This window comes from Trinickia sp. (genome assembly GCF_051954495.1).
Taxonomy (GTDB): Bacteria; Pseudomonadota; Gammaproteobacteria; order Burkholderiales; family Burkholderiaceae; genus Trinickia.
Genome location: NZ_JBQCHR010000086.1, coordinates 1 through 56656 on the forward strand (window position 1 = coordinate 1; position 56656 = coordinate 56656).

Annotated in this window: 50 protein-coding genes and 2 pseudogenes (1 of these 52 cut by a window edge); 21 read left to right on the forward strand and 31 right to left on the reverse strand. The window is 64.4% G+C overall.

Annotation, left to right across the window (positions count from 1 at the left end):
- Nucleotides 1-250 precede the first annotated feature (250 nt).
- The 4 genes from ACTHNR_RS11885 to ACTHNR_RS11900 all read left to right on the forward strand — a co-directional run bounded on the left by ACTHNR_RS11885 (nucleotide 251) and on the right by ACTHNR_RS11900 (nucleotide 4627).
- Nucleotides 251-1111 carry a glucose 1-dehydrogenase gene (locus ACTHNR_RS11885; protein WP_440547817.1) on the forward strand — a complete coding sequence of 287 codons (861 nt, stop codon included), beginning with the start codon at nucleotides 251-253 and terminating at the stop codon, nucleotides 1109-1111.
- 17 nt (nucleotides 1112-1128) lie between these two features.
- Nucleotides 1129-3324, forward strand: coding sequence for a VTT domain-containing protein (locus tag ACTHNR_RS11890; protein ID WP_440547818.1), 2196 nt, complete (start codon nucleotides 1129-1131; stop codon nucleotides 3322-3324).
- A gap of 80 nt (nucleotides 3325-3404) precedes the next feature.
- Entirely contained in the window at nucleotides 3405-4145 is a 741-nt protein-coding gene (locus ACTHNR_RS11895; RefSeq protein WP_440547870.1) for an endonuclease/exonuclease/phosphatase family protein, read from the forward strand.
- On the forward strand, nucleotides 4142-4627 hold the full coding sequence (locus ACTHNR_RS11900) for a phage protein NinX family protein (RefSeq protein WP_440547819.1): 486 nt from the start codon (nucleotides 4142-4144) through the stop codon (nucleotides 4625-4627). Before ACTHNR_RS11895 ends, ACTHNR_RS11900 begins: the two co-directional genes overlap by 4 nt.
- A 67-nt stretch (nucleotides 4628-4694) precedes the next feature.
- On the opposite strand, the gene ACTHNR_RS11905 is transcribed toward ACTHNR_RS11900, so the two are convergent.
- Nucleotides 4695-5864, reverse strand: a complete 1170-nt coding sequence (locus tag ACTHNR_RS11905; protein ID WP_440547820.1) for a metallophosphoesterase — start codon at nucleotides 5862-5864, stop codon at nucleotides 4695-4697.
- 226 nt (nucleotides 5865-6090) lie between these two features.
- Between ACTHNR_RS11905 and ACTHNR_RS11910 the strand changes: the two genes are divergently transcribed.
- Nucleotides 6091-6411, forward strand: a complete 321-nt coding sequence (locus ACTHNR_RS11910; RefSeq protein ID WP_440547821.1) for a hypothetical protein — start codon at nucleotides 6091-6093, stop codon at nucleotides 6409-6411.
- 92 nt (nucleotides 6412-6503) lie between these two features.
- Here ACTHNR_RS11910 and ACTHNR_RS11915 read toward each other — a convergent pair whose 3' ends face one another.
- Complete coding sequence (locus tag ACTHNR_RS11915; protein ID WP_440547822.1) at nucleotides 6504-7088, reverse strand: malonic semialdehyde reductase; 585 nt, start codon at nucleotides 7086-7088, stop codon at nucleotides 6504-6506.
- A gap of 240 nt (nucleotides 7089-7328) precedes the next feature.
- On the opposite strand from ACTHNR_RS11915, the gene ACTHNR_RS11920 reads away from it, so the two are divergent.
- From ACTHNR_RS11920 to ACTHNR_RS11955, 8 genes and pseudogenes are all read left to right on the forward strand, one after another.
- Entirely contained in the window at nucleotides 7329-7931 is a 603-nt protein-coding gene (locus ACTHNR_RS11920) for an alpha-ketoglutarate-dependent dioxygenase AlkB family protein (RefSeq protein ID WP_440547871.1), read from the forward strand.
- A 351-nt stretch (nucleotides 7932-8282) separates the two neighbouring features.
- Nucleotides 8283-8891, forward strand: a complete 609-nt coding sequence (locus ACTHNR_RS11925) for a hypothetical protein (RefSeq protein ID WP_440547824.1) — start codon at nucleotides 8283-8285, stop codon at nucleotides 8889-8891.
- Nucleotides 8892-9047: 156 nt separating this feature from the next.
- Complete coding sequence (locus tag ACTHNR_RS11930) at nucleotides 9048-9404, forward strand: DUF3564 domain-containing protein (protein WP_440547825.1); 357 nt, start codon at nucleotides 9048-9050, stop codon at nucleotides 9402-9404.
- Between the two features lie 293 nt (nucleotides 9405-9697).
- Nucleotides 9698-9884, forward strand: a pseudogene (locus ACTHNR_RS11935) (rubredoxin).
- A gap of 363 nt (nucleotides 9885-10247) precedes the next feature.
- Nucleotides 10248-11363 (forward strand): porin, encoded by a 1116-nt coding sequence (locus ACTHNR_RS11940; RefSeq protein WP_440547826.1) that lies wholly within the window; start codon nucleotides 10248-10250, stop codon nucleotides 11361-11363.
- 285 nt (nucleotides 11364-11648) lie between these two features.
- Nucleotides 11649-12728 (forward strand): NAD(P)/FAD-dependent oxidoreductase, encoded by a 1080-nt coding sequence (locus ACTHNR_RS11945; RefSeq protein ID WP_440547827.1) that lies wholly within the window; start codon nucleotides 11649-11651, stop codon nucleotides 12726-12728.
- Between the two features lie 109 nt (nucleotides 12729-12837).
- Entirely contained in the window at nucleotides 12838-13293 is a 456-nt protein-coding gene (locus tag ACTHNR_RS11950; RefSeq protein WP_440547828.1) for a universal stress protein, read from the forward strand.
- Nucleotides 13294-13424: 131 nt separating this feature from the next.
- Nucleotides 13425-14807 carry an amino acid permease gene (locus ACTHNR_RS11955; protein ID WP_440547829.1) on the forward strand — a complete coding sequence of 461 codons (1383 nt, stop codon included), beginning with the start codon at nucleotides 13425-13427 and terminating at the stop codon, nucleotides 14805-14807.
- Nucleotides 14808-15575: 768 nt separating this feature from the next.
- Here the strand turns inward: ACTHNR_RS11955 and ACTHNR_RS11960 are convergent.
- From ACTHNR_RS11960 to ACTHNR_RS11980, 5 genes are all read right to left on the reverse strand, one after another.
- Nucleotides 15576-17360: a chloride channel protein gene (locus ACTHNR_RS11960; RefSeq protein ID WP_440547830.1), complete on the reverse strand. Its 1785-nt coding sequence runs from the start codon at nucleotides 17358-17360 to the stop codon at nucleotides 15576-15578.
- A 21-nt stretch (nucleotides 17361-17381) separates the two neighbouring features.
- Complete coding sequence (locus ACTHNR_RS11965; RefSeq protein ID WP_440547831.1) at nucleotides 17382-17798, reverse strand: MarR family winged helix-turn-helix transcriptional regulator; 417 nt, start codon at nucleotides 17796-17798, stop codon at nucleotides 17382-17384.
- Nucleotides 17799-17909: 111 nt separating this feature from the next.
- Nucleotides 17910-19052 carry an HPP family protein gene (locus ACTHNR_RS11970; RefSeq protein ID WP_440547833.1) on the reverse strand — a complete coding sequence of 381 codons (1143 nt, stop codon included), beginning with the start codon at nucleotides 19050-19052 and terminating at the stop codon, nucleotides 17910-17912.
- Between the two features lie 76 nt (nucleotides 19053-19128).
- Nucleotides 19129-20361, reverse strand: coding sequence for a winged helix-turn-helix domain-containing protein (locus tag ACTHNR_RS11975; protein WP_440547834.1), 1233 nt, complete (start codon nucleotides 20359-20361; stop codon nucleotides 19129-19131).
- A gap of 130 nt (nucleotides 20362-20491) precedes the next feature.
- The gene (locus tag ACTHNR_RS11980; protein ID WP_440547835.1) at nucleotides 20492-21742 is read right to left on the reverse strand and encodes an MFS transporter; all 1251 of its coding nucleotides are present in this window, start codon (nucleotides 21740-21742) and stop codon (nucleotides 20492-20494) included.
- 157 nt (nucleotides 21743-21899) lie between these two features.
- Here ACTHNR_RS11980 and ACTHNR_RS11985 point away from each other — a divergent pair, with 157 nt between their 5' ends.
- Complete coding sequence (locus tag ACTHNR_RS11985) at nucleotides 21900-22826, forward strand: LysR substrate-binding domain-containing protein (RefSeq protein ID WP_440547836.1); 927 nt, start codon at nucleotides 21900-21902, stop codon at nucleotides 22824-22826.
- Nucleotides 22827-22854: 28 nt separating this feature from the next.
- Here ACTHNR_RS11985 and ACTHNR_RS11990 read toward each other — a convergent pair whose 3' ends face one another.
- The 3 genes from ACTHNR_RS11990 to ACTHNR_RS12000 all read right to left on the reverse strand — a co-directional run bounded on the left by ACTHNR_RS11990 (nucleotide 22855) and on the right by ACTHNR_RS12000 (nucleotide 28375).
- Nucleotides 22855-24252: an MFS transporter gene (locus ACTHNR_RS11990; protein WP_440547837.1), complete on the reverse strand. Its 1398-nt coding sequence runs from the start codon at nucleotides 24250-24252 to the stop codon at nucleotides 22855-22857.
- A 252-nt stretch (nucleotides 24253-24504) separates the two neighbouring features.
- Nucleotides 24505-26271, reverse strand: coding sequence for a S53 family peptidase (locus ACTHNR_RS11995; RefSeq protein ID WP_440547838.1), 1767 nt, complete (start codon nucleotides 26269-26271; stop codon nucleotides 24505-24507).
- Nucleotides 26272-26707: 436 nt separating this feature from the next.
- Nucleotides 26708-28375, reverse strand: coding sequence for a S10 family peptidase (locus ACTHNR_RS12000; RefSeq protein ID WP_440547839.1), 1668 nt, complete (start codon nucleotides 28373-28375; stop codon nucleotides 26708-26710).
- Between the two features lie 156 nt (nucleotides 28376-28531).
- Here ACTHNR_RS12000 and ACTHNR_RS12005 point away from each other — a divergent pair, with 156 nt between their 5' ends.
- Nucleotides 28532-29599 (forward strand): AI-2E family transporter, encoded by a 1068-nt coding sequence (locus ACTHNR_RS12005; protein ID WP_440547840.1) that lies wholly within the window; start codon nucleotides 28532-28534, stop codon nucleotides 29597-29599.
- A 52-nt stretch (nucleotides 29600-29651) separates the two neighbouring features.
- On the opposite strand, the gene ACTHNR_RS12010 is transcribed toward ACTHNR_RS12005, so the two are convergent.
- The 6 genes from ACTHNR_RS12010 to ltaE all read right to left on the reverse strand — a co-directional run bounded on the left by ACTHNR_RS12010 (nucleotide 29652) and on the right by ltaE (nucleotide 35258).
- Entirely contained in the window at nucleotides 29652-30491 is an 840-nt protein-coding gene (locus ACTHNR_RS12010; protein WP_440547841.1) for an alpha/beta hydrolase, read from the reverse strand.
- Nucleotides 30492-30561: 70 nt separating this feature from the next.
- Nucleotides 30562-31647, reverse strand: coding sequence for an OpgC domain-containing protein (locus ACTHNR_RS12015; protein ID WP_440547842.1), 1086 nt, complete (start codon nucleotides 31645-31647; stop codon nucleotides 30562-30564).
- 195 nt (nucleotides 31648-31842) lie between these two features.
- On the reverse strand, nucleotides 31843-32295 hold the full coding sequence (locus ACTHNR_RS12020; protein WP_440547843.1) for a carboxymuconolactone decarboxylase family protein: 453 nt from the start codon (nucleotides 32293-32295) through the stop codon (nucleotides 31843-31845).
- Between the two features lie 93 nt (nucleotides 32296-32388).
- Nucleotides 32389-33294, reverse strand: coding sequence for an RNA polymerase sigma-70 factor (locus ACTHNR_RS12025; protein ID WP_440547844.1), 906 nt, complete (start codon nucleotides 33292-33294; stop codon nucleotides 32389-32391).
- Nucleotides 33295-33377: 83 nt separating this feature from the next.
- A complete protein-coding gene (locus ACTHNR_RS12030; protein WP_440547845.1) occupies nucleotides 33378-34154 on the reverse strand; it encodes an arylamine N-acetyltransferase family protein in 777 nt (258 codons plus the stop codon).
- A gap of 72 nt (nucleotides 34155-34226) precedes the next feature.
- A complete protein-coding gene (gene ltaE / locus ACTHNR_RS12035) occupies nucleotides 34227-35258 on the reverse strand; it encodes a low-specificity L-threonine aldolase (RefSeq protein ID WP_440547846.1) in 1032 nt (343 codons plus the stop codon).
- Between the two features lie 136 nt (nucleotides 35259-35394).
- Between ltaE and ACTHNR_RS12040 the strand changes: the two genes are divergently transcribed.
- From ACTHNR_RS12040 to ACTHNR_RS12050, 3 genes and pseudogenes are all read left to right on the forward strand, one after another.
- Nucleotides 35395-36939: a PLP-dependent aminotransferase family protein gene (locus ACTHNR_RS12040; RefSeq protein ID WP_440547847.1), complete on the forward strand. Its 1545-nt coding sequence runs from the start codon at nucleotides 35395-35397 to the stop codon at nucleotides 36937-36939.
- Between the two features lie 207 nt (nucleotides 36940-37146).
- Nucleotides 37147-38361 carry an RNA-guided endonuclease InsQ/TnpB family protein gene (locus ACTHNR_RS12045; protein WP_440547848.1) on the forward strand — a complete coding sequence of 405 codons (1215 nt, stop codon included), beginning with the start codon at nucleotides 37147-37149 and terminating at the stop codon, nucleotides 38359-38361.
- 44 nt (nucleotides 38362-38405) lie between these two features.
- Nucleotides 38406-39454, forward strand: a pseudogene (locus ACTHNR_RS12050) (dihydroxyacetone kinase subunit DhaK); the annotation flags it as partial.
- Between the two features lie 28 nt (nucleotides 39455-39482).
- On the opposite strand, the gene ACTHNR_RS12055 reads toward ACTHNR_RS12050, so the two are convergent.
- From ACTHNR_RS12055 to ACTHNR_RS12085, 7 genes are read right to left on the reverse strand one after another with little or no spacing between them, the layout of a single operon-like run.
- On the reverse strand, nucleotides 39483-40556 hold the full coding sequence (locus tag ACTHNR_RS12055) for a 2-aminoethylphosphonate aminotransferase (protein WP_440547849.1): 1074 nt from the start codon (nucleotides 40554-40556) through the stop codon (nucleotides 39483-39485).
- 13 nt (nucleotides 40557-40569) lie between these two features.
- Nucleotides 40570-41742, reverse strand: coding sequence for a phosphonopyruvate decarboxylase (gene aepY / locus ACTHNR_RS12060; RefSeq protein WP_440547850.1), 1173 nt, complete (start codon nucleotides 41740-41742; stop codon nucleotides 40570-40572).
- Nucleotides 41739-43436, reverse strand: coding sequence for a phosphoenolpyruvate mutase (gene aepX, locus ACTHNR_RS12065; RefSeq protein ID WP_440547852.1), 1698 nt, complete (start codon nucleotides 43434-43436; stop codon nucleotides 41739-41741). Before aepX ends, aepY begins: the two co-directional genes overlap by 4 nt.
- Complete coding sequence (locus ACTHNR_RS12070) at nucleotides 43433-44197, reverse strand: NTP transferase domain-containing protein (RefSeq protein WP_440547853.1); 765 nt, start codon at nucleotides 44195-44197, stop codon at nucleotides 43433-43435. Before ACTHNR_RS12070 ends, aepX begins: the two co-directional genes overlap by 4 nt.
- Before the next feature lie 48 nt (nucleotides 44198-44245).
- Complete coding sequence (locus ACTHNR_RS12075; RefSeq protein WP_440547854.1) at nucleotides 44246-45250, reverse strand: flippase-like domain-containing protein; 1005 nt, start codon at nucleotides 45248-45250, stop codon at nucleotides 44246-44248.
- Nucleotides 45247-46056 carry a HalD/BesD family halogenase gene (locus ACTHNR_RS12080; protein ID WP_440547855.1) on the reverse strand — a complete coding sequence of 270 codons (810 nt, stop codon included), beginning with the start codon at nucleotides 46054-46056 and terminating at the stop codon, nucleotides 45247-45249. The genes ACTHNR_RS12075 and ACTHNR_RS12080 overlap by 4 nt, the downstream gene beginning before the upstream one ends.
- Complete coding sequence (locus ACTHNR_RS12085; protein ID WP_440547856.1) at nucleotides 46053-46739, reverse strand: CDP-alcohol phosphatidyltransferase family protein; 687 nt, start codon at nucleotides 46737-46739, stop codon at nucleotides 46053-46055. Before ACTHNR_RS12085 ends, ACTHNR_RS12080 begins: the two co-directional genes overlap by 4 nt.
- 212 nt (nucleotides 46740-46951) lie before the next feature.
- On the opposite strand from ACTHNR_RS12085, the gene ACTHNR_RS12090 reads away from it, so the two are divergent.
- The 3 genes from ACTHNR_RS12090 to ACTHNR_RS12100 all read left to right on the forward strand — a co-directional run bounded on the left by ACTHNR_RS12090 (nucleotide 46952) and on the right by ACTHNR_RS12100 (nucleotide 49872).
- Nucleotides 46952-47404 carry a hypothetical protein gene (locus ACTHNR_RS12090; protein ID WP_440547857.1) on the forward strand — a complete coding sequence of 151 codons (453 nt, stop codon included), beginning with the start codon at nucleotides 46952-46954 and terminating at the stop codon, nucleotides 47402-47404.
- Between the two features lie 349 nt (nucleotides 47405-47753).
- A complete protein-coding gene (locus tag ACTHNR_RS12095; protein ID WP_440547858.1) occupies nucleotides 47754-48917 on the forward strand; it encodes a porin in 1164 nt (387 codons plus the stop codon).
- Nucleotides 48918-49119: 202 nt separating this feature from the next.
- Nucleotides 49120-49872, forward strand: coding sequence for a fumarylacetoacetate hydrolase family protein (locus ACTHNR_RS12100; protein WP_440547859.1), 753 nt, complete (start codon nucleotides 49120-49122; stop codon nucleotides 49870-49872).
- Between the two features lie 10 nt (nucleotides 49873-49882).
- On the opposite strand, the gene mdcH is transcribed toward ACTHNR_RS12100, so the two are convergent.
- The 8 genes from mdcH to ACTHNR_RS12140 all read right to left on the reverse strand — a co-directional run.
- Complete coding sequence (mdcH, locus tag ACTHNR_RS12105) at nucleotides 49883-50812, reverse strand: malonate decarboxylase subunit epsilon (protein ID WP_440547860.1); 930 nt, start codon at nucleotides 50810-50812, stop codon at nucleotides 49883-49885.
- A complete protein-coding gene (locus tag ACTHNR_RS12110; RefSeq protein ID WP_440547861.1) occupies nucleotides 50812-51486 on the reverse strand; it encodes a malonate decarboxylase holo-ACP synthase in 675 nt (224 codons plus the stop codon). The genes mdcH and ACTHNR_RS12110 overlap by 1 nt, the downstream gene beginning before the upstream one ends.
- A gap of 51 nt (nucleotides 51487-51537) precedes the next feature.
- A complete protein-coding gene (gene mdcE, locus ACTHNR_RS12115) occupies nucleotides 51538-52383 on the reverse strand; it encodes a biotin-independent malonate decarboxylase subunit gamma (RefSeq protein ID WP_440547862.1) in 846 nt (281 codons plus the stop codon).
- 9 nt (nucleotides 52384-52392) lie between these two features.
- Nucleotides 52393-53283, reverse strand: a complete 891-nt coding sequence (locus ACTHNR_RS12120) for a biotin-independent malonate decarboxylase subunit beta (protein ID WP_440547863.1) — start codon at nucleotides 53281-53283, stop codon at nucleotides 52393-52395.
- Entirely contained in the window at nucleotides 53280-53591 is a 312-nt protein-coding gene (locus ACTHNR_RS12125) for a malonate decarboxylase subunit delta (RefSeq protein ID WP_440547864.1), read from the reverse strand. The genes ACTHNR_RS12120 and ACTHNR_RS12125 overlap by 4 nt, the downstream gene beginning before the upstream one ends.
- Nucleotides 53579-54433, reverse strand: coding sequence for a triphosphoribosyl-dephospho-CoA synthase (locus ACTHNR_RS12130; RefSeq protein WP_440547873.1), 855 nt, complete (start codon nucleotides 54431-54433; stop codon nucleotides 53579-53581). The genes ACTHNR_RS12125 and ACTHNR_RS12130 overlap by 13 nt, the downstream gene beginning before the upstream one ends.
- Before the next feature lie 80 nt (nucleotides 54434-54513).
- On the reverse strand, nucleotides 54514-56175 hold the full coding sequence (gene mdcA, locus ACTHNR_RS12135) for a malonate decarboxylase subunit alpha (protein WP_440547865.1): 1662 nt from the start codon (nucleotides 56173-56175) through the stop codon (nucleotides 54514-54516).
- A gap of 49 nt (nucleotides 56176-56224) precedes the next feature.
- Nucleotides 56225-56656: the 3' portion of a GntR family transcriptional regulator gene (locus ACTHNR_RS12140; protein WP_440547866.1), read on the reverse strand. 387 nt of this gene lie beyond the right edge of the window; only the last 432 of its 819 coding nucleotides appear in the window; its start codon lies off the right edge, out of view — the gene reads right to left on this strand; it ends in the stop codon at nucleotides 56225-56227.

Below are 56656 nucleotides of genomic sequence, written 5' to 3' on the forward strand. Positions count from 1 at the left end.
CTTCCCATCCCGAACAGGACCGTGAAACGACTCCACGCCGATGATAGTGCGGATTGCCCGTGTGAAAGTAGGTAATCGTCAGGCTCCTCCCTCTGCGAACCCCCGACAGCCATAGCGCTCTCGGGGGTTTGTGTTTTTGCGCCGGCGAAAACTCCCTGAATAGTTCCGACCTTAACGTCGGGGCATGACCATTGCTCGACCTCCGTCGTTTTCGCTGCTTTCGCAGCGTGCCCAGACGCAGGAGTCGATCATGACCAGCAAACCGACACCACCATTGCCGGAGCAGCAGCAGGACCGCGTTCCCGGGCGGACGGCGCCCATGTCCCCACAGCCGGATCACGGAGAACAAAGTTATCAGGGCCACGGGCGCTTGTCCGGCAAGGCGGCCATCATCACGGGCGCGGACAGCGGCATCGGCCGTGCCGTCGCCATCGCCTTCGCGCGTGAAGGCGCGGATATCGTGATCGCGTACCTGGACGAACACGACGATGCCCGAGAAACGGCGCGGTGGGTGGAACAAGCGGGCCGCAAAGCCGTCCTCGTCCCCGGCGATCTCGCACAACGGCCCCAGGCACGCGCGATCGTCGACCGTGCTGTCGAAGCGTTCGGGCGCATCGATGTGCTCGTGAACAACGCGGCCCATCAGATGAATTACGAGACAGTCGAAGAGATCTCGGACGACGAATGGGACCGCACCTTCGATATCAACATCGGCGCGATGTTCCGCCTCGTGAAGGCGGCGCTGCCTCACATGAAATCGGGCGCGGCCATCATCAATACGACATCGGTCAACGCCGATAAGCCGCGGCCGACGCTGCTGCCTTATGCGACAACGAAGGGCGCGATTCAGAACTTCACGGGCGGTCTCGCGCAATTGTTGGCGCAGCGAGGCATACGATCGAACTGCGTCGCCCCCGGCCCGATTTGGACGCCGCTGATCCCGGCAACGCTGCCGCCGGATAACGTGAAGGAATTCGGCAAGCAAACGCCGATGAAACGGCCAGGTCAGCCTGCCGAACTGGCGCCTGTCTATGTAATGCTGGCGAGTGACGAGGCCAGCTACGTTTCGGGCGCGACGGTCGCCGTCACGGGCGGGGTGCCGATCATTTGACTTGCACGCGCATCGACATGACGAGCGCTACCGATTCGCAAGCCGAGGTTTGCGCGGGTTCTCCTGCCCGTGCGTTGCATGCCGAGCCAATTCGACATGGCGTGCTCGAGGTCGGGCGCAATTGCGATTCGATCTGTCGGGCCGATCGATTCGCACTCCTAATCGACGGGAGCGCCTATTTTTCCGTGCTGCGTGAAGCGCTGCAACGCGCGGAACGCACGATTTTCATCGTCGGGTGGGACATCGACAGTCGCATGCGATTAGTGCCCGAGGGTGCGCACGATGGCCTTCCCGAGGCGTTGGGCGATTTTCTGCAAAGCCTTTCCGCCATGCGCCGGCGTCTTCGCATCTACATCCTCGCGTGGGACTTCGCGATGATCTATGCGTTCGAGCGCGAGTGGATGCCCGTCTATCAAACGGGCTGGCGGTCGCACCGCGGCATTGTCTTTCGGCAAGACGGCACGCACCCGCGCGGCGCTTCGCATCACCAGAAACTCGTCGTCATCGACGACCGGTTAGCGTTCGTCGGCGGCTTGGACTTGACTCGATCGCGGTGGGATACGCCGCAACATCTGCCGGACGACGATCGTCGCCGCGATGCAAATGGGTTGCGGTATGGGCCGTTCCACGATGTGCAGGCCATGTTCGACGGCGAGGCCGCGAGCGCGGTGGGCGCGCTCGCGCGCGAGCGCTGGGAGCGTTCCTGCGGTAAGCGGGTGGCCGTGCGCGCACACCACGCCGTGGATCGCGACGCCGATCCGTGGCCACCTTCCGCGCAAGTGGAGCTGCGCGACGTCATGGTGGGTATCTCCCTGACCGAGCCGCCTTATCGTTCGCGCGACGCGGTCCAGCAGATCCGCGCGCTGACTGCCGACCTGATCGCCGCCGCCCGTCGCGATATCTATTTCGAAAACCAGTATTTCACGGCGGCCATCGTGCGCGAGGCGCTGTGTCCGCGCCTGTCCCAAGAGCGTGGGCCCGATGTGGCCGCAGTCGTGCCGCGCATGCAAAGCGGCTGGTTGCAGGAGGCGACGATGGGTGTCCTGCGCGCACGCTTGCATCGCGCGCTCGCCGATGCCGATAGGCATGGACGGTACCGCATGTACTGCCCGCACGTCGACGGCCTCGCCAATGGCTGCGTCAACGTACACAGCAAAGTGACGATCGTCGACGACAGCATACTTACCGTGGGCAGCGCCAACCTGAACAATCGGTCGATGGTGCTCGACACGGAATGCAACGTCACGATCGACGCAAACGGCGACGCCCGAGTACGCGAGGCGATCGCCGGCTGGCGCAATCGGCTCTTGGCGGAGCATCTCGACGTCGCGGAAAGCGACGTGGCGCGCGCGTTCGAGCCCGGGCGCCGAATCAATGCCGTCATCGATACCCTGAGGCGCGGCGAAGGCCGCACATTGACGCCGTTCACGCCGGTCATCACCGCCGACTTGGACGCGCTCGTGCCGCTCAATGCCTGGTTGGACCCGGAGCAGCCGATCGAGCCGGATGCGCTCGTGCGCGAGTTCGTTCCCCAGGAGCGGCACAAGTCGATGACCGCGCGGTTTCTGATCCTGGGGGCGTTCGTGCTGATCCTGGCTGCAATGGCGCTCGTGTGGCGATTCACGTCGCTCGGCGCGCACATGAATCTGAGCGAGCTGGCGCGGCTCATTCGCCGAGTCGATGCACTGCCGTTCGCCCCCGTGGCCGTGCTGACGGGCTATGTGCTTGCCGCCGTCGTGTCCGTGCCGATCACATTGCTGATTGCCGCAACGGGGCTGGTTTTCGGTGCGTGGCCCGGCATCGGCTATGCATTGGGCGGCACGTTGCTCTCGGCGATTGCAACGTACGGCCTCGGCTTCTTGCTGGGCCGCGACGTCGTTCGCCGTTTCGCCGGGGCGCGCGCAAACCGGCTCAGCGAGCGGATCGGCGAACGCGGGATCGTGACCGTCGTCGTACTGCGCCTGCTGCCCATCGCTCCGTTTACGATCGTCAACCTCGTGGCCGGCGCCTCGCATATCCGCCTGCGCGACTATTTGATCGGATCCATTCTTGGGATGGTGCCGGGTATTCTGTTGACGGTGACTTTCGCGCATCAACTGCTGGAGGCGATTCGACATCCGGACGCGGGTTCGGTGGCGACGATGTTTGCCATCGGGTTGGCGCTCGTCGGTATATCCGTGTTCTTGCAGCGCTGGCTGGGGCGACGCAAGTGAATGCAAATTTCAACGAGCATCTGGACACAGGCGCGCAGGTCGTATCGGAAGCCGACGAGCGCCCCGGTTTGGAGACGTCGATGCGCGAGAGCGTTCGCGAGCTGAAGATCGCGACCTACAACATACACGGCGGCCTGCCTGCTTGGACCTCGCAAGCGAAAAAGCAGATGGCCGCGCGCATCGCGCGGGTCATCGGCGAGATCGACGCCGACATCATCGCGATGCAAGAAGTGCCGCTCGGCGGATCGGAAACGCCAGACGTGCTGTCGCAGTTGCGCGAGGCGACAGGGCTATACGCGGTCGAGGGGCCGACGCTCGATACGCCGAAACGCCGCTACGGCAACGCGGTGCTATCGCGGTTTCCCATTCGCATGGCGCGCACGCTCGATTTGTCGTTTCATCGGCGCGAGCCGCGCGGCGCGCTCGATGCGGATGTCGATTGCGCCGGGCAACTGATACGCGTCGTGGCGACCCATCTAGGCCTGTCCGCCAGCGAGCGCAGCACGCAGGTGCGCACGTTGCTGGCCGCGTTCGACAATAGCGCGCTCCCGGTCATTCTGGTTGGGGACATCAACGAGTGGTTCGTGCGCGGGCGCGCGTTGCGCACGCTCGTGTCGCATTTCAGGCGCGCGCCGGCGCCTCGAACGTTCCCGACGTTTTGCCCGATTTTCGCGCTCGATCGGATATGGGTGCACCCGGGCGAGTGGCTGCTTAACGTGACCGTTCATCGCAGCGATCTGGCTCGGCGCGCGTCCGACCACTATCCGTTGGTTGCGCGCATACGTATGCCGGCGCCGAAAGCAAGGGAGGTTGAGCCATGAGGACGAGCGAACTCGAGGGGCGCACGCTCGATTACTGGTGCGCACGCGCATTGGCGGCGGACGAGGAGGAGGTGATCTTCATCCAAGTCGAGCCGAGCATCGTCGTGACGCTGACGCACGGCGCGTTGCGCAAGCTCGCGCAGCCGTTTTCGCCGGCCGAGGAATGGGGCGATGCGCTGGAAGTGCTGGAGCGCGCAAGCGAGCTGCAATGGACGCGCGACGAACGAAGCACGCGTTGCCGCGCGCGATTTGGCCAGGGTGCCTGGTGCGAGGCCGAGGGCCCGCATCCGCGCATTGCGTTGCTGCGTGCTTTCGTGCGCGGCCGGTTCGGCGAAGCCGTCGACGATTTTCCGGCCACGCCGCATGCGGTGCGCCATGGGCAAGTGCGCGACTACGATGCGGGCGGCGTGCCGCCGACGTACGGCGACAACGCAGGCGCGGACAGCGAGATCGGCAACATTCGATCCGTACCGCGGCCTTAGCCGCGTGAGTCGCTATCGCGCCCGGGTCCGCATCGACCGGACCGGGCGAGACGCGCATCCTTGGAGGTCAGAATTGACTTGCGCCCGCGTTGACGAGCCGAAGATGGGTTATTTCCGACGGCGCGCCAAGGCGTTTCGGCGGCCCCCAGTACCCGGTACCGCGGCTGGTGTAGACCCATAGCGCGTCGAGTCGCGCTAGCCCGGCGGTGAAGGGCTGCTGCAAACGGACGAAGAAATTCCACGGAAAGAATTGGCCGCCGTGCGTGTGCCCGGATAGTTGGAGCGTGTAGCCGGCCTCGACCGCCGCAAGCGCCGTGCGCGGCTGGTGCGCGAGGAGCAGCTTGATTCGTACATCGTCCGGCGCGTCGGCGAGCGCGGCTGCGGGGTCGCTGCGATGCGCTTTGTCGAACTGGCCCGCCGAGTAGTCGGTCACCCCGGCGACGATGAACCGCGTGCCATTGTGCTCGAGCACGACGTGTTCGTTTAGCAGGACGCGCAAGCCGAGCCGTTCGAATTCCGCGATCCATTGCGCCGCGCCGGAGTAGTACTCGTGGTTTCCGGTGACGAGATACGCGCCGTAGCGCGCGGTCAGTCTCTCCAGCGGCTTCGTATGATCGGCCAGCTGCGCGACGCTGCCGTCCACGATATCGCCGGTGACGGCAATGAGATCGGGCTCGAGACGGTTGACGGCGTCGACGATCGCATCGACGTAGCGGGCTTTGATCGTCGGCCCCACGTGCACGTCGCTGATCTGAACGATGGTCAGGCCGTCGAGTTCAGGGGGTAACTCCACGATCGGCACATCGACCGACACCACCCGCGCGCGGCGGCGTGCGTTGACGAACCCGATCAACGTCGAGAGCGCGGCCAGCGCCACCACGCCGACGGCCGTGTCGATCCGCCAGCGATCGAGCGAAAGCGCCCCGCGCCATAGCGCATCGATCGTGAGCGCGGATGCGAGCGCCACGTCGCGCAACAGCGTGAAGACGAGCAGCGACGAGAAGAAGCCCATATCCAGCAGGCCGATCCAGGCAATGCGATCGATGCTGGGCCGATGGTCGAACCGGCGCACGAGCATGCTCAACGGAATGAGGAAGCACGACGCGACGAGCGCAAGCGCGGCGATCGCCTTGACGGACATGCCGACCGGCAACTCCGGAATGAGTCGCAGGCCCACGTAAACGTGCAGCATCACGCCGATAACGATGGCGCGTGTGAAGAACGAGGAACGGCGCATAGACGAAAAAGGATCCGTAGAAAGCGGGTACGCCATCCAAGACGGACGAGCGCCGCGAATATTGTATCGGGGAGCCGCTCCACGTGCCGCGGGGGCGCTGAGCGTCGGACCTTGCACTGCGGGAAAGGTCGCGGTTTCCACGCCGGTGAAATCGGCCTAAGCTATGAGCATTCGTCGATCGGATTGCCGAATCGATCATGCCTTCGGAAACGAGAGGAGGCGAACGATGAAAGTCGAAAAATGGCCCCAGATTGGGCGCCGCCCGCACCACCTCGGGTACGAGGGCTGGCACGTCATGCTCCCGCTGGTCGTGATATCGCTCATGGCGCTGGGCGTCTACTACGGCGTGCGGCGCGCCGATCTGCTCGAAATCAGCCGCAATGCACTGTTCGACGTGGCAATGGTCTTCGTCGCGCTCGGCATTGCCGGCTTGTTCGGTGTCGTTGGCGCTTGGCTGCGCCGCGACGCGAGTGAGAACTGCGAAGGCTTTTGCTTCGTCGGCGCGTTGATCGGCGCGATCGTTTTTTACATCGCGTTGCTGGATTGATCGGCTAGGCGTGCAGCGAGGGCTTGTCCTGGGCCCCGCAGCACGGACGCGCCGAGCCGATTCAGCGGGGCGGATCGGTCAAGCGTGGATGCTCAAGCGATCCGTGCCGTTTCTTCGAACGACAAGCGCGGATGACGCGGGTGTAGCTTCGTACGGTCGCCGTAGCCGAGGTTGATCAGGAAGTTCGAACGAATCGTCGTTCCGGCGAAAAACGCCTCGTCCACTTTCCCCGCATCGAAACCCGACATGGGCCCCGCGTCGAGGCCCAGCGCCCGCGCGGCCATGATCAGGTAGGCGCCTTGCAGCGACGAATTGCGAAATGCCGTGGCGCGGATCGCGTCGTCGTGGCCGACGAACCAGCTGCGCGCGTCCGTATGCGGGAACAGCTTCGGCAGATGATCGTAGAACGCCATGTCCATGCCGACGATCACGGTGACCGGGGCCGCCATCGTTTTGTCGACGTTGCCGGCCGATAGCGCAGGCCGCAGCCTTTCCTTTGCGTCGGCCGTTTTGACGAAAACGAAGCGCCCAGGGCTCGAATTCGCCGAGGTCGGGCCGAGCACGGTCAATGCGACGATTTGCTCGAGCAGTGCATCGTCGACAGGTTTTGGCAGCCAGGCGCTGTGTGTGCGAGCTTCGTGGAAGAGCTGATCGAGTGCGTCGTCGGAAAGTGTCATGATCGCCGGTGTCGTAGGCGGAGCCCGAATGAAGAAGGGCTCCATGATAGCCACGACGGTCGCTTTTTGCTCAATGCCCGAATTCGAGCGCCCGCCGTCGGATGAAGCGGCAAGCTTCGGAAGGCGGACGGCCGATGCCGGCGATACAACGTTCGAGCAGGCGCGTTGAAAGTGTCAAACGATTGCATGAGCGGGGAGGGGAGCGCCGATGACGGTGCGGCATGAAGGTGGAGTTCGATGATCGACGATCTGTTTGGCGATGTACCCGACGTGGACGTCGACTGGCATCCGCACTGGCTCTCGCCCGAGGAGGCGTCGGTGGCGTTCGCGGCGCTCGTCGACGAGGTCCAATGGAAGCAAGACGTCATTCGCACGCCCGGCGGCGTCAAGCCGCTGCCTCGTCTCACGGCGTGGCAAGGCGACGCGGGGGCGGTCTATGTCTATTCGGGGATTCGAAACGAGCCGCTTGCGTGGACGCCTACTGTCCAAGCCTTGAAGGGGCTCGCCGAGGCGACCTGCCGAACGCGCTTCAACAGCGTGTTGCTGAATCGCTATCGCAGCGGGGAGGACAGCATGGGCTGGCACGCGGATCGCGAACCGGAGCTCGGCGCACAGCCGGTAATTGCCTCCGTCAGTTTGGGTGTCGCGCGCCGTTTCGATCTTCGGCACAACGAAACCGGACGGGTACGCGCGTTCGAACTCACGAGCGGCAGCTTGCTCGTCATGCGGGGGCACACCCAGCGCGAATGGCGGCACCGAGTCGCCAAAGCGCCGCGCCTACAAGGGGAGCGGATCAATCTCACGTTCCGCTTCGTGACGCCTCGCGCCGGCGTCGCGGAGTGATGAGTGGGGTAAGAAAAGGTGAAGAACGGGATGTCGAACTGGCTCACCTCGGTGTCGAGTTGCGAGGGACTTCCGTACCTAGGTGACCGTTTGCATTCGCGCTATAAATCTTATAAAAGTTTATGCGCATAAATTTTAAAAAGCGGTGGCGCTGGCCGTCCCTTGTTGCCGGGGATATGGCGGATCGTGCCGATACTCTCTCTTTTTGACGATCGTTGGCGCCTTTATGCTGAAGAGGTCGGCGCGGCGCTCGCCGGCGCCTTGGCTTGCATGCAGGCACGGCGCCCGATCGTGTGCCGCGCTCCACCGATGTCCGGGCGATCGCTTAGGACACCGAAGGAACGAGAACTCATGAAGATCATCCTTGGTACGAGCGCTACGTTGCTCGTCGTATCGTCGGCTGCCTTTGGCCAGCAACCCGCTGTGTATCCGCTGCGCAGCCAGAGCGCCGCGGCTCAGGGCGTCGATAGCGCCTATTGCTACTGGCAGGCAAAGCAACAGACGGGCGTCGACATGACGCGTTTGTCGCAAAGGCCGCCGCGGCAGAAAGCGGCCCGATTTGCCCCGGACGCAGGCCGAGGCGCGAGCGAGCCGCCGCTGCCGCCCCGGGCTGGCGCGCAAGCGGCAAAGGCGGGCGGCAACGCGCCATCCGCGAATGGCGCGTCTGTCCCGGCTGCAGCCCAGGCCACCCCTTCCTCCTCATCCGCAGCTAGCGTCGCTTCAGCTTCAGCTTCAGCTTCCGCGCCGGGCGCGGCCGGCCCTGCGTCGCCGCCGGCTCCGACCGCCGCCTCCGGCGCCGCCGGCCAGACCGGCAGCGTGGCCTCTGCGTCCGGTGTCCCCGCGGCGTCCGGCGCGGCTTCGACGAGTTTGCCGCCGCTGCCGCCGCCCGAACCGCCGATGGCGACTTATTGGCATGCTTACGGCGAATGCATGCGCTCGCGCGGTTACGGCGTGCAGTAGCGACCCGGACGTCTCGGCGCCTCCGCAGGGCTTCCCAGCTTGCCGCGTTTCCGTTTGGCCCGCCGGCGTGACGGCCGCTGCGACATTTGCTCCCTTGCAATCGACTCGTCGCGGCATAGACTTGATGTCTCGGCGGGTACCTTGGGGGAACAGGCAATGCGTTTGACCATTTTGATTAACGGTTCCGATCCAACCGTCAATCATGACTACGCGGTGCTTTGGCTCGATACGGAGGAGCGCGTTTGGTCCAGAGAATCGCATGACGGGATCGACCTTCCGCCGTGGGGCGAGTTGCGCGACGAAGGCGGGGTGACGCAGCTTTGCGCCCCGACGACCGAGCAGCCGCTTTGCATATTGCGCGGGCTGCACGTCGAGCGCGATTCGCCGACGGCGGCGCAGGGCGGAGCCCAGTGGGCGTCGTCGGGCAAACGAGCGCAAACCGACGGCGTTTGGCGCCTACAGGCCGTGGAAAAGCAGGCGGTGCGTCCGGAGCACAGCGTCTTCAGGCGGTGAATCCGCAACCGGTTCCGCATAGGGCGGGCCTCGGAAATGTTTTACCGTTCATTACGAAGTGCCCGAAGCGAATTTCGATTAGGTATATTCGGCCTTGGCTATCTCGAGGCCAACCCTCCTAGGCCCGTTCGGCGTTTCGCCGGCGGGCCGTCTTTTTGACTGTCTATTCCCACCTCGAACGCAAATCTCCTTGCCTCCCAAAACTGGGCGCTGCAATACCACTCACGTTTGGCAAAAATACGCGCGTTGACGCTATGCATTGAGTCGCGACCAACCTCGAGTAGCGATGCGAAATGAGTACACCGGCCGTCGAATCGCGAACCTGGATGTGCATCATCTGCGGATGGGTTTATTCCGAGGAAAACGGGCAGCCAGAGGATGGGAATCCCGCCGGGGACGCGCTGGGAGGATGTGCCTCGGTACTGGAAGCGCCCGGAGTGCGGCGTCGGCAAGGAGGAATTCGAGATGGTGCAGATTTGAATTCGCGTAATGCGCGTATCGGCGCACCTATGACGCCTTGATGAAAAACGTTGTTGTTTTGCAACTCCAAAGTCCTTTTCGGCTGCTCGCCGGACATGCCGACGATTGCTCATACCACGAAACAAATCCGTTCAAAAACAATGTTCTACGGGTTTATCCCAGATTGATTGTTTCTTTTTGAGCAAAAAGATGTTGCGGCCACCGCGTATACCCTACTTAGGGTCAACACGTAGACTCGGCGCTCATCGGACGGGTCAACCGTTTTGACGACGCAAACCGGGTTGGGCGTGGCGTCGGCTGGTCAATCCGTCCATTCCGAAGTCTGGCAGCAAGCCAGTTTTACAGAAGGGACTTCTCTCTAATATGAAAAAAACCCTGGTCGTCGCAGCGGTTTCCGCCTCTTTCGCAGTCGCCGCACACGCTCAAAGCAGCGTCACGCTCTATGGCGTGATCGATGCGGGTCTTACCTACACCAGCAACGTCGGCGGCAAGTCCGACTGGCAGCAAACGTCGGGCGGCGTCAGCCAAAGCCGCTTCGGTTTGAAGGGCTCTGAAGATCTGGGCAACGGCCTGAAGGCGATCTTCACGTTGGAAAGCGGCTTCAACCTGAATAACGGCCGCTACGGCAACAACGGCAGCGAGTTCAATCGTCAGTCGTTCGTCGGTCTGTCGAGCAACTACGGCACGGTTACGCTGGGTCGTCAGTACGACGCCGAGCAAGACTTCCTCGCGCCGTTGAGCGCAACGGGTAGCTGGGGCGGTACGTCGTTCGCCCACGTCGGCAACCTGGACAACCTGAACACGAACGGCGGCAACGCGGTCAACAACTCGATCAAGTTCACGAGCGCGAACTATGCGGGCTTCACGTTCGGCGGCACGTACGGCTTCTCGAACCAAGCAGGCGCGTTCGCGGATAACCGCGAGTACAGCCTCGGTGCGGCTTATCAGTTCCAGGGCCTGCGCGTGGCGGCTTCGTACGCTCAACTGAACAACCCGCTGAACAACACCGTCGGCGCGACGGACAATGTGGCTGCTGTCGCGAACGGCAACCTGCGTGCTCGTACTTACGGCGTCGGCGCTTCGTACGCATTCGGCCCGGCGCAAGTCGGCGCGCTGTGGACGCAAACGCGTCTCGACAACTTCGTGGCGGCACGGCAATCGCTGCGTCAAGACAACTACGAAGTCAACGCGAAGTACAACCTGACGCCGGCGCTCGGCTTGGGTGTGGCTTACACGTTCACGGACCAGCAAGGTGCGGGCGCGGCCAGCAACCTGTCGGCACGCTTCCACCAGATCGGTGCGCAAGCCGACTACTCGCTGTCCAAGCGCACGGACGTCTACGCTCAAGTCGTGTATCAGCACGCAAGCACGGCTTCGGGCGCGGCGATCTACAACGGTACGTTCGGTGGTCTGTCGTCGTCGGATAACCAAACGGCTGCCACGGTTGGCCTGCGTCACCGCTGCTACGCCCGCTTCTAAGCCGGCAGTATCGGTCAAACCGCCCGCCGGGCCCCCCGGCGGCGGCGCCCGTCGCGTGCGGATGAACCCCACGTTGTCAAGACGTGGGGTTTTTTGCGTTCAAGTTTTCCCCGCCGGATTCGCGATGGCGTTCCGACTTCTCCCTACTCGCTGCCGGGCCACTGCCGTCACTTCTTCGGGTTCTCCCTATACTTGTTTTTGTCAGGCGTGCATCGCCGCGTTCAGCCCGTGCACGTGCGACGCATCCGCATCGTTTAACGGAACGACATCAGCGAGGGAGTGACAGTGAGCGAAGAAGCGGCATCGACCGGCGAACAGACGTTTCGCACGGACGTCGTCATCATCGGCGCGGGCCCCGTCGGGCTGTTCGCGGCCTTCGAGGCGGGCGTCGTGGGCTTGTCTTGCCATATCGTCGACGCACTGGAGCAAGTCGGCGGACAATGCACCGAGCTGTATCCCGAGAAGCCGATTTTCGATATTCCCGCGGTGCCGATCTGCACGGCGCGGCAATTGATCGAACGCTTGATGGAGCAATGCAAGCCGTTCGCGCCGCCGATTCATCTCGGTCACCGCGTGATGCGCGTGGAGCGGCAAGAGGACACGGGGCGCTGGCTTGTCGCCACCGATCGCGGGCTCGTTTTCGACGCGGCGGCCGTGCTGCTGTCCGCCGGCAACGGAGCGTTCGTGCCGCAGCGTGTCAGTCTGCCCGAGGCGCAGGCGTTGGAAGGGCGGCACGTGCACTACGCGGTGCGCAAGCGGGCGATGTTCTCCGATCAACGCGTCGTGATCGCGGGCGGCGGCGACTCTGCGCTCGACTGGGCGTTGGCGCTACGGGGCCACGCGAAGCATGTGACGCTCGTGCATCGGCGCGACGCGTTTCGCGCCGCCGAGGCCACCGTGCAAGAGGTCAAACGCGCCGTGGCCGCCGGTCAGCTCGACCTCGTGATCGGCACCATCGCGGCGCTGAGCGAACGCGACGGCGCGTTGCGGTCGATCGACGTCAAGACGATCGGCGGGGGCGTCACGCTCGAGGCGGATCATTTGATCGCGTTGTATGGCCTGGTGGCGGATCTCGGGCCGATTGCCCAATGGGGGCTCGACGTGCGCGCCGGCCGTATTGCGGTGGACACGTCGTACTACGAGAGTTCGACGCCCGGCATCTTTGCCGTGGGCGACATTGCCACCTACCCGAACAAGCAAAAGCTCATTTTGTCGGGGTTTCATGAAGCGTCGCTCGCGTTGCGCAAGGCGTATACCTACGCGTTCCCCGATCAGAAACGGGTGCACGTTCACTCGAGCTACGACCCGAAACTCTCCGAACGCATATTAGGTGCGGCCGCGGCGGAGGAGGCGCCCAACTCGTAGTCTCGACAGTTGAACGAGCAAGGTGCGGTCACGATACGGCAGTTGGACTGTGAACGGTTTCGAGGTTGCCGCGCGCATGTCGCGCGCGGCTTAAGTCATGGAGGATCCCATGTACCAACGAATCTTAGTCCCCGTCGACGGCAGCGAGGGCGCGCTGCGCGCGCTCGACGAGGCGCTCAAGCTTGCGCGGCTTTCCAATGCGCAACTCCAGGCGGTCTACGTGCTGGTCCATCCCACGCAGGTGGTCGACGTATCGGCCGGCTTCGCCGAGCAGGTGCCGGTGCGCGATACGTCGAGCGAGACGGCCACGTCCGTGCTCGCGGAGGCGCGAGAGCGCATCGCGCCGTTCGGGGTGCAAGGCGCCGTGCGCGCCGTCGATGCGTATGGGGAGAGCGTGGCGGCGGTGCTCAAGCGCACCATCGACGAATTCGATGCCGACCTCGTCGTCATGTATTCGCACGGCCGCAGCGGAATTCGGCGGCTGTTCGCGGGCAGCGTGGCCGAATCGCTGTTGCACGATACGACCGTTCCGCTTTTGCTGCTGCGAAACGGGGACGAAGCGTAGGCGGCGGGGGGGCGGGGCGCCAGCTATGCGGGACCGCTATAATGTCGGGCTTTGCCCGATCGATCATGAGTCGGTCGGGCGCCTCATTTATACCAATCCCTACCCGGGCCCAGCAGAAGAGGAGATTTGTTTTGACGCGTCCCCCAGAGCACGAAGGTTTAAAACGTGGCCTGAAAAACCGCCATATTCAATTGATCGCGCTCGGCGGCGCGATCGGCACCGGTCTTTTTCTAGGTTCGGCCAGCGTATTGAAAGCGGCCGGGCCTTCAATGATTCTCGGTTATGCGATCGGCGGCGTCATCGCATTTTTGATCATGCGCCAACTCGGCGAAATGGTTGCGCAAGAGCCCGTGGCCGGTTCATTTAGCCATTTCGCATACAAGTATTGGGGCGATTTCCCGGGGTTTCTTTCCGGCTGGAATTACTGGGTGCTGTACGTGCTCGTCAGCATGGCCGAACTCACGGCCGTCGGCACCTACGTGCATTTCTGGTGGCCCTCCGTTCCCACCTGGGTTTCCGCGCTCATCTGCTTCGTGGCCATCAACGCCGTCAATCTGGCGAACGTCAAAGCCTACGGCGAAACCGAGTTTTGGTTTGCGATCATCAAGGTCGTGGCCGTCATCGGCATGATCGTATTCGGCGCCTACCTCCTCGAGAGCGGCCGTGGCGGGCCGCAGGCGTCGTTCTCGAATTTGTGGCGCTTCGGCGGCTTTTTCCCGCATGGGTTCAACGGGCTCTTCATGACGCTGGCCGTCATCATGTTCTCGTTCGGCGGGCTCGAGCTGATCGGCATCACGGCGGCCGAGGCCGACGATCCAGGCCGCACGATTCCGAAAGCCGTCAATCAAGTGCTGTATCGCATTCTGATTTTCTATATCGGCTCGCTTGTGGTGTTGCTCGCGCTGCACCCGTGGAACGAGGTCGCGCAAGGGGGAAGTCCGTTCGTTTTGATCTTCTCGCAGATCGGGGCCGGGTTCACGGCCAACGTCCTGAATCTCGTCGTGCTCACGGCCGCGCTGTCCGTCTACAACAGCTCGGTCTACGCGAATAGCCGCATGCTGTACGGTTTGGCCGAGCAGGGCAACGCGCCGCGCGCGTTGCTGAAGGTCGATCGGCGCGGCGTGCCGTATGTCGCCATCGGTCTGTCGGCGGCCGCGACGTTCGCGTGCGTGATCGTCGACTATCTGATTCCTTCGCGCGCGCTCGATATTTTGATGGCGCTCGTCGTGGCTGCGCTCGTCATCAATTGGGCGCTCATCAGCCTCACGCATTTGAAGGCGCGCAAGGCGATGGTCGAGGCGGGGCAGCGTCTCGTCTTCAAGTCGATCGCGTTTCCGTTGGCCAACTGGATTTGCCTTGCGTTCATGGCGATGGTGCTCGGCATCTTGGCGTTCACGCCGGGGCTGTCGGTAGCGGTGTGGCTCGTTCCGGTTTGGCTCGTGCTCATGCGGCTCGGGCACGCGGTGAAGCGGCGCTCGAGCGGGGGCGTGCCGGCCGGAGCCGGCAACCGTTAGGGCGCAGCGTACGCCGGCGCGCGGTGTCGGCGCTCGCGTGACGCGCGGCCGCGCCGTGGCGCCTGAGCGCCTCGGGCGGCGCGGGCATCCGATCGCGCATGGAGGCTTCGATCGCTTCGGCGAAGCGCTGCAGCGCCGGCAGAGATCCGCACACGCTATGGTAGCTTTGGCTGCCGATACGAGCGTCGAGCAGCACTTCCAGGCCTGCCTGCCGGGCCAATTCGATGATGTCCATGACACGCCTCCCCGTTAGGCGCCGCCGCACGCCGTCGCGTTGCGAAACCGGCTGAATCGCTCGTCGTAATCTTTTTGACGTTGCACGCGCCGATCCCGCGCGCAACCGTATTCGTGCCGAGTATTCAGCCGGTATCCCCGCTCGCTCTTTTTCGTTTTGTGCTGACGCCATTAACGCACACGATCATAAATTCACGCGATAACCGGCTGCATGAGTGCAATACCGTTTCGCGTGAACCTATTTTCGTGCGCCCCGATACGTCGCGAATGTGCGCGGGCGTACTACCCGCCGCTTATCGTTCGATGTTTGACGTCATTCGCTAAGGCGTGCACTGCTCCCCGCTTTGGCGCCTTGAAAGCGCTCCCCCGTTTATTCTGTCAGCTGTTTCGTCTGATGAATATTAGACGAGCGCGCGCGGCGGCGACAGCGTGGTAATTACCTATGCGCGCACGCGGTAAGCGGGGGATAACGGAAAAGCGGGCGGACCATGATGCGGCGGCCCGCCTCGAGTCGAGGGTCGTCGTTATCGGCCGTCAAACAGGGTTGCGTCGTTTTGCGGGGCGCCAGGAGACACGACGAAAACGCTCGCGCTTCTGTTCTTCCTCGAAGTGCAGGCGCGAAGGCTTGACGAGATCGCTGCGCGAAACGATGCCGGCCAGCGTCATCGATTCGCGATCGAGCACGACGGGTACGCGCTCGAGACCATGAACGGCCAGGCGCGCGGCGACGAGCCGGCACGTTTCGCCGGGCAGTGCGACGGTGGCCGTGCTGCCCGCGAGTGCATCGCCAAGCGTCAGATCGCGGCCGACGCCGTTTTCCGCATCGGCAAGGGACACGAGCGTTTCGCGGTCGGCAATGCCGATGAGCCGCTCGCCGCGCACGACCGGATAAGCGCGATGAATCTGGCTCGGCCCGAAGAACGTCGTCAGCGCTTCGCGCACGGACAGCGCGGCGTCGATCGTCTTGACCTCGCGCGTCATGACTTCGTCGACGTGATGCCGCTCGAGCGGGTCGACGCCGTACTCGCGATAGATGTGATAACCGCGCCGGGCGATCTTCTCCGTCATGATCGAGCGGCGCATGACGACGGTGGTGAAGCCGTGCGCGACGAGCGTGGCGGCGAGCAACGGCAGCAATGCGTTGCTGTCGTGCGTTAGACCGAATGCAAACACGATCGCGGTCAGCGGCGCGCCGAGGGTGGCGCCAAGCGTGGCCGCCATGGCGACGAGCGGCCACAGCGCCGCGTTGTGGCCGGGCAAAATGGGGCCCATCACGATGCCGAGCCCTGCGCCCAACATCAGGAGCGGTGCGAGGACGCCGCCCGAGGTACCGGAGCCCAAGGCAATGACCCAGATGATCGCCTTCACCACGAGAATCGAAACGGCCACTTTCACGGCCAGTTGGTAATGCAGCAGATCGCCGATGACGTCGTACCCCACGCCGAGCACGCGCGGCTCGATGAAGCCGCCGATGCCGATCGCCAGACCGCCGATCGCGGGCCACCACATCCAATGCAGCGGCAGCTTGGCGAACAGATCCTCGGTGGCGTAAAGCGCCATCGACAAGCCCGAGGCGAGCGCCCCGCACGCGACGCCGAGAATGATGCACGAGACGAGCGAGATGGCGGAGGCGGGCGCCGTTTCGAGCGGAAACAGCGGACCGATGCCGAACCACGCAGCGCGCAAAAAGCCCGCGACGGCGCAAGCCAGCGCGACCGGCAAGAAGCTGCGCGGGCGCCATTCGAACAGCAGCAGTTCGACGGCGAGCAACACCGCCGCCACGGGGGTGCCGAACACGGCGGTCATGCCCGCCGCGGCGCCGGCCACGAGCAGCGTCTTGCGCTCGGCCGCCGTCACCTTCACGCACTGCGCGAGCAGCGAGCCCAGCGCGCCGCCGGTCATGATGATCGGACCTTCCGCGCCGAAGGGGCCGCCGCTGCCGATGACGATGCCCGACGACAGCGGTTTGAGTACGGCGACTTTCGGCGACATGCGGCTCTTGCCGAACAAGATGGCCTCGATGGCTTCGGGAATCCCATGCCCGCGGATCTTGTCCGAGCCGAAACGGGCGATGAGACCCACGATGAGCCCGCCGATCGCGGGGATGAGCACGACCCATGCACCTAGCTTGTTATCCGCGGGCGAATGATTCGCGAACGAGAACGTGCCGTAGAAGAACACGTTCGTGAACAAGTAGATGAGATTGAGCAGCACGACGGCCGCCACGGTGCCGAGTATGCCGATCACGGCGGCCAGCGCGCAGATGCCTGGAAGCCGTGCATTGGAGGAGAAGTCTCGCTTGTTTGGGTCGATGCTCATACGCTCATACGTGTGCCAAGTTCATAAATCGATTTGCGGCACGCTGAACGCGCCTTGGAGCGATTTGAGCTCCGCGCGGTGCAGCGCCGCCAGTCTGACCAATACCGTTTCGCCCGCCTTTTGCAGGTGCACTTCCACTTGCCGCCGATCGGTCTCGCTGACCTTGCGCTTGACGAGATCCAGTGCCTCGCAACGCGAGACGAGCGCGACCACGCCGTGATGCTGGGCCTGCAAGCGCTCGGCCAGCTCGCCGATGGTCGCCCATTCGCGGCCGGGGTAGCCCTTCACGTGCAGCAGTAGCAGGTACTGCAACGGCGTGATACCTTCCGCCTGTGCGGCGCGCTCCGAAAAGCGCTCGAAGCGCCGCATCTGATAGCGAAATTCCGATAGTTGCTCGAAGTCGGTCTTGGCGAGCGCGCGGGAAACGGACGTTTTCATCGGGATCGGGGAGACGGGTCAAAACGGTAAATATATCACGTTGTGATATATTTACGTCATTGGGCCAACGACGCCTTTCTGAGGCGATGGCCTACCGTCCGAGCCTTCCTATCAAGCGGTTCGCAACTGGCGCGTTTGCGTTTGCCGGTGCAATCCGCCGATCAAATCCGACTGCGTCAACATGCCGATCAGTCTTCGCCCTTCGTCGACGACCGGAATGTGGTGGTGTCCATAGTGCGCGAACACGGGAATCAATTGCGCAACGCTTTGATCCGCATCCACGGTGCGCACGTTCGGGGTCATCAAATCGTCGACTCGACGGGCCTCGGATGCATCGCGCCACAACGACAGGCGCCGGCCGCGCGGCCCACGCAATCCGAATGCGGTGCGGCCGACGAAATCGGTGCGCGTGACGATGCCCACGACGCGCCGCGCTTCGTCCACAACGGGCAGCGCTTTGATGCGATGGCGTTCAAGCAGGCGCCAGGCCGCGGCAGCCGTCGTTTCGCTCGATACGCTGATCGCCGCCTGCGACATGATGTCGGTGCATTTCAGTTCGCTGAAGCCGCGCGCGTAGGCGAGCAATTGCGCTTCGTGCACGAGCGATTCGAGATCGTCCGAGGCCACGTCGATCAGTTCGCCGCGTTCGCGGACGATCGCTTCGATGTCGGCCCGCGTGATGCCGGACACACCCGGCGCCGCTTGAGCAGAGGGCCGGCTCACGTGCGGATAGCGGTGACCGGTGAGCGTGTGATACACGATGGCCGATGCGAGCAGCACGAACGATTGCAGCGCGACGGGTTCGAGAACGAAGCGCAACCCTAGGGCGTGAATGGATGGACCGCCGAGCACGGCTGTCAGCGCGACCGCCCCCGAGGGCGGGTGGACGCAGCGCAGCGCGAACATGACGCAGATAGCGGCCGACAGGCCAAGCGCGGCGGCGACGATCGGATCGTGGACCCACATGGCGGCGAGGACGCCGAGCGTGGCAGCGACGAGATTGCCGCCGATGAAAGACCAGGGCTGCGCGAGCGGGCTTGCCGGCACGCCGAACAGCAGTACGGCCGATGCGCCCATCGGGGCGATCAGAAACGGGACTTGCGCTTGCGGGCCCAGCAGCCAGTGCATCGATGCGCCCGTCGCGGCAATGCCGAGCAGCGCGCCGAAGCACGAGCGCAGGCGTTCGCGCCAAGAAACGGCGAGGGGATGCGGGGCAAAGCTGGAGAACCAGCGCAGGACGGCTTGGCTAGGCACGGTCTTTCTTCGTATCACATGACAAAAAGCGCGGCGAACGGTCGCGCCGTTCGCCAGGGAAGCCCGAGATTATATGTCAATGTGATATATGTGCGCCATCGCGAGTGGTGACCAGCGCCCGCGCCACCTCCCGCGGCGCCGATCCGATCGCGAGCTCCGGCGTGCCATGCCATTGCGCGCAACGCGCCAGCGCGCGCCGCAGGTCGCCGAGCATCGTCGAACCGACGCGCACGCCGGGCTCGAAATGAATCGACTTCAACTCGAATACGCCTTGCGCGCGATGCGCCTTTGCATCGACACGTCCGACCAAGCGCCCGCGGTGCAGGATCGGCAAGCAGAAGTAGCCGTATTTGCGCTTCGCGGCGGGGGTATAGCACTCGATCGCGTAGTCGAAGTCGAATAGCGCCGCCGCGCGCTTTCGATCCCACACCACGGGATCGAACGGGGAAAGCAGCGTGGTCACCGTCGAGCGCAACCGGCCCTGCTTCGCCTCTTCCAGCACGGGTGCAAGCTCCGCCGGCACGAAGACGTCCTCCTTCCATCCCTCGACGCGCACTGGCAGCGCTTCTCCGCGATCGGCAAGCGCGTGCAGCTCGGCCGTGTATCTGCGACGCGCGAGCCGGTAGTAGTCGGCGACCCAATCGGCTCGCGCCACGCCCAGTGCGCGACAGGTGCGTGCGACGAGCGTTTGCTGAACCGCTTCGGCCGGCGGAAGGTCTCGCGCATCGCTCCAGCCAGGCAAGACGCGCTCCGCCACGTCGTAGACGCGATGAAAATTGCGCCGCTCCGCCACCATCAAATGCCCTAGCGTGAACAACACTTCGAGGTGGCGTTTTTCCGGTTTCCAATCCCACCAGCCGTTGCCGCGTCCGGCTTCCCGCGCGAAATCCGCTGCACGGACGGGGCCGTTCTCGCGGACATGCGCGAGCAGCCGGTCGATGTCCTTCGCGTGACGCTTGTGCCAATCCGCCGCGTATTTCCAGCCCATCCGGCTCGGGTCGAGCATGCGGTGGCGCATGAGGCCGTAGTCCTCGATCGGCACGAAACAGGCCTCGTGCGACCAGTATTCGAAAAGCCGTCCCTCCGCGAGATGTTCGTCGAGCCATTGCGGCGCATACGGGCCGATTCTGCTGAACACGACGAGGTAAGGGCTGCGGGCCACGACGTGAATCGTATCGATCTGCAACTGCGCCATGCGGCGGATGGCGTTCAGCACGTCGTCCTTGTTCGCTTTGCGCCGCGGCGGCGTCAGCAGCCCTTGTGCCGCCAAGTGAAGCGTGCGGGCGGCGGCGAGGTCAATGGTGATCATCGGTGGGTCTCGCGATGCTGTCGTTTTTGTCGGATGCGGCAGCGTACATCGATCGAGCCTTTTTCGCATTTCGTGCGCACCAATGAAGACGGCCGCCCCAAGGGCGGCCGCGCGTCGCGGTTCTACCGCGTTACCGAACGGGCTGCGGAAAGAGCGGGTGAACGACGAGCGCCACGAGACCGGCCGCGAGCCAAACCACGGCCCATGAACTGGCTGCGAGCAGATGAGGCAGCATGAACGGCACGACGAACAGGCCCACATACACGATCGTATTGGCCATGCCGAGCGCCGTCCCCGCGCGGGCGGGCCCGGCCAACGTCGCCAATTCCGCGTAGGCGACGCCGTGCCAGGCCGACACGCAAATGCCGGCGAGCACGATCGTCGCGACAAGCGCCGCCACGGGAACGGCATGGCCGGACGCCACGAGCGCGGCCAGCACGCCGAACGAGGCAGCCGCCACGAGGGTCGAGCCTCGCATGTAGGCGCGCCGGTTGCCGTGGCGGTCGGTATAGCGCCCGCTCCAGACCCGCATGACCATCGCCCCGACCTGAATCGAGGCCATTGCGGTACTGATTCCGGCCAAGCCGAGCCGGCCGAAGTCGTGCAGAAACACGGTCGCGAAGGTCAGGATCGCGAACTGGGGCACGCACAGCACGCCGATGCCGAGCGCCACGCGCCATATTTGAACGTCCGACAGCGGGCTGCGACGGGGAACATCGCCGTGCTTGGCCGCGGACGCGGCGGCGCCATGCGGCGGCTCGTGGAGCCAGCGCAGCGCGAACACGGCCGGCGCCGCGCACATCAGCGCGAGGGCGCTGAACACCGCCGCGAATCCGTGCGTCGAGGCGAGCCACGGCAGCAGTGACGCGCCGATTCCCCCGCCGAGCGGCACCGCCGTTTGGCGAATGCTCATGGCGACGCCGCGCTCGCCCTCCTTGAACCAGCTCATGATGGCGCGCCCGCTCGAACCGTTGACGCTGCCGCCGAGCAAGCCGACGCATGCCATCGCGAGCACCAGCAGCCACAGCGGCGGGATCGACGCGACCGACGGCGCGAGCCAAAGCGCCATCGTCAACAGCGCGAGCGCCGTCCCGGCCAAACCCGCGACAAGCACGGGGCGATCGCCGAGCTTGTCGGTCGCGACGCCCCAGGGCAACTCCGATAGGGCGATACCGAGCCCCGTTGCGCCCAGCACGAGGCCCAGCTGCGCATTGTCCAAATGGTATCCGGTGCGCATCCAGACCGCCGTGGTGGGGATGCCCGCCGCCACGGCCGAAAACCCCGCGTTGGCCGCCACGCCCACGCCGAGCACCTTCCACCGATGCGACGCGCCGAATGCCTTGCCCGCCGCCCTGGGCTTCATGAGGTATTGCGTATCCATTCTCGACTCCCTTCCTGTCCGTCTCGTTCGACAGAATTGATGGAATGACTGAAATTGCTGCATTTGACGGAAGGCAGTGTCCCATCTTATGATCGTCCGAAAAATCGGATAATTTTGAACGTATCGTTCGAAAAATCAGGACGATTGAGGGGTGGCGATGAGTCAAGCGAACTTCGACGTAGCGGCGCTGCGCAGCTTCGTGATCGGCGTCGATCTAGGCAGTTTCGCCAAGGCGGCGGATCGAGTCGGGCGTTCCACGTCAGCGGTCAGCGCGCAAATTCGGAAGTTGGAAGAGCAGGTGGGCGCGCCGCTGTTTCGCAAGGCGGGGCGCGGCCTGGGTTTGACGGAAGCGGGCGAGGTCATGCTTCGCTACGCGCGGCGGCTCGTCGAACTCAACGACGAGGCGATCGCTGCTGCGCGCGGCACGGATCTCGAAGGTTGGGTGCGGCTAGGCTTGCAGGAAGACTTCGCAGAGTCGCTGCTGCCGGGTGTGTTGGGCCGGTTTGCGCGGGCGCATCCCAAGGTGCGCATCGAAGCGCGCGTTGCGCGCAACGCCGAGTTGGTGGGACGCCTCGATGCGGGCGAACTCGACCTTGCGCTCGTTTGGGACGACCGCGCACTGTCGCTGCGCACGCGGCAGGCGGCCGGCTCGAGCGTCGAGGTGGCCAAGCCCGCGTTGCATTGGATTGGATCGGACGCGTTGCAGTGGACCCCCGAGTCGGGCGAGCCGCTGCCACTCGTGCTGTTCGACGGCGCCTGCACGTTATGCTCGCTTGCCACCGATGCGCTCGATCGCGCGGGCGTGGCCTGGCGCGTCGTGCTGACGAGCCCCAGTCTAGCCGGCCTCTGGGCCGCGGCGGCGGCCGGGCTCGGGATGACGGTGCGCACGCCGTACGGTTTGCCGCCGGCCGTGCGCACGCTCGATCCGAAAGCGTACGGTTTGCCCGCATTGCCCGCGCTCGGGCTCACGCTGTTGCGCGCATCGAGCGCGGCGACGCCGCTCGTCGACCAGCTCGCGGCGATCGTCGTCGAATCGGTGCGCGGCTACGCCGGCCTGGATGTCACCGAGAAGATCGCGGCGTGAGCGCAAGCCGATGGCGGATGGCGCAAGACTATCCGCGCGTCCCGCGGGCGATCTCGTCGCCGGCATCGGGCGCGAGCTTGCGCGTGATCGGGATGGAACCCAGCGAGAATAGGCCGACCACGAGAAACGACGGCCAGAAGTCCGACCACATCGCATGCGTATGACCATGCAGCGAGCGGGCGATTTGCAGCACGATCCCGCCCACCGTCACGCCCAAGCCCAGCGACATCTGCTGGATGACGCTGCCGAGGCTCGTCGCTCGGCCCACGTCTTGGCTGGCGATTTCCGCGTAGATCATCGAATTCAAGCTCGTGAACTGCAACGCCGGGAAGAACCCGCCGAACAGCACGACGAGCCAGATGACCCAGATCGGCGTGCCCGGAAAGAACGCGCCATAGGCGGCGATCGCGATGCCGGAAAACACCGCGTTATAGATGAGCACGGTGCGAAAGCCGAATGTGCGCAGCACCGACGAAGTCAGCGAGCGCATGAACATGCTGCCGAACGCGGAGGCGCAGGTGATCGCGCCGGATTGAAAGGCCGACATGCCAAGCCCTTCCTGCAGCGCGAGCGGCAGGAGGAACGGCACGGCGCCTAAACCGATTCGGAACATCGACCCGCCCAGCACGCTCGCCCGGAACGTAGGCACCTTGAGCAGTCTCAACTCGAGCACGGGCCGCGCCGCTCGCTGGGCGTAGAGCACATAGAACGCAAGGAGCAGCATGCCCGTGACGGACATCTCATAGGCCGTGCGATCGGAGACGAGTTCGCTGCCGATCAAGGACAAGCCGAGCATGACGAGCGAGCCCCCGATGGCCGAGAGCAAGAAGCCGAACCAGTCGAGCGGCCCCGGATGGGGTTCGTGCGTGTTGACGATGTGGCGGTTCGTCAAGTAGATGCCGAGGATGCCGACGGGCACGTTGATGAAAAAGATCAGCCGCCAATGCAGGTACGTCGTGATGAAGCCGCCGAGCAGCGGCGCCGCGGCCGGTGCGAACATGGCGGGCAGGCTCAAGTAGTTCATGGCGCGCACGAACTCGGTCTTGGGCACGGCGCGAAAGATGATGATGCGCCCGACGGGCACCATCATCGCGCCGCCAATCCCTTGCAGGAAGCGCGCGAGCGTGAAGACATGCAGCGAACGGGAGGCGGCGCACAGCACCGACCCGACGATGAAGATGCCGATAGCCGTGCGAAACACGGTGCGCGCACCGAATCGATCGGCCAGCCAGCCGCAGATCGGAATGAACACGCCGAGCCCGACGACGTAGCTCGTGATCGCGACTTTCAGCGCGACCGGGTCGCTGCCGAAGTCGCGGGCCATCGCCGGCAACGCCGTGACGATGATGTTGGCGTCGACGCTCTCCATGAACATGGCGCAGGCCACGATCAGCGGGGCGATGAAGGCTTTGATGGCAAGCGGCATGGAGGAGCGGCGCTGCAACGACGTATCGCGGGCAAGGACGCAAAGCAGCGATTATGCGCCGAGTCTCGAGGATATGCCTACGAATGCGCACCGGGTTTGTTGCGCGTGCAACGAAAAAGGCCGATCCGGCAAACGGGGCCGGACCGGCTGGCGGCCGACTGCGCCGCTTGCCGCGAACCGCTTACTCGGAGCGTCACGGGGGGCTGCCGCCGATTGCCTGCAGACCCGACGCCGCGCGTTGCGGCAAATGCGTCATTGCCCGAACGGGTGGCTTTTTACATAGGTCGCCAGGTTCGACATGATGAAGCTGCCCCAGCCCGTGGGATAGTCCCAGCCTGTCGCGGCCTTGTAGCCGTAGCCGCTATAACCGTTGTTGCCCGAGGTCACGTCGTGCACTAGCGAAGGCGTCGATTTGACCGCACCGTAGATGCTCGATGCTGGAAAGCCCAGCGAGTTCGAATGAGCCGTTTGCAGCCGGGCCCACAACCCGACGAAGATCGGCGACGACAGGCTCGTGCCGCCGATCTGCTGGATCTCGCCGTAGTTGTAGACAAGAGCGCCCGAGCCTTGCGCCGCGTCGAACGAGATGTCGGGCACGGCCCGCCCGGTGGGCTTGGGGCTCACCGCAAGCGCGCTTTGCCAAGACGGCAGCGGCTCGACTACGCTGATTCCGCCGGTCGACGCCCACAGCTTGCCGTTGCCGTCGAGCCCTTCGTTCCAGACCGTCTCCCTAGCCCATTTGCCGCTCGACGTGTACAGGGTCGTGCCGCCTACTGCGATGACGTTCGGCGACGATGCCGGCCACGAAATCGAGTAGGTGTTGCCGTCGGGGTATCCGCGGTTGTTGCACTCGTAGGCGCCTTCATCGCCCGAGGAGACCGAGAACGTTTGCCCTTGCGCCACGGCGGCCGCGAAGATCTGGTCTTCGGCAGCGACCGTCCCGTCGGCCTGCGCGTCGGTTTCGCACCACCCGAGCGACACGTTGATGACCTTCGCCGTGTTGTCGATGACGGCCTGATTGAACGCTTGCGTCAAACCCGTGTTGCCCGATGCGGCCATGTCAGCTTCGTAGAAGATCAACTGGCTCACGGCGCCGCCGGCGGCGCCGACGATGTCCTGGCTGTCCAAATCCCACTCGCCTTGGCCTTCTTGATCGTCGCTGTAATCGCCGTTCGGGTCGCCTGTCGGTACGGCGGCGACATTCACCTGCGCGAGTCCATTGGCGTCGGTGAATTGGTTCAAGTCTTGCGTGGCCTGGCTCGCGCCGCCGATCGTAATGACGCCGACCGTGGTTTGCGCGGCGGTCGGAAGGCTGCTCGCGCCGTAGATCGCGCCGAATTCGAGCGGATAGTGACCCGTCTCGGTTCCCGTGGCATTCGGCTTCGGTTGCGTGCGTGGCCCTTTGACGGCCATCGTGTGGGCGCGGGTCACGTTTTGCAGCCCGAGCACCGACAGCACGGCGCCGCCGAGTGCTTCAGGCACTTCGGCCGGCCCGGAATTGGCGAAGACCGCGCGGTTGCCCTTGTGAAATTGCACGAGCGGTGTGTTGAACGCCGTTTTAACGGTACCGGCCGTGCCGTCGGCCGAGATCAAGAGGCGATTCTTCGAGACGCGAATGTTGACGAACCCGCTCCGGCGCAGGTGCGCGACGACTTTGTCCACTTGCTGCTTCGTGGGCGCGAACTCGGAGAGAAATCGTTCGGCCGTCAGGAAGTGACCGTACTGCGCATTGCCTCGCTCGTTGACGGCGCGGCCTAGCGCCTCGAGCTTTTTCATATCGCGCACGCGCAGACTGACGACGACGTGCGCGGTTTGCCCCGCGGCGACTTGCGCTTCGGGCGCCGCGCCGAAGGTTCTCAACTGGTCGGACGTGAGAAACGCCCTTGTTTCTGTACTGACCCATGTCGTCGGTGCGCTGGCCGCGTGCACGGGCAGCGCGGCGACGACGAGCGGCGCCGCCCATGCCGCCGTTTTGCATAGTCGCGATACCGATCCCTTCGATTTCAATGTCGACTTCAATTGGACCTCCTAGGAATGCAACGTCAAGAGACGCCGTATCCGCGGGATAGCGGGGGAGTCAACGGATTATTAATATGTTGCCGTCTCGAGCCATCGATTTGATTGATTGAATGTGAATAAAAATGCTCAAGAATTTATTGAGCATGATTAAACTAGCAGGCCAAAAATGCGACCGCATAGCTGTTAGGTGTGGTAGTGGATATGATGGTCTGTCCGCCGTGATGGCTGACTGAGTGGGGGCGGAGGGTCTCGGGCATGTGGTCGACCGATTTTCAATAAGGGGGTGGCGCCCGCATTGTTTTATGTGGATATATGCGATATCCGTTGAATGTATTTCGAGTTTTATTCAAATCATCGCGTGGCGCGTGTTTTATTTTTCTGTGAATCGGTTTTCGCGCCAGCGATGAATGAAGCGGATCTTGTTTAAAATGGCCGTTCAGCGGCGAGTCGCGTCGTCGTAAAATGCCGCCAAATCGCCCTTGAGCGCATGCAGCGCGCTATCGTCGAGGTAGATCATATGGCCCGTGGTGTAGTACTTCACGCGCAGGTTTTTGCGCAGCGCGGGCTCGAGCCCCATGTGCGAGAGGTCGTATTCCGTCGCGAAGAACGGCGTGGCGAGGTCGAAGTAGCCGTTCGCCGATAGGACGAGCAGATGCGGGTTCTGCCGCATCGCTTCGGCCAGATCGGCCGCCGCGTAGGGTGCGTTCAACGTCTCGCCCCACCAGGCATGATGCTTCCACACCCAGGCGCCCAGCACGTGCTCGTTGAACACGCGGTAGGGGCCCTCGCTCGCGTCCGCGTAATGAAGGTCTTCGGCTAGATGCTGATGGAATGCTGCGTCGAATGCGCTCGTGATGTACTTCTCCGACGCGTCGTAGTCGGGGCTGGATGAATCCTGATCGTATTCGATCCCTTCGAAGCGGCTGTCGTAGCGTCCCACGCTGCGGGTTTGCGTGAGCAAGAGCTGCTTGCGGAAGTGCGATGGCCCGACCCGCAGCCGCGCACCGATGACATATTGCGCATCGAGGCCTGTGTACCGGGCAACCTGCGCGGCGATCGCATCGCGTTCGTTCTCGGGCAGCGCATCGCCCTTGGCGAGCGCGGCGGCGTAGGGGCCCGCGGCGAATGCGCGCACTTCGTCTAGGAAGGCTGGGAGATCGGCTGGCTTGGAAGGGCCGAGCTTGTCGTGGTACCAGGCCGCGGCTGCATACGACGGCAAGTACCGCACATACATGAGATCGAATCCGGGCGCATGCGTGTTCGAGTTCAGCACGGATGAGAGCAGCGCCACGCCGTTCAACGAAATGTTGTGCTGCCCGAGGCGATAGGCCAGCATCGCCGCGCGCGTCGTGCCGTACGATTCGCCGATCAAGAACTTCGGCGAATTCCAGCGGTTGTTCACGCTCAAATATCGGTCGATGAACCGGGTAAAGGCGTCAAGGTCGCCGTCGACGCTCCAGAAGCGTTTGCCGGTTCCACGGCCGACGAGCTTTGAGAAGCCCGTGCCCACGGCATCGATGAAGACGAGATCGCTCTTGTCGAGCAAGGTGTCGTGATTGTCGGCGAGCTGATACGGCGCGGGCGGCGTGGCCGTGGGGCTCAATGTGTGCACGCGCTTTGGTCCCACCGAGCCCATCAGCAAAAAGACGCTCGCCGCGCCCGGGCCGCCGTTGAACAGAAACGTGACGGGCCGGGGCGCGCCATGCTCGCCCTTGTGCGTGTAGGCCACATAGAACATGCTGGCCTCGGGCTCACCCTTGTCGTCGCGCAGCAGCAAATTGCCCGCCGTGGCGCGATAGTCGAATCGGCGGCCTTGCAGGCTCAATACGTGCTCCGTGACAGTCGACGCCTCGCGCGGTGCGGGCAAGGCGGCGCTAGCCGCGCGTGCGGCCGCGGAAGCTGGCGTGGCGTTGGCCGCGGGCGCCGCCTGCGCGGCGACATGCGGCACAGCGGCCGTGTCGTCCTCGCTGTCGTCGTCGGCGAGGACGCTCGTGCTCGCGGCCAGCAAGCAAACGAGCGCGAGCGCCAGGGTGGGTGCGGCGGCAAGCGTGCGGCGTTTCACCGCGCGAGGCCCGTTGGATGACGCGGCGAGACGAAGGCGCATGGCTGCTCCGAAGCAAAGAGGGACTGTCGGTCGCGAAGTGACGAAATTGTTCGCAAAGTCGTTAGTCAAGTCAATGATGCGACGATCGCGCGATGGAGTCGCCGACATCTTCGATAAGATGTCGACGATCGACACACCGTGGCAAAGGCGATCGACATGCCCAATTCTCCGCTAGCCGGAAAAGACCCCTCCGACGGAAAGCGCAACCAGCGCATTGCGACGCTGGCGTTGTACGCCGTGCTCTTCGCGCTGGCGTTGTGGATCATTCGTTCGTTCATTCCCTCCATCGTCTGGGCGCTCGTGATAGCGATCGTCTTGTGGCCGCTGCTGCAGAGATTGAGCCCGCCCCGGCGGAGCGCGACGCGCGCGAATGCGGTCGCGCTGCTCTTGACGACCGTGGTCGGCCTATTCGTCGTCTTGCCGGTCGTGCTGATTTTTTCGCAAGTCCTGCACGAGGCTCATCAACTGATCCACTGGATCAAGGATATCGAGCAGAACGGCCTGCCCATGCCCGGATTCGTCGACCAATTGCCGTACGGCGGCCAAATCGCGCAGTGGTGGCAGGCGAATCTCGCGCGGCCGCTCGAGGGCTCGCCCGCGATCGAGGCGTTGCGCGGCGGCCACGTCGCGACGGCCGGCCGTCACTTCGGCTCGGTCGCATTGCACGGCGTCGCGCATTTCGGTTTCATGCTGCTCACGCTGTTCGTCTTGCTGCGTTCCGGGCCGAAGCTGGCCGAGCAGGCGCTCAAGGCCGTTCGCCGTGTGTTCGGCGCGGACGGCACGCACCTCGCCATGCGCATGGCGGCCGCCGTGCGCGCTACGGTGACGGGGCTTGTCGTCGTCGGGCTGGGCGAAGGGGTGCTCATCGGCGTATCGTATTTCGCGGCGAGCTTGCCGCACGCGGCTGAACTCGGTCTCGTGACGGCCATTGCGGCCATGCTGCCGTTTTGCGCACCGATCGCGTTCGGCGCGGCGGCGCTCTGGCTGTTCGTGCACGGCCAGACGATCGGCGCCATCGGGGTGCTGGCGACCGGCAGCGTGGTCGTGTTCGTCGCCGAGCATTTCGTACGCCCCGGGCTCATCGGCAGCACGACGAGGCTCCCGTTCCTGCTCGTCTTGTTCGGCATCCTAGGCGGTGCGGAGACGTTCGGTCTCGTCGGGCTTTTCATCGGCCCGGCGCTGATGACGGTGTTGACGCTGCTGTGGCGCGAGGCGCTGCGTTGACGGAAGGCGACCGGACTCGACCGAACTCGGCGCCCGGACGGTAAAGGGCCGCTTAGTGCCGCGTGCAGGCGAGCGCGGAGACCAGGCCCGGTCCCAGCAGGGTACGCCAGACGTCCCATGTGTGGCCGCCGGAGACAAGGCTCAGCGTGGCTGGGTTGCCGGCCTGGCGCAAGCGTTCGTACAACAACGAAGCGTCGCCAACGATCGGATGGTCGTCGCTGCCCGCGCCGATGAACATCGTTACGCGCGCGCGTTGTTGCAGGTAATCGCGCCAGAGCGCCGGGTAATTGAGGGCGTGCCAGACCTCGGGATCGAACCGGGACGCACCGAATACGCCGACGCGGCGTGCCGCGGATGCGGCAGGCGGGACGTCGGCATAGATGGCCGGGCTCAGCAGCAGCGCCGCGCAGAAGCGCTCGGGCCGCGTCAGCGCATACCGCAATGCCCCGAAGCCGCCCATCGACACGCCGCCGATCACGCGCGCTTCGCGACGCGCATCCACACCGTAGTGGGATTCCACGTGCGGAATCAGATCGTCGAAGAACGCGGATTCGATCGGCTCTTTTCTGTCGACATACCAATCCGTCGCGCCTTCCGGCATGACGATGACGACCGGCGCGAGTTCATGCCGGGCGATCAAGCCGTCGACGGTCGTTTGCAAGGCGCCTAACGTAATCCAATCGTTCGCGGCGCCCCCGTTGCCGTGCAGTAGATACACGACAGGGTAGTGCGCATTTTTCGAACCGTAGCCATCCGGCAGGTAGACGGTGTACTGCCAAGGACGCTTGAGGGTGGCGGACGCGAACGTGTGCGTTTGCACGGCGCCGGCCAGCGCGTTCGCGCAAAGCGCGCTGCACGATAGGGTAATCAAGGCCGCGAAAAGGTGTCGCATGACGGCGTGTCGGCGTGCGTTTTTATGTCTTTGCGTGTGTGCGTTCGCGGGCGGCGCCCTTGCTCAAGCTTCAAGCCGTGGCCGCTGCTGCACGATAGCTGGCTCGGCGGCGGCGGGCAAGCGTCACGGCAAATAGCGCGCCGATCGCGACGGCATCGGCCGCAAGCCCTAGTGGAACGTGCAGCAGGCCGTCGGTCGCGGCGTAAAGCCCCGAATCGATAACGAGCGAGATTGCAGCGCCTGCAATGAACGACGCGAGCCCGTCGCGCCCGACTTCGCCGATCCAGCGGAGCCGGCGCGCGAGCTGACCGATCCAGCCTCGACGCGCCAGATCGGCGGCGAGCCACGACATCGCGAGAAAATTGGCGACGCGCAGCCCATCGAGGTTGGGCTTGTCCGCATAATCGCCCAAGCCGCCCGCGCCGGAAACCTTGGCCCAGCCGAGGCCAACAACGAGGGCCAAAGCGGCGACGCTGACGGCTTTCGCCGCCCGCCAAGTTTGCACACGCTGGTAGATCGGCTGGCATCGCACGAGCACGCCAAGCACGAACATCAACTGCCACGCGAGCGGATTGAAATCCCATGGCGTCTGATCGGCCGACGGCAGCCAGCGCGCGGCGAGGCTCGCAACGCCCCACATCGCCGTGCTGCCGATCAAGACGCGCCACGGCGCGCGTTGGGCGAGCGGTACGACGATCGGCGTCGCAAGGGCGAAGGCCACGTACATCGGCAAGATCGAAGCCAAGTAGGGCTGACGCTGAAACGATGCGACGTCGATGACGGTGCGCAACGGTGCATCGAAGAAATCCTGCAAATCGGCCGAGGCGAGGTTCGGCGCGCCTACTCGAAGCGCGGCGAAGGCGGCGCTCAGCACGAGCATGAGCACGGCCGTCAGCAAGAAGGCCCGATAGAGCATGCCCGCTCGCTGCACGAAACGCTGTCTGGCCGCGCGAACCCCATGCCGTGCCGCGAGCGAGGCATAGGCGGTGGCGGTTGCGTAGCCGCCTAAAAATACAAACACCTCTGCTGCGTCGTTGAACGCATAGGTGTGCAAGGTGAAGCGCGAGAGGATGCTGCCGCCGACATGATCGACGACGATCACGAGCAGCGCGATGCCGCGGAAGAAATCGAGTTCGGGAAGACGTTGCGACTGCATGGGTGGGGCGGTGGCCTCGGCGCATGGCGGCGCGGCGCTGGTTGCGAATGCCCGAGATTGTAATGGAAAAGTAAGATTCGGCGCTGACCATGCGCCCAAGCGCCGTCGATCTTCGATTCGATCGCCGCGTTCATCGGCCGCGTTCATCGGCCGCGTCCCGGCGGCCGAAGCAGCCGCTACGTCGCCCCGTTCCGATTAGACGTTCTCTGGCACCGGATTGCGGAAGCTCGCGTTGAGCAGATTCCAGGCCGTGATCGTAACGATGACGAACCCGAGTTCGGCGATTTCCTCGTCGGTGAACTGTTTGCGCAGACGTGCGAACGCTTCGTCGTGCGGATCGGCGTGCGGCACGCCGGTCACGAGTTCGGCCCATTCGAGGGCCGCGCGCTCGCGCTCGTCGAAGAACGGCGCTTCGCGCCAGCCGGCCACGGCGTTCACGTGGCGCGGATCGGTGTCCATCTTGATCAGATCGCGCCAGTGCATGTCGATGCAGTACGCGCATCCGTTGATCTGCGACACGCGCAGGAAAACGAGATCGACGAGGCGATGGCCGAGCAGATCGCGGCGCAGTCCCGCGGAAAGTTGATAGAGGTTACGAAATGCGGTGGGCGCGAGCTGCGAATAGTTCAGACGTGCGGTGAGCGTCATACGGTGCCTTTCGGTTGGGAGCGGAGCGCCGCCCCATGCGGCGTCCATGCTCCCAAGACGTGGCGTTGCTCGCGTCTGTGACAGGTTTTTTCGCTAGCAATAGAGCGATTGCGGAACGTGCGTGAGCTTGTCGGGATTGCGCACGGCGTAGATGCCGACGATCTGCTCGCCGTCGGTCGCGACCGCCATTGCCGATTCGAGCTTGCCGTCGACGTAGCGCAGCAGGCCCGGTTCGCCGTTGACGAGCGCGTGTTGGTAGACAGCGTGCGGGCCCCAGCGCCGGCCAAAGACCCAAAAAAGGTTGGCGATGCGAAACGCGCCGTGCAGCACTTTGGACAGCGAGGGCACTTTGCCGCCGCCGTCGCCGACGAGCTCGACGTGCTCGGACAACAGCGCTTGAATCGCGTCGCGATCGCACGATTGCGCGGCGCGGATGAATTTTTCCACGACGCGCCGATGCGCGTCGCGCGGCACGTCGAAGCGTGCGCGCGTTTGCTGCACGCGCTCCGAGGCGCGATGCACCATTTGCCGGCACGCGGCTTCGGTTTTGCCGAGCAACGAGGCGATTTCGTCGTAGTCGTGATCGAAGACCTGCCGCAGCAGGAAGGCGGCGCGCTCTTCCGCGGAAAGCCGTTCGAGCACCCACAGCAACGCCATCGACAATTCGCTGGCCAGCTCCGCCGCGGCTTCGGGGGTTCGCTCGCTTTCGACGAGCGGCTCGGGCAGCCACCAGCCCACGTACGCTTCGCGCTCCACCTTCAGGGCGCGCAACCGGTCGATGGCGAGGCGCGTCGCGACCGTCACGAGCCATGCCTCGGGTGACTGAACGGCGGCCTGGTCGGTGTTTTGCCGCCAACGTAGCCAGGCGTCCTGCACCAGGTCTTCCGCATCGGCGCGCGTGCCGAGCATGCGGTAGGCGATGGAGAACAGGCGCGGCCGCAGCGCGTCGAACGGGTCGGGCTCGGCCGTCGAATCGGCTGTATTCGGAATCGTAGTCATATCGGGCTGAAAGCAAACACGGAAATGTCCTCAACGGCCCTTAGACGACGCACCCCGGCCGTTTGTGACAGCCGGGGCCGTTGTCATACGCGTGGCGGCATCGTCAGCCCGAATTCGTGCGCGAGAATGCCGACCGTCTCTTCCCAAGCGATCGTACGCTTCTCGGTTTGTCCATGCGCGACGATTTTGAAGCTGTCGCCGGCCAGGATCTTGCGGCCGGCCTCGTTCATCACCATCGCGATCGTCTTTTGCACGAAGATCGAATCGGGATGCGTCGAATTCAAGTGATTCGCCGGGGCGAAGTCGACCCACTCTTGATACGACAGGTCGAAGGCATACTGATTCGCCCACGCTCCGTCGATTTTGGCCTGCAGCAAATAAAACCCATTGTCGATCGGGCTCAGCATGTAGCTGTCGTCGTCTTGGCGAATCTCGACGTCGAGCGCCGAAAGACGCATCGGCGCTCGAATGCCGTAGCTGCCGAAACCCAGGTCGCAGAGCCACTCGTCGCCGTCGACCGTGACGATGAGCACCATGTGCGTGCGCGGGCGGCGCGCGGGGTAGATCATCGGCCGCGCAGCGGCAAAGCGATAAGGGATGCCGAGCGCTTCCAGCGCCATGGCGAAGAGACCGTTGACTTCATAGCAATACCCGCCGCGCTTGCGGCGCACCAGCTTTTCGACGATGTCCTCGGGCACGAGCGAGACGATTTTGCCTGCCTGAACGTCCAGGTTTTCGAACGGCACGGTGAACAGCTGGTGCCGCATCAGGCTTGCAACGGTGCCGATATCGGCCGTGGGCGTGCCTTTATAGCGGATGCGGGCGAGATACTCGCTCAAGGAGAAGTTTTCGGCGTACATGAGTGTGGTCTACGTGTTGGTATGCAAGCTTTGCGAAAAAGGTGTGCGCGCAACTAGATAGGGGCCGCCGCCTTATCGCGACAGAAATTGCGCGGCGACCGACAAGGCTTCGTCGACCGCCTTTGCGTCGACATCGAGGTGCGTGACCCAGCGCTGGCGCGTGGACCCGTACATCGACACCACACCGATGCGATGCTGGGCCAGATGCGCCGCGAAGGCCGGCCCGACCGAAGGATCGATGTCGACGAATACGATGTTCGTGTCGGGCATGCCGACGCTCAGGCCGGGCAGTTTCGCCAAGCCTTGCGCCAGCGTGCGTGCGTTTGCATGATCCTGCGCGAGGCGTTCGATGTTGTGCTCGAGCGCGTACAAGCCGGCCGCGGCCAAGATGCCGGCTTGGCGCATGCCGCCGCCGAGCATCTTGCGCAAGCGCCGCGCGCGGGCGATCGCCTCTTTGGAACCCACGAGGACGGAACCGACCGGTGCGCCGAGCCCCTTCGACAAGCAGATCGACACCGTGTCGAACGGCTGTGCGAGTTGCGCCGCGGGCACGCCGAGCGCGACGGCCGCATTGAAGAGTCTTGCGCCGTCGAGATGACAGGCGAGCCCGTGCTGCTTGGCGAGCGCCGTGGCGGCTTGCACATAGTCGGCGGGCAGGATCTTGCCGCCGATGGTGTTTTCGAGTGCGAGGAGCCGCGTGCGGGCGAAGTGGGGATCATCGGGCTTGATCGCGGCTTCGATGGCCGCGAGGGAAATCGTGCCGTCGGGGGCGTTCTCGAGCGGCTGAGGCTGGATGCTGCCGAGCACGGCGGCGCCGCCGGCCTCCCAGCGATAGCAGTGCGCTTGCTGGCCGACGATGTATTCGTCGCCGCGCTCGCAATGATTCATCAGCGCGATCAGGTTCGACTGCGTGCCCGAAGGCACGTAGATGCCGGCTTCCTTGCCGATGAGTTCGGCCACGCGCGTTTCCAGCCGCTTGATCGTGGGATCGTCGCCGAATACGTCGTCGCCGACTTCCGCCGAGGCCATGGCTGCCCGCATGCCGGCGCTGGGACGCGTGACCGTATCGCTGCGAAAGTCGTATTTCAGTGCTGCTGCTTCCATGTTCGATCTCCGTGGCTGACGCTTGAATCCATGTATCGCAAAAGTGCGCCCATGATGGCATGCGGGCGAAGCTGTCCCTATACACAACAGGACCGAATCTGTTACATAACAGATTTTCCCCCAATATTGGCCGGACATGGATTTTGGCGACGATGACGCACCGCTTTATCGCCGGTTGGCGCAGCGGCTGTGGGACGGGATCGAACAGGCGGCGATGGCCGAGGGCACGCGCTTGCCGTCGGTGCGCACGCTGGCCGCGCAGCACGGCGTGAGCTTGACGACTGCGCTGCAGGCGTTGCGCTGGCTGGAAACGCGCGGGCACATCGAGGCGCGGCCGCGCTCGGGCTACTTCGTCGCCAAGCGTACGCGGCGCGGCAAGCGGGGGGTGGGTGCGGGCAGCGCGGCCGGTACGGCCGAAGCGGGCGGCGCGAGGGGCGCCGGCGCGAAGCGTTGGGCGCGGCCCGCGCCGGAGATCGACGAACAGGCGCGCGACCACTTGGCGATAGCGGGCGAGAGCGGCGGTGTACGGCTCGATCTCGCTGCGGCGGAGAGTTCGCTCTATCCCGTCGATCGGTTCAGCGTGCTGCTGCGCCGCCTCGCGTATCAACATCGGGATCTCGTGGGGTCGCACGTGCGCGGCGCAGGCTATCCGGCGCTGCGCGCCGAGATTGCACGGCAGGCGATGCAGTACGCGTGCGAACTCGATCCCGAGGAGCTCGTCGTCACGAACGGCTGCGTCGAAGCGCTTAATCTCGCGCTGCGCGCAGTGGCGCGACCCGGCGATATCATCGCTGTCGAGTCGCCCACTTACTTCGTGCTCCTACAGATGTTGCGTGCGTTGGAGATGCCGGTATTTCCGATTCCGAGCCGCGCAAGCTCCGGTATGGATCTCGATGCGCTGCGGCAAGCGCTGGATCGCGGTGTGCCGATCAAGGCCGTCGTGACGGTGGCGAACGGAAACAATCCGCTCGGCAGTGTGCCGGACGACGCCGCCAAACGCGCGCTTGTCGAACTGTTGCGCGAGCGGGACGTGCCGCTGATCGAAGACGACATCTTCGGCGATCTTTGCTTCGGCGAGACCCGGCCGCGGCCCGTGCGTGCATTCGACGATACGCACGGCAACGTGCTCTTGTGCGGCGGCTTTTCGAAGAGCTTGTGCCCGGGCCTGCGATTGGGATGGATCGCGGCCGGGCGTTTCGCCGAGCGCGTCAAGGCGCTCAAGTACACGACGAGCATGGCGACGGCCGAGCTGCAGCAAGCGGCTGTGGCCGAACTTCTGGCGACGGGCGGGTACGCTTTGCATCTGCGGCGCTTGAAAGCGGCGCTGCAAACCCAGCAGCATGCATTGCGCGATGCGGTGCTGCGCTACTTTCCCGACGGGACGCAGATCACGGAGCCGGCCGGGGGCTTCGTGCTGTGGGCGAAGCTAGCCGAGATCGAAGGGCGCCGGCCCAGCACGCGTCAATTGTTCGAACTGGCTCGGGCGGAAGGCATCAGCTTCGCGCCCGGCCATTTGTTCGGGGAAGGCGATGTGTTCGACGATTGCCTGCGGTTGAACGCGGGCAATCGGTGGACGAGCGAGCTGGAGGCGGCGGTTAGGCGGTTGGGGGAGTTGGCCGCTGATGTTACGTCGAGCGAGCCGCCTGCCGTGTCCACCTCGTCCGCCATGCCGGGGCGTTGATCGAAATGCGCGTCAAACCTCGTCCTTCAGGGGAGGATGGATAGCGCGGACGCCGTAGGCGTCCTTCTGAGGCGCGAGTCCGACGTTCGCTTTTTGTGCGACGCACTGGCGGATAACGGTATCGGCAGAGCACCCTACAAAGTACGGTGATCGCAATTTCCTCAAAAGCGAATAGGAGACGTTTTTCGGGATATTTATACTGCCAGCATGCAACGACTCCAAGCCTTCCGATTCGAACTGATGCCCAGCGGCGAGCACGCGCGCAAGATGCGCCGGTTCGCTGGCGCGCGTCGCTTCGTCTATAACAAGGCACTTGCGTTGCAGAAAGAAACCCACGAGGCTGGCGGAAAGTTCATCGGCTATGTGCCGATGGCAAAGCATCTAACCGCGTGGCGCAATTCGGTGGAGACGCCGTGGCTGAAGGACGCCCCGGTCCATACGTCGCAAGCGGCGCTCAAGGATCTGGATCGCGCCTTCGTCAATTTCTTCGAAAGGCGTGCGGCCTTCCCGTGTTTCAAGCGCAAGGGCATGCACGATAGCTTTCGCTACCCCGACGCCAAGCAAATCAAGCTTGACCGCAAACACGGCCGTATCTCGCTACCCAAGCTAGGCTGGCTGCGCTATCGCAATAGCCGTCTGGTACTGGGCGAAGTTCGCCGCGCTACGGTATCGCTTCGCGCTGGCAAGTGGTTTATCTCCATCCTCACGGCACGCGAGGTCGAGCAGCCTGCGCCGAGTGGCCCGGCAGTGGGCATTGATGTCGGTGTTGCACGCTTCGCGACGTTGAGCGACGGCACGTTCATCGCGCCACGCGGCAGCTTCAAGCAACACGAGCAACGGCTCGCGAGGTACCAGCGCCGCATGGCCCGCAAGGTAGGGGGCTCGAGGAACTGGATAAAGGCGAAGGCCAGAGTCCAGCGTATCCACGCGCGCATCGCAAATGTTCGAGCTGATTTCCTACACAAGGCATCGAATACGATCAGCAAAAATCACGCAATGATCGTGGTCGAAGACTTGCAGGTTCGCAACATGAGCAGATCCGCGAAGGGCTGTACTAACGCACCCGGACGCAATGTGCGCGCGAAGTCGGGCTTGAACAAGGCGATTTTAGACCAGGGCTGGGGCGAGTTTCGTCGCCAACTGGAGTACAAGAGTGCGTGGCGCGGCGGATATTTCGTTGCGGTGCCACCTCGAAACACGAGCCGGATGTGCCCGCACTGCGGGCATATTTCAGCCGAGAATCGTAAGACACAGGCGCTGTTCGCCTGCATCACGTGTGGCCATACAGCAAACGCCGATCATGTCGGCGCGCTCAACGTTTTAGCGGCGGGGCACGCCGTTTTAGCCTGTGGAGAGCTGGTGCAGTCGGGCCGCTCAAAGAAGCAGGAACCCACCGAAGCGACTCAGGCCATCGCGACCTAAGCGCAGTAGGAATCGCCTTCCTTTAGGGAGGCGAGGATGTCAACGTGAAGAACTATACGGGCGATCGTCTGAACTTCGGTCTTGCCGCCGAGTTGGCGCGATCGGATGGGATACCCGTTGAAATCGTGACGGTCGCGGACGATGTTTCGCTGCGCGGTCGAATCGACCGTCATCAGCGTCGCGGTATTGCGGGCACGGTACTGGTGCACAAGATTGCCGGCGCCGCCGCGGCCGAAGGGCGTTCCTTGGACGAAGTGGCGGCCATTGCGCGAAAGACGGCGCAGAACCTGGGAACGATGGGCGTCGCGCTCGACGGATGCACGTTGCCGGGCGCGGAAAAGGCGGGCTTTCATCTCGCGGATGACGAGATCGAGCTCGGCCTGTGCATTCACGGCGAGAAGGGTGTCGAGCGTACCGCCCCGATGAAGGCGGGCGAGCTCGCGGAGATTTTGCTCGCCAACATCATAGAAGACCTCGCATTGAAGACCGGCGAAAGCGTTGCATTGCTGGTGAACGGACTGGGCGCCACGCCCGAGATGGAATTGGCGGTCGTTCTGCGCGATGCGTTCGCTAGCTTGTGCCGCCGGGGCATTCAAGTGGAGCGAGCGTGGGCCGGCACGCTCCTCTCGGCGCTCGATATGCCGGGCTGCTCCATTTCGGTCCTGCGTCTCGATGACGAAACGCTCGAATGGCTCGATGCCGACACCGAAGCGCGTGCGTGGCCCGGCGGCGGGGTAGTCAATCGCCATATTCGGATCGAGCCGACTGCCACGGCATCTGCATGGGAGAGCGCGCCATCGACGATGACCGACGGCGGTCGCGAATGGTCGGGCAGATTCAAGCCCGCCTTGGAAGCCGTTGCGCACGCGCTGCTCGATAAAGAGGCGATCCTGACCGACCTCGATGCTAAAGCCGGCGATGGCGACCTTGGCGCCAGCATGAGGCGGGCCGCGGAGGCGATTCTTCGCACATGACGCCGCGCGCGGGACGCGCGAGCTATCTGGGTGCACGTGCCATTGGCTCGCCTGACGGAGGCGCCGTGGCGATTGCGTGCTGGTTGAAGGCCTTGTTGCCGTATATCGCCGCGCGCTAGGTATTCGATCGGCGGCCGGCGAATGCCTCTACCGCATGACCCCATCGAACGCCCGCATCAAACGCTCGATGTCGGCCGCGTGCAGGTCGCCCATCGTGGACACGCGGAAAAGGCGCTTCGACAAATCGCCTTGCCCGGCGTAGATGACGAACCCCTGGGCCTTCAGCGCGTCATGCAACGGTTCGTAGGCGATGCCCGACGGCAGATCGTACGAGCGCAGCACGACCGACGATTGCTCGGGCGCGATGACCGGCGCGACGCCGCGCGACGCAAGGCCGCTTCGCACTTGCTCCGCGAGTGCCGCGTAGCGCTCGTGCCTTGCGCTTACGCCGCCTTCGTCTTCGAACTCGCGCAGCGCTTCCACGAGCGCGTAGTAGGCGTGAACCGAAGGCGTGAACGGCGTGTTGCGCTGCGCCTGCATGCGGGCCAAGCGGGCGAGATCGAGATAGTACGTGCGGCTTGCCGCGCGCGCGATCGCCTCGCGATGCGCCACGACGAACGAAGCGCCCGGCACGCCGTGCAAGCACTTGTTGGCGGTAGCCGCCACGGCCGCGATATTGCCTTCATCGAAATCGATCGCTTCGGCGCCAAAACTGCTCACGGCGTCCACGAGCAATCGAGCGCCGTGCGCGCGACACAGCGCGCCGAGTTCGGCCAGATCGTTGAGGCGGCCTGTCGTCGTTTCATGATGCACGACGGCGACATGGGAAAACGGTCCCTGCGCTTGCAGGCGACCCGCAATGACGCCGAGGTCCGGGGCGCTCATCCAATCGTGGACGATCGTCTCGTATGCGATGCCGTACTGCTTGGCGATATTCGCGATGCGCTCGCCGTACACGCCGTTCTGCACGACGAGCAGCTTGCCGTCTTGCGGCACGAGCGAAGCGATCATGCTTTCCACCGCACCGGTGCCCGAGGCGGTCATCAGCACCGCCGACCAGTCGTCGGGCGCGAGGCCATAGACATCGAGCAACCGGCTCCGCGCTTCGTCCTGCAGGTCGTAGAACTCGCTTTCACGGTGGCAGAGGTCGGGTTGGAGCAGGCTGCGCCGCACGCGTTCGGTCAACGTGACGGGGCCCGGGTTCAGCAACAGCGTTTTCATGGAAGGGGACTCCTCATGCGGCGCCGATGTGGCGCATCAATCGTACTTTGACTTCGGCGGGCGTGATCGTGGGGCGGGGCAAGCCGTCCGGCGTGCCGCGTCGTATCGCGAGGCGAGCGAAACGAGGGCCGCTGCGCGCGTCAACAGCGGACTGCGGTGCGAGCAGGGCGTCGACGATCGACAGATCGTCGCCTTCGGTCGCGGACGCATACCCGCATGCCGCCGCGACACCCGCGAACGACACGTTCGACGACACGGTGGCCTGCCCACCGGTCGAGTCGTGCGCGCCGTTGTCGAGCAGCAGATGCGAGAAATTGGCCGGCCCGTAAGCGCCGATCGTGGCGAACGCACCCATGCGCATGAGCGCGGCCCCGTCGCCGTCTAGCGCGACGACATGAAGATCGGGCCGGGCGAGCGCAAGGCCGAGCGCGAGCGGCATCACGCATCCCATCGATCCGACCATGTAAAGCTGGTTGGGTCGGTCATCGAGGGCGTAGAGTTCCCGTCCGCAAAACCCCGTCGAAGCGAGCACCACGGTCGTCTCGGGCGGCGTGAGGGCGACCACGCGTTCGAGCGCCTCGCGCCGTGATGGCAAACCATCCTCCGTTGCGCCGCGCCAATATGTTTGCGGCTGACAAGGCGTTGAGCGAGGAGAGGCGGCATCGGCAAGCGGATAGGGCGCGACGCTGCCCTTGTGCATGACGAGCGCATACGGCCGGCCCGTCTTGTCCATATGCGCCACGGCGCGCTCGAGCGCCGCTTCGATCGCGTCGGCCTCGCGGGGGAACGGCTCCCACGGGATGTCCATGGTTTCGAGCAGAGAGGGCGTAATCGGTCCCATGAGCGCGTGCTGCGGTTCGTCGGCCACGCCCGGTTCGCCGCGCCACGTCACGATCAAGAGTTGCGGCAACCGAAACGTCCACGTCAGCGACGTCAACGGACTGACGGCGTTGCCTAGCCCGGAGTTTTGCATCATCGTGACGCCGCGTTCGCCGTGACGCGCACCGAGCGCGACGCCGGCGATGAGCGCTACCGCATCGCCTTCATTGGCGGCGCTGACGTAGCGCAAGGCCGGATCCTGCAGAACATAGTTGATGAAAGGCGTGAGAAACGAACACGGCACGCCCGCATACCAAGTGAATCCGCGGCGCCGTGCCGCTTCGACGAACTGCGCTGCTTCGATCATGTGATATCGCCGTTGCCGCCGCGCCCGAGCGCAAACGGGGTCTGTGCATGGGCGAAATCGCCCGCGCGCCGAAAGTCCTCGAGGTCGTTCACCCCGCACCAGTGTCCGTGGACGTATTGCACGTCGATCGCTTCGCCTGCATCGATCAATGCATTGATGAGCGCCGGCATGTCGAGCGCGTCGAAATCGGGCCGCCGCCTGAGTTCCGCCAGCATGGTTTGCAGGCGCTCGAGTCCTTTGCCTCGAACGCTTAGCAGTCCTATCCACCGCCCGTCGGGCGGGGCGGTATCGGGCTTGCCGCTGCGGATGCGCTGCAGCACTGTCTTGCGGCCGAACATCGCGCGGTCGTCGGATGCCGAACAATAGGCGAAATCGCGGACGGTATGGTTCGACACGGGCGACTGCGACGAATCGACGACGACGGTGAAAGCCGCGTCGCTTTCGGCGAGGTCGCGCAGGATATAGCTGCGAAAAAGCAGATCGCCGTACGAGATGATGGTGTCGCCGGTCAATTCGCCCGCATCCACCGCGCAGGCGAGCGAGGCGAGCTCCCCCGTTTGCGCGTGGGCGTCGTTGACGACGAGCTTGATGCCGGCCGTATCGATCGCATCGGCGCGATACCCGCCCACGACGGTGATGTCGTTGACGCCTTGCTTCTTGAAGGCATCGACGAGCCAGCGAAGCAGCGGCTTGCCGGCCACGGGCAACATGACTTTCGGCCGGTCGGCCGTGACGGCTTCGAGGCCGCGTCCGCGGCTCGCTGCCAGGACGACGGCCGCGCCGGGCCGGCGGGACGCAGAAAGATAGACACGCTCTGCCGCCGCGTATTCGTCGGCGTCCTGCAGCCGAAATATTTCGCCCACGCTCGCGATACGTTCTTCGACGTTGACGAGGGTCTCGTTGTCGTGAATGTCCTTCGCCACCGCCTGCATGGACGAGGCGGCCGCGCGCACGAGGTGATTGGCCCAGATCACGGTGCTGATGCCGGCCTTGCGGAAGACTTCCGTGGGCGTGCTGTAGTACTTGGTCGGCACGATCACGAGCGGCGCCCGGCCGGCCCATTCCCTCGCGAATGCGAGGATTTCGTCGGGGCGCGAGAGTTTGCTGTGAATCAGGATCGCGTCGGCGCCGGCCAGCCGGTAAGCCTCGGCGCGCTCGAGCGCTTCGTGCAGCCCCCATCCGGCGATCAGTGCTTCGACACGCGCCACGATGGAGAAATGCGCTTCGGATTGGGAATCTTTGCCAGCCTTGATCTTTCCGCAAAATTCGTCGATGTCGGCCAGCGGCTGGCGCTCGCCGCCGATGAAACTGTTCGTCTTCGGAAACTGCTTGTCCTCGATGCAGACACCCGCGATGCCGCGCTGTTCGAGCTTGCGTACCAGGCGCCGGACGTTGTTGAAGTTGCCGTACCCGGTATCGCCGTCCAGCAAGATCGGCAGGTCGCTGGCGTCGGCCATGAATTCGAGCGTGTCGACCACCTGGGTCCAGCTCGCTTCGTTATTGTCGCGCACGCCGAACTGCGCGGAGATAGCGAGACCGGAGGCCCAAATACCTTTGAACCCCGCTTCGCGAACGATGCGAGCGGACAATCCGTTGTGCGCTTCCATCAGAAATTCGAGTTCGTCGCTGACGAGCATGTCGCGCAGCCGCTCGAAACGCGAGCGTGCGAAAGGGGCCGAATCGCGTGCGTTCATCGCGTCACCCCCGCAGCTTGCGTAAGGCGCGGCAGCACCTCGTTTTCCGCGCGCGCGACGTCGCCCGGAAAGTCGATTTCGATCCACGGCAACCCGGTGACGTCCGCCACTTCGTACGGGCGCCCGCCTTCGAGCAACAGATCGCGCACGGCTTCTTCGTGCGGCATGTTTTGTCGGCCGCTCGAAACATAGCCGTCCACGATTTGGGCCAGACGTCGCGCGGTGCCTTCGCGAAAGCGGAAGAAGCCGACCGATTCGCCAATGGTGTCGTACTGCAGGCCCACCGCTAACTGCTTGCGTAGCTCGACGGGCACGCCGTCGCGCAGGCAAAGCTTGACGGGCTCGTCGCCCGCTTCGAAGTCGCGGTCGATCAATAGACGGTCGGCGCTTTCTCCCTGCACGAGCGCACGCAGAATGGCCTCGTCGTACAAGACGTCCGCATCCATCAGCAACACGTCGCCGCCGCGCGTGAGCGCGTCCGCCATCGTATGCACGGTCAGGACGCTGCCCAGGTCGAAGCGTGGGTTGAGAACGGATCGAGGCCGGGGCTGCCAGCCGATGCGATCGAGCTCCTCATCGATACGCTCGGGCTGAAAGCCGAGCGCGAGCTCCACCTCGTCGACCCCCAACGCGCGCAGCGCGCGCAAGTGACGCTCGAGCAGCGTCACGCCTTGAAAGCGCAGCAAGCATTTCGGAAACTGCTGCTCGGGCGGTTGTTGCAGACGCAGGCCAAGGCCCGCGGCGAGAATGATCGCTCGCATGTTCTTCTTCTCCTTGCAGAAGCCGAACGACGCAACGGCCAGTTCGCGTCAATCGGCAAGCGGCACGCCGGCCGTACGCCGGCGTCGCCAATCTCGTTCACTCCAGTGCAAATAGACGATGCCGGGCAACCCCAGTGCGAGTTCGCGCGCTCGCTTGGCGAGCGACAAGGCGAGGGCCGCGTCGGGCGTCAGGCCCACGAGCGGCGCCAGCAGCAGGTAGCCGCCTTCCTGCGCGCCGAGCGACCCCGGAATCGCGAATGCGGCGCCGCGTATCGCCTGTCCCACACTTTCGAGCAGCAGCGCATCGAGCCAGCTCACGGGGTGACCGATGAACTTGAGCGCGAGCCACACTTCGCCGATGCCCGCGAGCCAGCCCACGAAACTCAAAGCGAACGAAGCGGCCGCGCGTTTGCGGTCGCGGTATAGCCTGCGCACGGCGTCGTCGATCGCATCCGCGCGCGCCGAAGCCTGCGCGGCGCCTCGCGCGCCGAATGCCTTGCCGAACAGGCGCGAGAAGCGACCGAATAGGCCGCGCTGCTGAGCGTGATAAAACGCGCCTACTGCCACGGCCAGCACGGCGCTTGCGCCGAGCGCGGCGACGTGCAGCGCGTGCGCGGCCTGCGCACTCTTGGCGACCGAAAACGCGGCGAACGCCGTCAAGCCAAGCAATGCGAAGGCGATTTGCGCCACCGACTGCAGGGTAGTCGACACCGTGACGGCGGCCGCCGCGTCATGCATCGGCGTACCGCGTTGAGCCAAGTGCCGCGCCATCAACACGGGGCCGCCGATCTGCCCGGCAGGCATCAAACTGTTCACCGATTCGCCGGCCCATCGCGCACGCAACGCATCGACGAACGTCGCGGGCGACTCGACGAGCACCGCGAGCGCGGCCGCATCGATGACGAGCGGCGCCAAATGGAACGCCGCGACGAGCGCGAGCCCCCAGCCGGCCGCGGCCAGCGTGGCCGCCACGGCACCGGCCCCTTGCCACGCGAGCAGCGCGACGAAAAGCGCCGCCCCCAGCGAAAGCAGGACTGCCGCCGTCCGCGTCATGCGTCGTCCTTGCCTGAGCCCGAGCGGAAGCGAAACACTTGGCGAAAACCGAAGTACGCGATGGCGTCTTTCATGTTCGAAACGAAGCGCCGCCACGGACGCATCCGTGCGTCGGTCACGTACTCGAAGGTCAAGGAGACGCGCATTTCGCCCGCCTTCGACGGGGTGATCCGATGGCGCAGCGTGTCGCCGTCGAACAGCACGATCGCGCCGGGCGGGTACTGAATCGAGCCGGACACCGGCGTGGCCCCGGCCGTACGCGTGTGCAATTCGTAGTCGAGCCGGCATGACGAATCGTCGATGACGCCGATCAGGAGCGTATAGCGGCGGCCGTCATAGTAGGAGGTGTCGTAATGCCAGCCGATATGATCGCCTTCGCGCGTGTAGTAGTAGAGCGCGTAGGCATGCGGATCGTCTTCGGGCGAAGGCAGCAGCGTATCGCCTGTGATCGCCTCGAGCCATCCGATCAGTGCGCGAGAGCGATAGAGTTCGGCGATGTCCGGCGCGAGGCGATCGATTGCGTGCCGGCTGACGCTTCCGCCTTGCTTGTGCCCCGGCAGGTAGTTGCGATTGACGGCCGGGACGAGCTGTCGGGCGAGTTCGGCGAGCCGCGCGGTGACGTCGGGGGGGAAAAAGCAGTCGAGATACAGGAAAGAGCCTTGTTCGACGAAGCGCGTGCGCAATGGCGTAGCCTCGAGTTCCTGCACCGTCGCGCGCACGCGCTCGTCGATCGACTGTGGCGCCGCGGGCCGGTCCAACGTCGAGGCCGATGCCGGCGCTTCGCTGGGGGCGACGCGTGCATTCATCGGGACACCCACGCTTCGCCGCTGGGCGTGCCCGGTCGGGTTTTGCGAAGCACGCGCCGGTAGTCGAGCACGACCCACAGTGCGAAAAGCGGCGCGCCGATCGACGCCGCGAGCACAAATGGCTCGACGATGCTGAAAAGCGTGACGAGCGGCAGCAGGTAAAGCACGTCCTCGGTTTCGAAACCCGCGGCCGACGCCTGCTGCGTGCCGGCCTTGCCCGCCATCGATTCGATGCGCATCCGCAGATAAAAAATCAGCGCGACGGCTATGCCCGCGACGCCGCCGAGCAGCGTCGACTGAGCGAGGATGCCGTCGCCCTGCATGCGCGCGACGCCGATGCCCATGCTGACGAACAGCGCGATCGTCACGAGCGCATCGCTCGCGAGGTCGTAGAAGTGGCCGAACTTGCTCGATTTGCCGCTGATGCGTGCAAGTTCTCCGTCGGTGTGATCGATGAAGTTCGACAGCACGATCAGCAGCGCGCCGATGTTCGTCCACACGAACGAACCGCGCGCAAGGGCCGCGGCGCCCGCAACGCCGACGACGAGCCGTAGGGTCGTCAGGTGGTTGGGCGTGATGCGGGTATCGACGAGGGGGGTGACGAGACGGCGCGCAAGGCGAGCGTCCCACGTGCGTGGCATGGGAGCGATGGCGCGAGGGAGAGATTCGACGCGATTATCCATCCACAGGAATATATACGTTTTTACGGAGTGCTGTCTTCCAGGGGCGCATCCGCCTTCGCGCGCTATCGCATGGGCGCTCGCACGTGACCGGCGCCGATCAAACGCGGTAAAGTGCGTGCCTCGCCCACCCAGAGGGGTTCCGGCACGCCGCGTGCACGAGCGCAGTTCCGAATCGCCATCCGTCCGGCCGTAATGGGATGTAATTTGCCGCTATGAAACGTCTAGCCCTTGTCGCTTTCATTTTTATTGCCGCGCTGCCGATCCGAGGCTTCGCCGCCGCTCTCGACGAGCCGCTTCATTGCGATCGGCCGGCGCACGAATTCATCGGAGCGTTGGAGACGAAGGGGTTGATCGACCCGCACCCGTCGCGCGTCGAACCGAATTCGATCAATGCTTTCGACCCGACGCACGGCGTGAGTCTCACGGCATTCGGCTATCACGTGTTCGCTATCGTCGGGTTTCAGAAGGACGATCCCTTGTTTGAGAAGGGCAACGGCAAACCGCTGGCCGATTCCGCTTACGGGGCGGTCGTGCTGGGGTCGAGCGACAAAGTGAAGGCGGCGGTGAGGGCAGCGGGCAGCACGGCCATCGTCCATCATGTCGGGCCGTTCATTACCGCCATCTTCTGCCAGACGGACCCCCCGTCTTCCGAGGATACACCGTAGCTTTCGATTCGCTTTCTTTGAGCCGGCCGGTCAGAGGCCCATGATTTGTTTCGCCTGGCCGGCAGTTTCTTCTTAGGGTTTCACCCTAATCGATGTGATTTTTACTGGAGATCGCGGCCGTACCCACGGGCGCGCGGGCCCCAATAGTTGGCAATAAGCAACGACTCCGCCGGTGTGCGCGCACCCCAATGGACTTGGCGGGGCGGCCGTGCAACCATTCTGTCCATTGAGCCGCAATGGCGAGCAGGATAAAAGACACCGAGAGCGATTCAGTCGCCGCCCAAGATAAAAAGCCGGGCGAAGCCCGCGGGCGGAATCGTTCCAACCAGTGGCCGGTTTGGAGTATTCGATGAAAAAGCACGCACTTTCTCTCGCCGCGGCGATGGCGTTCGCCGCGCCGGCGTTCGCGCAAAACAGCGTGACGCTGTATGGCGTAATCGATGAAGGTTTCAACTACACGAACGATGTGCTCGGCAACCACAACTACGAACTCGCGAGCGGGTTCGCGCAGGGCAGCCGCTGGGGTTTGAAGGGTTCGGAAGACCTGGGCAACGGCCTCAAGGCGGTCTTTCAGCTCGAAAACGGCTTCGACGTCAATTCCGGCCGGTTGAATCAAGGCGGCCGGATGTTCGGGCGGCAGGCGTATGTGGGTTTGTCGAGCGACTTCGGTACGGTTACGCTGGGTCGCCAATACGACTCGCTCGTGGACTATCTCGCGCCCACCACGGCGAACGGCAATTGGGGCGGCTACTTGCTCTCGCACCCGTTCGACAACGACAACACGGATAACTCGTTCCGCGTCAACAATACGATCAAATACGCGAGCAACAACTATGCGGGCCTGCAATTCGGCGGCACGTATAGCTTCAGCAACGACCCGGGTTTCTCCAACAACCGGCAATACAGTATCGGCGGCCAATACCAGACAGGCGGCTTGCTGATCGCCGCGGCTTACTTGCATGCCAATAACCCGGGTATCACGTCGGGCGGTGCGATCGCGACGAACGACGCGAATTTCGCATCGACGCGTCTGCGTATCTTCGGCGGCGGCGTCAACTATACGTTCGGTCCGGCAACGGCTGGCTTCGTTTATACGAATACGAACGTGACGAATCCGACGTCGAGCGCGTACTTGACGGCGGCCGATTCGCTCGCGCCGATCACGGGGCCGCTCGCGGGTTCGACCGTCACGACGCTCAAGTTCCAGAACTTCGAACTGAACGGCAAGTATCAGCTGACGCCCGCGCTGTATGTCGGCGCGCAGTACGTCTACACGATGGAGAATTACGACACGACGCTCGGCGGGGTAAAGCCCAAGATCCATACGTTCGGGCTGATGGTCGACTACAACTTGTCCAAGCGAACCGACGTCTATATTCAAGGCGCTTTCCAGAAGGTGGCGGGCGACAGCACGGGCTCTTCGCTCGACCATGCTTACATACCGGGCGCGGACGATGTGTCGAGTACATCGAAGCAGGCGGTGGCGCGCGTCGGCATTCGACACAAGTTCTAAAAAGAACGAACGATTGCGGCGCGCTTCGCGTCGCGTGTTTCGCCTCGACCCATCCGTTGCACGTGCACGGATGGGTTTTTTAATAGTCGCGCCGGTTGTTGATGCGGGATGATCGATGTGGCGCGCAACTTGCGAAGCGGCGTATCCTTGGCGGCGATCGCACGATGCATCGCCTGGACGAAAAGCGAAGGAGGGGGACACCATGGCCAACGCGCAAGAACTTGCCGCACGGTTGCTGCAAGCCAGACGTGAACATACGTTGCTCGATCCGGGTTCGCTCACGGCATGCATGCCGGCGAACGCCGACGAAGCGTATGTCGTTCAGCAGCTCGTGCTCGATCAGATGGGCGGTTGCGCCGGCTACAAGGTGGGCGCGGGCTCGCCTACCGCCGCGCCGCAGTGCGCGTCCTTGCCGGCTACGAGGGTATTCGGCGCAACCACGGGAATTCGCCGCGGCGACTATGCGCGCATCGGGCTCGAGCTCGAAATCGCGTTTAGCTTCGCCGATGACGTCGACCATAGATTGTCCGAGCAGGCCGACGAAGTGATCGATGCGATCGACACGATGTCGGTGGTTGCCGAGATCGTCGACAGTCGATACGAAGGCTGGCCGAATGTCGATCCGCTGCTTCAACTAGCGGATGCGCAGAACAATGGAGCGCTCGTGATCGGCGATACGCTGCCGTATGACCGCGCGTTCGATTTCAGCGCGCCGCGGGTGAGTTTTTCATGCGGCAACCATGAAATCTTTCAAGGCGTGGCGCGCCACCCTGCCGGCGATCCACGGCGCTTGATCGCTTGGCTCGTGGCGCGCACGCTCGAAACGGGACATTCGATTCCGGCGCGAACGGTGTTGACGACGGGCTCGTATACGCCGTTTTACATTGCTACAGAGCCGGGTGTCGTGCGCGGCGTGATCGAAGGGTTCGGGAAGATCGAGTTCGAAATTCGGTAGCGTGGGGCGTCTAGGCATCGACGCGCCGCCGCACGATCTCCACCAGCCGGTCATCGGAAAACGACGACGCGGCGAGCGCCTCGACCTGCGGATAGGCCGCTTTCGCGATGTCCGTGAGCACTTGGCCGGGCGGCGCTTCGACGAGCAACGTCGCGCCGCGTTCGACGATCGTGGTCAGCGCATCGAACCAGCGGACGGTATAGCGCATGTTCGTCGCCAGATCGTCGCGGATATCCTCGGGCCTGTGCAATGCGCGTGCGCGACGGTTGCCGATGTATAGCTGCTTTGGCGTGCTGAACGACAAACTGGCGGCATACTCAACGAGTGCTTCCGACGCTTCGCGCAACAGTTCGCAGTGCGAAGGCACACTGACGGCAAGGCGCTTGGCGCGATGCGCGCCTGCCGTCGTCGCCTGAATATTGAACGCATCGAGCGCGTCGTCGCTGCCCGCGACCACGATTTGCCTAGGCGCGTTGACGTTGGCGATAAAGATGCGATGCTCCGATGCGCTCATCATCGTGCCGATCAATGTTTCGACTTGGGCTTCACTTAGGCCTTCGATCGCGGAGAGCCCGTATCCGCTCGGATAGGCCTGCTCCATCAAGACGGCCCGATGCTTCACCATCCGCAGCGCGTCGCCGAACGAGACGGCGCCGCAGCCGACCGCGGCCGCATAGGCCCCAACCGACAACCCCGCATGCATCTGCGCCTCGATCCCGGCATCGGCAAGCCGCCGCTGCGTCGCCACGCCGGCGACGACCAGTGTGATCTGCACCGCGACGCTCGATCGCAGCGCATCGTTCGAATCCAGCGCGGCGACGTCGAGCGACAACACGTCGGACGCTTCCTCGATCGTTTCCGCGGCGGTGCGGTGCGCGGGCAATCGATGCAGAAAACCGGCGCTTTGCGCACCTTGACCCGGGTAGAGAAGGGCGAGCATCAGCGTCCACCCTCGTGGGCAACGCCGTCGTCATGCCACGGATCGGCAGTCATGCTTGGGCCGCCTATGGAGCGCGCCAGTACGCGCGGTTTGCCCGCCGCCCACTCGCTGAGGGCAACGCCGCCCGCCGGCGTTTCGAGTTGAGCATCGATACGCACGTTGAAGTTCTGCTCGATGCAAGCCGCACGCTCGCGCAGCGCCAGCGCATGCTCGCGCGCAAGCCGCGTAGGCGTACGCATGACGATGTCCAAATCGCTCGTCTCGGTGACGGTCCGGCGCATGGTCGCGAGTTCGAAGCCCACGCTGCCGGTCGGACCCCACGCCAGCGTATCGAAGTGCGCGTCTTCGACGAGTGCGCGAAAAGCAGCGAATGCCTTGAGATGGATTCGGTCGGGTGACACCGGTCGGTCTCGCAACTGCTCCGGCGGCAGCACGAGTTCGACCGATTCACTTGGAGCGAAAGCGCCGTACCGCTGCGCGCGGTCAGCGCCGCGAAAGCCCACGGCGACGAAGCCGGAAGGCGCCTCTGCCCGTCGCACGACAGCAAATGGAGCTTGAGCGAAAGCATCGAGCAGCCAGGGCGGCATATCGTCCGTCGCCGGGAGCGCGCGCAAGCGCAGCAGGTCATGCGCTTCGTATTGGCCTGCATGTCGGAAAGAGGTTGCGCTATTCATCGGCCGCTCATCGTTGCCGCTCGGTTCGTTGCCTTCGCGGCGATATGGCATTCACGCCGATTCGCCCGCATCCCACTGCATCGCCATTCGCCGCCGCACTTCGATCGAAGCCGCGCGCGTCGTTCGCGCGGTATCGGAATCGAGCCGGCGGGACAAATCGCTAGGTCCGGAACGCGCCGAGGCCGCCGCATCCGCGAGGATCTGCCGCACGCGCGCAACGTGTTCGTCGGTGGGCGCGTCGGCGTCCACGCCGTCGATCAGGCGATCGAGTAGCCCCAGCTTGGCGAACGCGGCAAGCGAATACGACATCGGCGTAATCGTTTCGCCCAGCGCATCGAGCGCCTCGACGCAACGGCGCGTCACGCGCGCGGCGGCTTCCTTGCCCATCGCATGCACCATCGTGCCCGGTGCGTCGAGCGCGAGAATGCGGTTGGCTTGATACCCGTGCGCGAGGAATGCGCCCGACATGGCGGGGCCGACGATCAATGCAACGATGGGATGCCCGGCCAGGCGCGCCGAAGCGTAGGCATCGACGGCCGCCGCGCAGGCGAGGTGAATGCCGAGCATTTCCTCGCGATATCCGTATGCCTGGCTTTTGACGTCGACGATCGCGACGATTGGCCGGCGCCGTTCCGCGTGTGCATCGGCATCGATCACCTCGCGCACCGCGCGCGCAAGCCGCCACCCTTGCTCGAGTCCCACCACGTTATCCCGCGCGCGGGGAAAGCGGTTATCGGCATCGGGAACGACCGCGATGAACCTCGCCGATTCGTCGCCGAGCGGGGCATCGGCATGCCATATAGGCGACACGGGCGCGTTGCCCGCCGTGCCCGCCGCATTGCCCGCGAGGGCGCGAAACCATCGTTGTCCGCGGGACAGGGGAGTCGTTTCGTTCATCGGTCGTCCTCAACGATCAAGGTGGCGTTCGTCGCGATCGGACCATGCGCCGCCGAACAACGCACGCATTGCTTCCGGCGTGACGGTCTCGGGCGTCGCCTCCGACAGCAGCGATAGATAGCGCTCGACCGCCTCCGAACGGTGCACGTCGGGCACCCCGGCTGCGAACGCTACGCGTACGGCGGCTGCAATGAGATCTGCATCGTCGTCCACGAGCGTATCGGCAAGCCCTGTGGCCACACGTTGCTCGCCGCCGATCAGTTGCCAAATCCGCCGACGGTCGCTCGCATCTAGCTCCTCGATTCCGGCCTCTTGCTCGATCACTTCGGGCCCGTTCATACCTAGCCTGCCTTGTCGCGTCATGATCAACCGCGTGCACAGCGCGGCTGCGAGGGACATGCCGCCGAAACAGCCAACCATGCCGGCGATCACGCCGACGACCGGCACGTATCGACGCAGCGCGACGATTGCCGCCTGGATTTCGGCGATGACGGCCAACCCGAGATTCGCTTCCTGCAGGCGCACGCCGCCCGTCTCGAAGACGATGACGGGGCGAACGATTTTCCCGCGTTCACAATCGCGCAGCGCAAGTTCGAGCGCGGCCGCGATCTTGCTGCCCGACACCTCGCCGATGCTTCCGCCCTGGAAGGCCGATTCGATCGCGGCGACCACCGCCGGCACGCCGTCGATCGTTCCGCGCGCGATGATCGCGCCGTCGTCGGCTTGGCAGACGATGCCCTGAAGCGGCAGCCAGGGCGACGTGATGCGGTCGAACGGCCCGAGCAACTCGCGGAATGTATTGGCATCGAGCAGGCGCCGGGCGCGTTCGCGCGCCGTCAGTTCGATGAAGCTGTCAGTCGCGGCGAGATGGGGCGCCGCCACGGTGGATGCGAGATTCATGAGCGCGCCCCTTGCATGCCTTCCGCTTCTTCGACGGCTTCCGCCAGCCGCAGCGCCACGACGCCGGGCGTCGCGCCGAAGTCGTTGATCTCGATCGACGCTGCGCCGTCATAGCGCGTGAAGAACCGGTCGAGCACGCTTTTCCATATGTGCCCATAGCCGTCGACGCTCGTGTTGACCACAACGCGCGCTTGCATCGCATCGTTCGGTGCGAGCAGCACTTCGAGATCGCCCGATCCCACGACGCCCACATGCGAGCGCGCCCCAACGACGCGGCGCGCGGGGTAGTCGAACGTCAAATGCTCCATGCTGGTGTTCTCCCGTCGGCGCGCACGGGCGCCAATCCATCGATGAAGAGTGTCGCCGCAAGCAGATCGGCTGCGCCGCCCGGCGATGCATTCAATTTCAATAGCCGTGTTTCGAGGCGCTCGAGCGCGGCACGCCCGCTCGGTGTCGCGCTGCCGCCCAAGGAGAGCGTTTCGCGTGCGCCCGATTTCGCTGCATCGAGCGCATCGAGCCCGGCGCGATGAAGCAGGCATGTGTCGTCCAGCGTCGCCATGATCGCGAGCAGCGCGTCGATTCGGGCGGCGTTCTCGCCGACGCGTCGCTGCCGCGCCGTACGCAGCGCGGGCAGCCCGGCGTGCAGCACGTGCGGGAAGCCTTCCTGCGCTTCGCGCCTCGCGCCGCCGACCCCGTAGCGCGCGCGCACGCGCGACCCGTTGCTTTGCGCAAGCGGGGCGCCGTGGTCGGGAAAGCAAGCGATCTGCGCCGCCGTCGTGCAGATCGCTTCAGCGTGGTGCGCCACGGCGCGCTCGTCGTAGGCGCAAATCGTTGCACCCGCAACCAATAGGCCAACGATCCAAATCGCGCCGCGATGTGCGTTGCTGCCCTGTGTCGCGCTCATCATCGCGGCTTCGCCGTCGCGGCCGATTGCGGCCAGCTCGGCGCGCAAGACGGCCGAAGGGCGTTTGCCTTGCGACGCGCGCGAGAGCGCGACAAAAGTCGGTTCGAGCGAAAACGCGGATCGCTCCATGACGGCCAAGCTCAAATCGCGATGCGCGCCGCTTCCGCGCCGGTCGACGAGGGCGGGTTTCGGCGTGACGTGAGCTTCTTCGATCAGCGCATTCGTAGCCAAGCGCGCGAGTCGCATCGCTTCGTCTTCAATGAGCGCGCCATCGCATGAAACGAAATCGGCGCACGGCGCCGGGCAGACGGCATGGGCGGGCATCGTCACCAGCTCCGAAAGCGAGCCGGCGGCACGTAGAGCCCCCCGGACCAGGCGACGAGATCGTCGATGCTGCGCGCGGCGAGCAGCGAGCGCTTCGCCTGCGCGCGCCGGATACCCAGATCCTCGGGATAGGCCACGATGCCGCGGCGCCGCAGCTCGGCCGTGCGTTCGGGCTTGGCGCGCAAGCCGATTGGAGTCACGCCGGCCACGGCGGCAACCGCCGCGCGGCGCTCCTCGACACCCTCGGCCTTATGCAGATAAGCGATACCTTCCTCGGTCACCACGTGGCTGACATCGTCTCCGTAAATCATCACGGGAGCGATCGGCATCGCACTCTTGGCGCCGACGGCAATGGCATCGAGTTCGTCGACGAAGGTGGGCTCGCCGCCCTTCTTATAGGTCTCCGCCAACTGCACGACGAGTTTGCGGCCTCGCGCGATCGGCCCTTCGGTCGTTTTCAGGAGCTTGAGCCAGGCTTCGCTCGCATGACGGCGTCCGTGCGGATCATGTCCCATGTTGGGCGCGCCGCCGAAGCCGGCAAGCCGGCCGCGCGTCACGGTGGACGAGTTGGCGTCCGCATCGATCTGCAATGTCGAACCGATGAAGAGGTCGACGCCGTACTGTCCCGCCAACTGGCAGAGCACGCGATTGGAGCGCAAGCTGCCGTCGCGGCCGGTAAAAAACACATCCGGGCGGGCGGCGACATAACCCTCCATTCCCACTTCGCTGCCGAAGCAGTGGACACTCTCGACCCAGCCCGATTCGATGGCCGGAATCAGCGTGGGGTGAGGGTTGAGTGTCCAATTGCGGCAGATCTTTCCCTTCAGTCCGAGCTCGGCGCCGTAGGTCGGCAAGATCAATTCGATCGCGGCCGTATCGAAGCCGATCCCATGGTTGAGCGAGCTCACGCCGTACGGCTCGTAGATGCCGCGAATGACCATCATGGCCGTGAGCACCTGCAAATCGCCGATGTGCCGCGGGTCGCGCGTGAACAGCGGCTCGACGGCGAAGGGGCGATCGGCCTGTACGACGAGGTCGACCCAGGAGCCCGGAATATCGACGCGCGGCAGCGTATCGACGATTTCGTTGACCTGCACGATGACGATGCCGTGGCGGAACGCGGCGGCTTCGGCAATCGTAGGGGTGTCTTCCGTGTTCGCGCCGGTATAGAGGTTGCCGTGCCGATCGGCTTTCTCGGCGCACAGCAAAGCGACTTGCGGCGTCAAGTCGACGAACATGCGCGCATACAGTTCGACATAGGTATAGATCGAACCGATCTCGAGCAGGCCGTCTTCGAGCAGTTGCGCCACGCGCAAGCTCTGCGGTCCGGCAAACGAGAAGTCGACCTTATGCGCGATGCCGCGCTCGAACAACGTCAAATGCTCCGGGCGAGAGATGCTCGAAATCAAGAGATGTACGTTGTTGACGATCTCGGGATCGACGCACGCAAGCGAGCGCGACAGGAAATCGGCTTGCTTTTGATTGTCGCCTTCGAGCGCGACCCGGTCGCCCGGGCGGATCAGCGCCTGCAGCGCATCGACGATTCGTTCGGACGGCAGGATGCCGTCTTCTAGCCACGGAGCGACAGTGGCGAGACGGCGTGCTTTTTCGTCGCGCAAGGTAGTCCACGAACGCGGGACCGGTTGTTCGGCTGCGGAGATCATCGGGCGAATCGGCTCCTATACGTGGGGCGGTTGCGCGCGCCGGGGCGGCTCAATCGGGGGTGCGGCGGGCGCCGCGGCGCTTCTTCGGGGCGAGCATCGCCGCCGACTCCGAATCGTCGACATTCCGGTGCTTGCCGGCCGGTGTTCTCGACCCCGGCGCCGGCTCGTTCAACAGACGATAAAGCAGCTCGCCGGTGCCGAGCAAATGATCCGTAATGAGCTTTCGCGCGGCGTCGATGCGTTGGCCCCGCACGTATTCCATCAGCTGGCCGTGTTCGCGATCGGACACCCGCTTATGGTCGGGCAGGCCCAACTTCACGCGCAGGTAGCGCTCGCCCCGACGATGCAGCGTTGCGATCATTTCGATCAATTGCGGGCGGGCCGCGGGCGCATAAAGGCTCATATGAAACGCCTCGTTGCGCGCCACGTACTGCTCGGAATCGCGCTCGCGCTCGGCGGCTTCGTACAGCGCCTGCGCCTC

What these genes read in the sequence shown, in the direction of transcription:
- mdcA (WP_440547865.1), bottom strand. Translation starts at nt 56,175, where the DNA reads ATGATCTCCGCAGCCGAACAACCGGTCCCGCGTTCGTGGACTACCTTG.
- ACTHNR_RS11915 (WP_440547822.1), bottom strand. Translation starts at nt 7,088, where the DNA reads ATGACACTTTCCGACGACGCACTCGATCAGCTCTTCCACGAAGCTCGC.
- ACTHNR_RS11910 (WP_440547821.1), top strand. Translation starts at nt 6,091, where the DNA reads ATGAAAGTCGAAAAATGGCCCCAGATTGGGCGCCGCCCGCACCACCTC.
- aepX (WP_440547852.1), bottom strand. Translation starts at nt 43,436, where the DNA reads ATGAACGCACGCGATTCGGCCCCTTTCGCACGCTCGCGTTTCGAGCGG.
- ACTHNR_RS11985 (WP_440547836.1), top strand. Translation starts at nt 21,900, where the DNA reads ATGAGTCAAGCGAACTTCGACGTAGCGGCGCTGCGCAGCTTCGTGATC.
- ACTHNR_RS11960 (WP_440547830.1), bottom strand. Translation starts at nt 17,360, where the DNA reads ATGAGCATCGACCCAAACAAGCGAGACTTCTCCTCCAATGCACGGCTT.
- ACTHNR_RS12080 (WP_440547855.1), bottom strand. Translation starts at nt 46,056, where the DNA reads ATGAATGCACGCGTCGCCCCCAGCGAAGCGCCGGCATCGGCCTCGACG.
- ACTHNR_RS12130 (WP_440547873.1), bottom strand. Translation starts at nt 54,433, where the DNA reads ATGCGACTCGCGCGCTTGGCTACGAATGCGCTGATCGAAGAAGCTCAC.
- ACTHNR_RS12000 (WP_440547839.1), bottom strand. Translation starts at nt 28,375, where the DNA reads ATGCGCCTTCGTCTCGCCGCGTCATCCAACGGGCCTCGCGCGGTGAAA.
- ACTHNR_RS12125 (WP_440547864.1), bottom strand. Translation starts at nt 53,591, where the DNA reads ATGGAGCATTTGACGTTCGACTACCCCGCGCGCCGCGTCGTTGGGGCG.
- ACTHNR_RS12030 (WP_440547845.1), bottom strand. Translation starts at nt 34,154, where the DNA reads ATGTACGCCGAAAACTTCTCCTTGAGCGAGTATCTCGCCCGCATCCGC.
- ACTHNR_RS11990 (WP_440547837.1), bottom strand. Translation starts at nt 24,252, where the DNA reads ATGCCGCTTGCCATCAAAGCCTTCATCGCCCCGCTGATCGTGGCCTGC.
- ACTHNR_RS12020 (WP_440547843.1), bottom strand. Translation starts at nt 32,295, where the DNA reads ATGACGCTCACCGCACGTCTGAACTATTCGCAGCTCGCGCCCACCGCA.
- ACTHNR_RS12015 (WP_440547842.1), bottom strand. Translation starts at nt 31,647, where the DNA reads ATGCAGTCGCAACGTCTTCCCGAACTCGATTTCTTCCGCGGCATCGCG.
- ACTHNR_RS11900 (WP_440547819.1), top strand. Translation starts at nt 4,142, where the DNA reads ATGAGGACGAGCGAACTCGAGGGGCGCACGCTCGATTACTGGTGCGCA.
- ACTHNR_RS12095 (WP_440547858.1), top strand. Translation starts at nt 47,754, where the DNA reads ATGAAAAAGCACGCACTTTCTCTCGCCGCGGCGATGGCGTTCGCCGCG.
- ACTHNR_RS11940 (WP_440547826.1), top strand. Translation starts at nt 10,248, where the DNA reads ATGAAAAAAACCCTGGTCGTCGCAGCGGTTTCCGCCTCTTTCGCAGTC.
- ACTHNR_RS12040 (WP_440547847.1), top strand. Translation starts at nt 35,395, where the DNA reads ATGGATTTTGGCGACGATGACGCACCGCTTTATCGCCGGTTGGCGCAG.
- ACTHNR_RS12090 (WP_440547857.1), top strand. Translation starts at nt 46,952, where the DNA reads ATGAAACGTCTAGCCCTTGTCGCTTTCATTTTTATTGCCGCGCTGCCG.
- ACTHNR_RS11890 (WP_440547818.1), top strand. Translation starts at nt 1,129, where the DNA reads ATGACGAGCGCTACCGATTCGCAAGCCGAGGTTTGCGCGGGTTCTCCT.
- ACTHNR_RS12045 (WP_440547848.1), top strand. Translation starts at nt 37,147, where the DNA reads ATGCAACGACTCCAAGCCTTCCGATTCGAACTGATGCCCAGCGGCGAG.
- ACTHNR_RS11925 (WP_440547824.1), top strand. Translation starts at nt 8,283, where the DNA reads ATGAAGATCATCCTTGGTACGAGCGCTACGTTGCTCGTCGTATCGTCG.
- ACTHNR_RS11950 (WP_440547828.1), top strand. Translation starts at nt 12,838, where the DNA reads ATGTACCAACGAATCTTAGTCCCCGTCGACGGCAGCGAGGGCGCGCTG.
- ACTHNR_RS12025 (WP_440547844.1), bottom strand. Translation starts at nt 33,294, where the DNA reads ATGACTACGATTCCGAATACAGCCGATTCGACGGCCGAGCCCGACCCG.
- ACTHNR_RS11885 (WP_440547817.1), top strand. Translation starts at nt 251, where the DNA reads ATGACCAGCAAACCGACACCACCATTGCCGGAGCAGCAGCAGGACCGC.
- mdcE (WP_440547862.1), bottom strand. Translation starts at nt 52,383, where the DNA reads ATGAACGAAACGACTCCCCTGTCCCGCGGACAACGATGGTTTCGCGCC.
- ACTHNR_RS12075 (WP_440547854.1), bottom strand. Translation starts at nt 45,250, where the DNA reads ATGACGCGGACGGCGGCAGTCCTGCTTTCGCTGGGGGCGGCGCTTTTC.
- aepY (WP_440547850.1), bottom strand. Translation starts at nt 41,742, where the DNA reads ATGATCGAAGCAGCGCAGTTCGTCGAAGCGGCACGGCGCCGCGGATTC.
- mdcH (WP_440547860.1), bottom strand. Translation starts at nt 50,812, where the DNA reads ATGCTCGCCCTTCTCTACCCGGGTCAAGGTGCGCAAAGCGCCGGTTTT.
- ACTHNR_RS12070 (WP_440547853.1), bottom strand. Translation starts at nt 44,197, where the DNA reads ATGCGAGCGATCATTCTCGCCGCGGGCCTTGGCCTGCGTCTGCAACAA.
- ACTHNR_RS12055 (WP_440547849.1), bottom strand. Translation starts at nt 40,556, where the DNA reads ATGAAAACGCTGTTGCTGAACCCGGGCCCCGTCACGTTGACCGAACGC.
- ACTHNR_RS11905 (WP_440547820.1), bottom strand. Translation starts at nt 5,864, where the DNA reads ATGCGCCGTTCCTCGTTCTTCACACGCGCCATCGTTATCGGCGTGATG.
- ACTHNR_RS11980 (WP_440547835.1), bottom strand. Translation starts at nt 21,742, where the DNA reads ATGGATACGCAATACCTCATGAAGCCCAGGGCGGCGGGCAAGGCATTC.
- ACTHNR_RS11965 (WP_440547831.1), bottom strand. Translation starts at nt 17,798, where the DNA reads ATGAAAACGTCCGTTTCCCGCGCGCTCGCCAAGACCGACTTCGAGCAA.
- ltaE (WP_440547846.1), bottom strand. Translation starts at nt 35,258, where the DNA reads ATGGAAGCAGCAGCACTGAAATACGACTTTCGCAGCGATACGGTCACG.
- ACTHNR_RS12100 (WP_440547859.1), top strand. Translation starts at nt 49,120, where the DNA reads ATGGCCAACGCGCAAGAACTTGCCGCACGGTTGCTGCAAGCCAGACGT.
- ACTHNR_RS12120 (WP_440547863.1), bottom strand. Translation starts at nt 53,283, where the DNA reads ATGAATCTCGCATCCACCGTGGCGGCGCCCCATCTCGCCGCGACTGAC.
- ACTHNR_RS12005 (WP_440547840.1), top strand. Translation starts at nt 28,532, where the DNA reads ATGCCCAATTCTCCGCTAGCCGGAAAAGACCCCTCCGACGGAAAGCGC.
- ACTHNR_RS11975 (WP_440547834.1), bottom strand. Translation starts at nt 20,361, where the DNA reads ATGATCACCATTGACCTCGCCGCCGCCCGCACGCTTCACTTGGCGGCA.
- ACTHNR_RS11930 (WP_440547825.1), top strand. Translation starts at nt 9,048, where the DNA reads ATGCGTTTGACCATTTTGATTAACGGTTCCGATCCAACCGTCAATCAT.
- ACTHNR_RS12010 (WP_440547841.1), bottom strand. Translation starts at nt 30,491, where the DNA reads ATGCGACACCTTTTCGCGGCCTTGATTACCCTATCGTGCAGCGCGCTT.
- ACTHNR_RS12085 (WP_440547856.1), bottom strand. Translation starts at nt 46,739, where the DNA reads ATGGATAATCGCGTCGAATCTCTCCCTCGCGCCATCGCTCCCATGCCA.
- ACTHNR_RS12110 (WP_440547861.1), bottom strand. Translation starts at nt 51,486, where the DNA reads ATGAATAGCGCAACCTCTTTCCGACATGCAGGCCAATACGAAGCGCAT.
- ACTHNR_RS11895 (WP_440547870.1), top strand. Translation starts at nt 3,405, where the DNA reads ATGCGCGAGAGCGTTCGCGAGCTGAAGATCGCGACCTACAACATACAC.